This is a genomic window from Streptomyces sp. WMMB 714 (genome assembly GCF_900090125.1).
In the GTDB taxonomy this organism is placed as follows: domain Bacteria; phylum Actinomycetota; class Actinomycetes; order Streptomycetales; family Streptomycetaceae; genus Streptomyces; species Streptomyces daqingensis.
Map to the genome: position 1 here is coordinate 1 of NZ_FMHJ01000009.1, position 57,671 is coordinate 57,671.

Here is a 57,671-nt window from a genome sequence, read left to right on the forward strand (position 1 = left end):
GGATCACTGTCGAGCGCGTCCTCACCGACAACGGCGCTTGCTACAAGTCCTACGCCTGGCGCAACACGCTGGCCGCGGCCGGCATCTCGCACAAACGCACCCGCGCCTACCGGCCGCAAACCAACGGGAAGGTCGAACGCCTCAACCGCACCCTGCTGGAAGAGTGGGCATACGCCCGCCCTTACCACTCAGAAAGCCAACGACGCGAAGCGTTCCCCAACTGGCTGCACACCTACAATCACCACCGCGCGCACACCGCGCTCGGCGGCCTACCACCCGCCAGCCGCGTTCCTAACCTCACGGGTCAGTACACCTAGGCCGTCTGGCGCTCACCGAGCGAGGCCTTCAGCGCCTGCTTGTCGATCTTGCCCACCGGAGTGCGCGGCAGGTCCGGCACCACGATCAGCTCGTCCGGGAACTTGTAGGACGCCAGGCCGCGTTGGCGGAGGTGCTCCCGGAGGGTGCGCAGGGTGATGTCCGGCGTCGACGTGCTCGCGCTGCTTCCGAGGACGACGAAGACGCAGAGACGTTCGTCGAGTTCTTCGTCCGGGACGCCGATCACGGCGGTGTCCCGGACCAGAGGGTGGGTCAGGACATGGCCCTCGACCTCTTCCGCCGAGACCTTCTCGCCCAGGTGATGGATGATGTCTTTGAGGCGGCCCTCGATGACGACGTTCCCGTCGTCGGTCATCCGGGCGAGGTCACCGGTGCGGTAGAACCCGTCGGCGGTGAACGACCGGCGGTTGACCTCCGGCGCGGCGAAGTACCCCCGGATCGTGTACGGGCCGCGGGTGAGCAGCTCGCCGGTCACATCCGGGCCGACCTCGCGGTCGTCCGCGTCGACGATCCTGATCTCGTCGTCCGGGCACACGGGCCTGCCCTCGGTGCTGAAGACGACCTCCGGCGGGTCGTCGAGCCGCGTGTGGGTGATCAGGCCCTCACCGATGCCGTAGACGTTCATGATCCGGCAGCCCAGGTTCTTGCTCACCCGATCCGCCGCCGCGGGCCCGAACTTGGAACTGCCCACCTGGATGGTCATGCGGCTCATGTCGACCGGCTTGGACGACACCGAGTCCGCCCACAGCAGCGCCAGGGCGGGTACGAGCGTGGTCAGCGTGACACCTTCCTGCTGGATCAGCGGGAAGACGTGGTCGGGACTGGGGTTGGCGGCAAGGACGGCCTTGCCGCCGAGGAGCAAGGCACCCAGCGCTCCGGGGCAGCCGAGTGCGGCGTTGTGCGGCACGGGATTCGCTGCGAGGTAGACACCGCTGTCGTCGAACTCCACGACCTCGGCGCAGGCGCGGATGTTGTACGCGTAGTCGTCATGGGTCCGCGGAATCAGCTTCGGCACACCGGTGGTGCCGCCCGACAGCAGCAGCAGCGCCACCTCCGACGCGTCGACCGGCGGCAGTTCCCGTTCGGCGGCCAGAGCGAGCTCGGACAGCGGCGTGAACTCCTCGGCGTCGCCCGCGACCACGACGTGCCGCAGGCTGCTCGCCTCCCGGCGGACGTCGCGGGCCAGCGCCCGGAAGTCGAACCCCTGTAGCCGGTCCGGGCCGACGTAGGCGACCGCACCCGAAGCGCGCGTCAGGTGGAGGATCTCTTCACGGCGGTGACCGGGCAGGGCGAGAACCGGTATCGCGCCGATGCCGAGCAGCGCGACCACGGTGGTCAGGAAGTCGATCCGGTTCGGCAGATGCACGACCACCCGGTCCCGGGGGCCGATGCCGAGATCGAGCAGACCGGACGCTATCCGGTCGGCCTCCGCGAGCAACTCGCCGTACGTGACCCGGCGTTGCACGTCCACCGCTGCGATCTTGTCCGGGCGGCGTCCCGCGCTGTCGGCGAGCAGCTGCCTCAGGGAGACCCCGTTCCAGTAGCCGGCCCGGCGGTAGCGGTCGGCGAACTCGGGCGGCCAGGGCACGAACCCGTCCAGCATGCGTCCTCCTTGGTTGCGACGGCATCAGGTTCGGGCAGCCGCGCAGGAGTGACGGAAGATTCGACAGAGCTTTGACAGATTGTCGTAGGTGGGTCACGCGTTCGGTGAAGCTCGACGGTGTGACCTTCAGACGAACGCCTGATCGAGGTTGGGTGCGGTCCCTCAACGGCGTGGAGCGCCCCGCTGACCGGCTGGTCTGCTTTCCCCACTCCGGCGGCTCGGTGGCGACCTACCGTGCCTGGTCGTCGGCGATGCCCGCGCACTCCCAGCTGCTCGCCGTGCAGTACCCGGGGCACGCCGACCGGATCGCCGAAGACCCCGCGAGCAGCATCGCCGAGATGGCCACTTGCGTCGCGACCGAACTGCAGCGCCTCGACCCCGCCCCCTGTGCCTTGTTCGGACACAGCCTGGGCGCCCTGGTCGCGTACGAGACCGCGCGGGAGTTGCAGGAGCGAGGCACACCCGTGGACTGCCTGTTCGTCTCCGGCGCACCGGCCCCGTGGCCGGCCGCCGGCGGGAGCACGCACCTGCTCCCCGACGACGAACTCTGGTCCCTACTGCGGGACATGGGCGGCATCGACCCGGACGTGGCGGACGACGTCGAGCTCAGGGAGCTGCTCCTGCCGGTGCTCCGGTCGGACATCGCGCTCCACGAGACCTACCGGCCGAAGCGGCCCGACGGGTCGCTGAGCAGCCGGGTCCGCGGCTACTTCAACACCGAGGACCCGCTGGTCGACGCTGCCGGGCTGGAGGCCTGGGCCGAGTCCGGAACCGGCCCGTTCAGCGTGCGGGCCTTCCCGGGCGGGCACTTCCGGTTCCTGTCCGACCCGGACGAGCTGATCAGCGACATCCTCTCGGTCCTTGCGGAGAGCGAGGTCGTGGGATGACGCTCGCCGGGAAGTCGGTCGTGGTCACCGGCGCGGCCACCGGTATCGGCCGTGGGATCACGGAGTGCCTGCTGAAGTCGGGCGCGAGCGTCACCGCCGTCGGGCGTAACCCGGAACCCCTGGGGGAGCTGGCGGAACGCTACGGGGACGCTGTCACCGTGGTGGCCCAGGACGTCGGTGCGTCCGGTGCCGCCGAACGGATCGTCACGGCGGCGACCGAGAGTTTCGGCGCACTCGACGCGGTGGTCAACAACGCCGGGCGCGCCCGGTTCGGCCGCCTGGAGGAGATGGATCCCGCGGAGTTCGACGCCATGTTCGCCGTCAACGTCGCCGCGCCGGCCCAGCTCATCCGACGCGCGCTTCCGCAACTGCGGGCCCGCGGCGGCAGCGTCGTCAACATCTCGTCGGTCGGCGGTGCGCTGTCCATGCCGGGGCGTTCCTTCTACGGCGCGACGAAGGCGGCGTTCAACAGCCTCACACGCTCCCTGGCCAGGGAACTCGCACCGGACGTACGCGTGAACGCGATCCTTCCGGGCCCGGTGGACACCCCGATGTGGAACGAGACCGGCCTGGGCGAACAGGCCACCCAGCAGATGCGCCTCGACCTCCTCGCGTCGACCCCGATGGGCCGGTTCGGCGAGGCCACCGAGATCGGCCAGTGGGTCTGCCTGCTGCTCGACCCGCAGCTGTCTGGCTGGATCACCGGCGCGCTGATCCCTGTCGACGGCGGCCGCACCGCATGACACACCTGATGAATCTGACGGTTTCCAACGGGACAGAGGTGGCACGAGCATGAATTCCGAGACGTTGTCCGCCGCCGGATCCATTCCTTCCTCCTGCCTGCACCGCATCTTCCGGGCTGCGGAGCTCAGAGAGAAGGAGGCCGGCGTCGATGTGGTCAAGCTGCATGTAGGCGACCCCTACTTCAACCCGGCCGACAACGTCGCCGAGGCCTTCATCGACGCCGTGCGGCGCGGTGAGACCAAGTACACCGGGGTGGAGGGCCTGCCGGAACTCCGTGCGGCGGTGGTGGACAAGCTCCGCGCGGACAACGGCGTGGACAGCGAGGTCTCCCGGCTGTTGATCTCACCGGGCTCCTGCCAGGGCCTGGCCGCGTTGCTGCAGTCGCTGGCGGAGCCCGGCGCGGAGATCCTGCTGCCGGAGCTGCACTGGCCGGTCCACTTGCAGCAGGCCGTGCTCGCGGGTTTCCGGCCCGTGCTCTACCCGCTCGGCGCGGACCTCCGGCCCGACCCCGAGGCGATCGCGGCCGCGGCGACGCCGCGCACCCGGGTCCTGCTGATCAACTCGCCGGCGAACCCGACCGGTGTGGTCCTGGACCGCTCGGAGATCGGCGCCCTGCTGGACCTGGCGCGCAGCCGGAACTGGCAGGTCATCAGCGACGAGGCCTACGAGCACTTCGTCTACGAGCGCGAGCACGTCTCGGTCGCGTCGTTCGAACGGGACCTCCCCGTCGAAGAGCGCATCGTGCACAGCGTCTTCAGCTTCTCCAAGAGCTTCGCGATGACCGGCTACCGGCTGGGTTACGTCGCGCTGGCGAACGACCGCGCCGCCGATGTCATGAAGGTCGCCCAGGAGGCCAACATCATCGGCACCTCGACCCCGGTCCAGTACGCGGGCATCGCCGCGCTGGACAGCCGCCACGAGTCGACGGCGGCCAACCGCAAGCTGGTTCAGCGCAACCGGGACGTGGCGCTGCCGCCGCTGATCCGGGCCGGGCTGCTGCACGAGCTCCCTGCCGGCGGGTGGTACGCGATGTTGGACGTGGGCCGCACCGGTATGGACGCCGAGACGTTCGCGGCCCGGCTGCTGGAGCGCAAGGGCGTCGCGGTCGTTCCGGGCGAGGGGTTCGCCATGCGCCCAGAGCTCGACGACCGGGGCCGCGTCCGCTCCCACACCTTCGCGCCCTGGGCACGGCAGCTGGTCCGTGTCGCGTTCTGCGTGGATCAGTCCGCGCTGGAGACGGGGGTGCGCAGGATCGTGGAGTTCGTCGACGAGTGCGGTGACGGGGGCCCGACGTCAGCCGCCTGAGACGAGGCCGGTGAGAGGTTCGAAGTCAGTTCGTGCAAAAGGGGTTGAGGAAACGATGGCCAAGAGTGTTGTGATCGTCGGCGGCGGGACCGCCGGCTGGATGACCGCGTCGTATCTGAAGGCGTCGTTCGGCGACCGGCTCGCGGTCACTCTCGTCGAGTCCAGGAATGTGCCCACCATCGGTGTCGGTGAGGCCTCGTTCAGCACGATCCGGCACTTCTTCGCGTACCTCGGACTCGAGGAGCGCGACTGGATGCCGGAGTGTCACGCCACGTACAAGCTGGCGATCCGCTACGACGACTGGCGGGCCGAGGGGCATCACTTCTACCACCCCTTCGAGCGGCCGCGGGTGGTGGAGGGCGTGTCCCTCGCCGACTGGTGGCTGCACAAGAAGCCCAGCGCGGACTACGACCGGGACTGCACGGTGATCGCCGCGCTGTGCGACGCCAAGCGCTCGCCCCGCGGGATGGACGGACAGTGGCTGGGGCCCGAGTTCGGCGAGCACGGGTCGGGTGCGATGGCCCGGTCCACGATGGCCGAGCAGACCACCCAGTTCCCGTACGCGTACCAGTTCGACGCGACCCTGCTGGCGAAGCTGCTCACTCGCTATGGCACCGATCGCGGGGTCCGGCACGTCCTCGACGACGTCGTCGCCGCCGAACTGGACGAGGGCGGCAACATCACGCACGTACGCACCAAGGAGAGCGGCGACCTCGCGGGCGATCTCTTCATCGACTGCACCGGGTTCCGCGGCATGCTGCTCAACAAGAAGCTCGGCGTGCCCTTCGTCTCCTACCAGGACACTCTGCCGAACGACAGCGCGGTCGCGCTCCGCGTGCCCAGGGAGATGGCCGACCAGGGCATGGGCCCCTACACCAGGTCGACCGCGAAGGAGGCGGGCTGGATCTGGACCATCCCGCTCGTCGGGCGGATCGGTACCGGCTATGTCTACGCGAGCGACTACTGCACCCCGGACGAGGCCGAGCGCACGCTCCGGGAGTTCGTCGGCCCTGCCGCGGACGACCTGGAGGCCAACCACATCCGGATGCGCATCGGCCGCAGCGAGAACTCCTGGGTGAACAACTGCGTGGCGATCGGACTGTCCAGCGGGTTCGTCGAGCCGCTCGAGTCGACGGGGATCTTCTTCATCCAGAACGGGATCGAGCAGCTGGTGAAGCACTTCCCGGGCGGCCGGGACGACGATCAGCTGCGCAGGTCCTACAACCGGCAGGTCGCCCATGTGATGGACGGCGTACGGGAGTTCCTCGTCCTGCACTACGTGGCCGCCAAGCGCAACGACAACGACTACTGGCGGGACGCCAAGACCCGGGCGAAGCCCGACGGCCTCGCCGAACGGCTGGAGCAGTGGAAGGTCAAGCTCCCCGACGAGAACACGGTCTACCCCTACTACCACGGATTCGAACCGTACTCGTACACCGCGATGATCCTGGGGCTGGGCGGTCTCGAGGTGCGGTCCCTGCCCGGTCTGGCGATGATGGACGACGTCGCCGCGACGAAGGAGCTGCGGCTCATCAGGGACCAGGCAAAGGCGCAGGTCGAACGGCTGCCGAGCCACTGGGACTACCTGGAGCACGTCCTCGACTCGAAGGCCGCGCGTTCCTGACGGTCAGCCGGTGACGGCAGGCTCCCGTTTCGTTCGCCCTGATGATCCACATCAGCGGAGGCGGACGAGCGGGAGCCCTTCGCGTGACCGCAGGTGGATGTCAACACCCCTGACACGCGTACGTCTTCTTCGCCGGGATGTCCACCGATGAGGCCGCCGCCGGCCGCGGGTGCGGTGCGGCCCTGGGCGCACGACCACGCAGCGTACGACCACGCTGCGCACGGCTGGCGTCGACTTCTCCATTTCTCCGTGTGAAAAATACACAGGGGCGAATGTGGAGTGACACTTTCGTGGCGAGACGTGGATGGTTAAAGTTCTTCCAATTCCAGAGACTGGCTTGCAGGGCGCAGTGACATCCGCAGAGTGGATGTCACTTTCGGTGTTCCGGCCCTGCGCGGCCTCGATTCCTAGAAGGACTCCGATCAGCCTAGGGGATCATCAATCATGCCTGATCTGTTCGAGGATGACAGTCAAGACTTCCTGGCATTGTGCAATGACGAAGAGCAATACTCGCTGTGGCCGAGTGGAATAGCCGTGCCCGATGGCTGGCGAATTGCGTACGGCCCGGCAGCCCGGGGCGAGACGGTCGAATTCATCGAGCAGACCTGGACCGATATGCGGCCCAAGAGCCTGCGGGACGCAATGGACGCGCACAAGGCCTGAACAGCCCGCTTCTTGTATTCAACGGAACAAGGTTAATTGGGGGATACCTGTGAAGATTGACATGAAGAACCGGGTCAAGTTCGTCCGATGGCCGGCCGAGAGCGACAAACGCGAGCAGTGCAAAGTCCGCGGGCATCTGTGTCTTCTGGTCGTCGAGCACGGCGCGGCGCCTCCCGAACACCTGAGCTTCCACGAGGACTGGGTGCGGCCTCCGATAGTCAGGGAGGACCTCCAGGCCCGGGTCCGGCAGCTGGCGGCCCGGGGGGTGCTCAAGTCGAAGCCCGTGCTGGACCCGGCGGGCATCCTCTGCTTCAAGGACTCGTCGGTCACGCTCTCGCTGACGCAGTGCGAGATGCTGGCGCCGCTGGTGGCCCGATACGGACAGATCATTTACCGGGCCGAACTGCGGGACATCCTCGAACGCTCCGGGGCCAGCTCGTCCAGCAACGCGCTCGACCTCCACGTGATGCGGTTGCGCCGGCGCCTGCAGATGGTCGGACTCGCCGTGCGCAACGTCTGGGGGCGTGGCTTCGTCCTCGAGCCCGTCTAGGCGATGCTGAGCCCGACGTGTGCCTGACCACGCAGCTCACGCAGCTCGGAGAACGGCAGCGTGCAGCGGTCGAGCAGGTAGCCGGCCCCCGAGGTGCCGCCGGTTCCGGGCCGGCTGCCCATGATCTTCGTGACGAGGCCGATATGGCACACCTGCCAGCGCCAGTAGGCGTTGCCGATGTCCAGCATGACGTCGATGATCCGGTAGTAGGCGTTCGCTTCGGTGCCCTTCAGCGCGAGTTCGGTGACGGACTGCCCTGACCTGGCCACCCACGCGGTGAACGACTCGTACAGGGGCCCGTCGTGCTCGGCGTTACCGATGAGCTTCGCCAGCCGGTGGAACTGCTGCGACTGCGCTCCGCTGGCGGTCCCGAGCAGCGGACGGAACGCGGCGAAGTCGGACAGGGACAGCCGGTCGAGCGCCGTCAGCTGACTGTGCAGCAGGCGGATCAGTTCCGCCGCACGCTGCAGGAGATCGATGACCCATTCCGCGCGAGACGTGTCGTCGGTCGTCGTGAATGTGTCGATGGAGGCCTCCAGATCGGCGATGATCTGTGTGAGCCACAGTTCGCTCGTCTGGTGCGCGATGATGAAGAACTGCTCCGAAAGAACTGTGGACTTCGTGGCCGCCGACCCTGCGCTGCGGGGTTTCTGGAGGGACAGCAAAGTGTCGAGCTCCAGATAGTTCCGGTAGTTCAGTTCCTCGGTCACTTCGATCCCTCTCCTCGTCACGAACGCAAGCGTGCGGTATGCATGTTCAGACGGCGGCGCGAGCGCCGTTAGGCGAAGACTCATCATGGGCGATCAGTCCGCCCGTGCCCGAGCGGAGAAAGAGTTCTTTCACGGCTTCGGTGACGTATGAAGCCGCGTGACATCGTGGCTTTCTGATCGGCGGCGCATACAGAGGACATAGAGGCCGGTGCGCAATACCTAAGAATCGGCACAGAAGACGTATAGAAGGTCTCGGCAAGAATGTGCCGGGCCGCCAGGGCGCCGAACCATGGTTGTTGTTGGTGTGCGAACCGTGTCGGAGGGGAGTGAAGATGGATACTGTTTCGGATCTGTTCGAGTCCACGGTCGCCCGGTCGGGCGAGGCTCCGGCGATCGCTTTCGAGGACACCGTCGTCGGTTATGCGGAGTTGAACGCGAGCGCGAACCGGCTCGCCAGGCGACTGATCGCAGCCGGCGTGGGGCCCGACTGCCTGGTCGCGGTCGCGATACCACGGTCGCCCCAGCTCATCGTCGCGGTGCTCGCCGTGCTGAAGGCCGGTGGCGCCTACCTGCCGCTCGACCCGCAATATCCGGCCGAGCGGCTTACCCACATGGTCGTGGACGCGCGGCCCGTCCTGCTGCTGCGCACGGAAGACGTCACGTCACTGCGCCTGGACGTGCCGGAGCTCGTGCTCGACGAGGCGGTCTGCAGCCAGGGGAGCGGTGCCGACATCGCCGCGGACGAGCGGCTCGCGCCGCTGAGCCCTGCCCATTTGATGTACGTCATCTATACCTCCGGCTCGACCGGTGCCCCCAAGGGCGTCGCGGTCAGCCACGCCGGCGTCGCGGATCTGGTCGCGACCCAGGCGAAGCTGTATGCGGTCGGCCCCGGCGACCGGGTGCTGCAGTGGGCGTCCTTCAGTTTCGACGCCTGGTTCTGGGACTTCACGCTGGCGCTGCTGCACGGTGCGACTCTCGTGATGGCGTCGCAGGACGACCTGATGCCGGGGGAGTCGCTGCGCGAGACCATGCTGAAGCACGACGTCAACCACGCGGTCCTGCCGCCGGTCGCGCTGGGCGCCACCGACAGCGAGGGCCTGCTGCCGGGCGGCACGATCACCTCCACCGGTGACGTGTGCACCCGGTCCCTGGCCGCGGAGTGGTCCAAGGGCAGGCGTCTGTTCAACGCCTACGGTCCGACCGAGGTGACCGTGGGCGCGTCGATCGGCGGACCGGTCGAGCGCGTCCAGGAGGAGGTCACCATCGGGACGCCGTGGATCGGCGGCGCGGTCCATGTGCTCGACGAGGGACTGCGGGACCTCCGCGACGGCCAGGAGGGCGAGCTGTACCTGGCGGGAAGCGGAGTCGCGCGCGGCTACCTCAACCGCCCGGGCCTGACGGCAGCTCGCTTCGTCGCCGACCCCTACGGCCCGCCCGGGAGCCGGATGTACCGGTCGGGAGACCGCGGACGGTGCGAGCCGGACGGCGAACTCTTCTTCACCGGGCGGATCGACCACCAGGTCAAGGTCCGCGGCTTCCGGATCGAACTCGGCGAGATCGAGGCCCGGTTGGAGAGCCACCCTGCGGTGGAGATGGCCGTCGCCACCGTAGAGGGCGACGACGTGGCCACCGAGTACATCGTCGCGCACGTCAAGGAACCCGCAGGGCACGCCGTTTCCGAGGAGCAGTTGCGCGAGCACGCGCGCGGCACCCTGCCCGAGCACATGGTTCCCTCACGCGTCGTCGTGGTCGAGGAGTTCCCGACCACGCCGAACGGGAAGCTCGACCGGAAGGCTCTCGCCGAGAGGGCCTCGCGGTCCGGGGCCGGCGCGCCCGCTCCCGAGCGGACCGCCGTGGTCGCCGGTCAAGAGGCGGACTCGTACGAGCAGATCCTGTGCGCCATGGTCAGCGAGACACTCAAGATCGGCCCAGTGACTCCTCAGGACAACTTCTTCGGCCTGGGCGGCCATTCGGTGCTCGCAGCGAAGCTGGCCGGCCGGATACGCAAGGACCTCGGGGTGAGCGTGTCGATGCGCTCGATGTTCGCGGCGCGCGACCTCGCCGAACTGGCGCTGGCCGTTGAGGAGGCCCGTCAGGCCTGAGGCCGCGACGTCGTAGATCCCTGCTTCCCGCAAATCATCGATCACTCTCCCGTCGGGCGACTCCACGATGCTTCCCAGGTCGGCCGAAACGTCATGCAGCAAGGGGGCTTGGAAATGTCATCGGAGCACGTTGAAGGGGGCGCGGGGACGCTGGTCGCCGCGCAGTCCGAGAAGGGCCGGGACGCCCTGCGTCGTGCGGTCTCCGAACTGCTGGGCATCGAGCTGACCGTGTCGGACGACGACAGCAACCTGTTCGAACTCGGCCTGCAGTCACTGGAGTTGATGCGCCTCGCCAACCAGCTCAGCGGAGCCGGCGCCGAGGTCAGCTTCACGCAGCTGTCCGACGACCCGCGCCTCGCGGCCTGGTTCGAGCTGATCACGCCCGGCGCGGTCGCGGCACCGGCGGCACAACCCCCCGTTCCCGACGAGGACCCCGGCGAGCGGGTGGAGACGCCCTTCCCGCTCACACCGGTGCAGCAGGCGTATCTGATCGGCCGCGGCGACGAGCAGCCGCTCGGCGGTGTCAGCTGCCACGCCTACCTGGAGTTCGACGCGTCCCACGTGGAGCCGGACCGTCTGGAGAGGGCCGTGCGCGCCCTGATCGAGCGGCATCCCATGCTCCGGGTGCAGTTCGCCGCCGACGCGACGCAGCACATCATGGCGGAGTCCGTATGGCCGGGCGTGACAGTGCACGACCTGCGCGAGCGCACGACCGAGGAGGCGCAGGCGGCGGCGCTCGCCCTGCGGGAGCGGTTGTCGCACCGGCGCCTGGAGGTCACGCGCGGAGAGGTCATCGACGTTCAGGTGACGCGGCTGCCCCAGGGCGTGGAGCGGCTCCACTTCAACGTCGACCTGCTCGCCTCCGACCTGGCCAGCATCCGCGTGCTCCTGGCCGACCTGGCCTTCCTGTACGACGAACCCGGCCACCCCGAGGGCCTCGACGCCCTCACCTACACCTTCGGCCGGTACCTCGCGGATCAGGAAGCGGCGCGCGGCCCGGAACGCGAACGGGCGCGTGCCTACTGGCAGGAGAGGCTGCCGTCGCTGCCGGGCGGGCCGAAGCTGCCACTCGCGGTCGACCCCGAGACGGTCTTCGCCCCCAGGTTCGTCCGCCGCGCGTGCGCGCTCACCGCGGACGAGTGGCTGGTCATGGAGCGCCGGGCGCGCGAGGCGGGCCTGACGCCCTCGGCGGTGCTCGCCACGGCGTTCGCCCTGGTACTCGGACGCTGGAGCGGGGACGAGCACTTCCTGCTCAACCTGCCGCTGTTCGACCGCAACGTCGACGCGCACCCTCAGATCCACCGCGTCGTGGCCGACTTCACCGGCCTCGTGCTGCTCGAAGTCGACCTCGCCGACGGTGACGGCTTCGCCGCATGCGCCCGCGCCGTGCAGAGGCAGATGCACGAGGACATCGGCAACGCCGCCTACTCCGGCGTCGACGTGCTGCGCGACTTCATCCGCGCCGATGTGGACACCCCCCGGACGGCGCCGGTCGTCTTCGCCTGCGACCTGTCCGCGCCGCTCGTTCCGGACGCTTTCGTGGACCGCTTCGGCGAGGCGGCGTGGATGATCTCCCAGACCCCGCAGATCTGGCTCGACCATCAGGTCTACCGCAACCGCGACGGCGGCGTCCTCCTGGTCTGGGACGCCGTCGAGGAGCTCTTCCCGAGCGGTGTGCTGGACGCGATGATGTCGGCCTACGAGAACTTGGTCCGCGGCCTGCTGACCGAGAGCTGGGACGCCACGGCGCCGCAGATCCCCCTGCCGCCCGCGCAGTCGCAGCGCCGCGCGGAGGTCAACTCGTGCACCCGCACGGTCACGGAGAACCTGCTGCACACGCAGTTCTTCGCCCGTTCCGGGCAGCGCGCCGAAGCCCCCGCCCTGCTGTGGGGCGAGGACGAGTCGATGACGCACGGAGAGCTGGCGCGGCGAGCCCTGTGCGTGGCCGGCGCCCTGGCAGAGCGCGGCGTGGGCCGCGGCTCGTACGTCGCCGTGACCGCCCCGAAGGGCGCACAGCAGATCGTGGCCACGCTCGGGGTGCTGGCCGCGGGCGCCGCCTACGTGCCGATCGGCGTCGACCAGCCGGCCGAGCGGCGCGATCGCATCCTGGAGCTCAGCGGCGCCGGCGTGGTGCTCGACGGCTGCGGACTTGCGGACTCCGCCGGTCACGGCGACCGCTCCGGCGTCGACGTTCTGCCCATCGACACGGCGCTGCGGGCGCGCCCGCTGACCGCTCCGGTGGACGCCGACCCCGGCGACACCGCCTACGTGATCTTCACCTCGGGCTCGACGGGCCTGCCCAAGGGGGTCGAGGTCAGCCATCGCGCCGCCGTCAACACGGTCGAGGACATCAACGAGCGGTTCGCGATCGGTGCCGACGACCGGGTCCTCGCGGTGTCCGCGCTCGACTTCGACCTCTCCGTGTGGGACATCTTCGGATTCCTCGCGGTGGGCGGTGCCGCCGTCCTGGTGCCGGAGTCCGGCCGGCGCGACGCCGCCGAGTGGCTGGCGCTGTGCCGGCGGCACGAGGTGACCGTATGGAACACGGTGCCGGCCCTGCTCGACATGGCGCTCAGCGCGAACGGTGAGGAACCGTTCCCCGCCGCGCTGCGCCTTGCCCTCCTCTCCGGCGACTGGATCGGCCTCGACCTGCCCGGGAGACTGGCCCGTGCCGCCGACGGCCGATGCCGGCTGGTCGCCCTCGGCGGCGCCACGGAAGCCGCCATCTGGTCGAACGCGTACGAGGTCACCGAGGTCCCGGACGGCTGGCGCTCCATCCCGTACGGGAAGCCGCTGCGGAATCAGAAGTTCCGAGTGGTGGACGGGCGTGGCCGGGACTGTCCCGACTGGGCGCCCGGCGAGCTGTGGATCGGCGGTACCGGCGTCGCCCTCGGCTATCGGAACGACCCCGGCCTGACCGCGGAGCGCTTCCCCGAGCACGACGGGGAGCGCTGGTACCGCACGGGCGACCTCGGCCGGTACTGGCCCGACGGCAATCTGGAGTTCCTCGGGCGCCAGGACCACCAGGTGAAGATCAACGGATTCCGCGTGGAGCTGGGTGAGATCGAGACCTGTCTTCAGTCGCATCCCGCGGTCGCGCAGTCGGTCGCCGTTGCGTTCACCGAAGGACGCAGCGCGCTGGTCGCCGCCGTTGTGGAACGCACGCCGGACCGGCCGCTGCCGGACGTGGCCGACACGGACGGCGGCACGGCGCAGCGGAACGTATTCCTGCCGCCCCCGGCTGACGCCACGGCGGAGGACGATCCGCACCTGCACGAGCACCGCCTGGTGGAGGTGCTTCTCGCCGGTGTCGTCGAACCGCTGATCGGGCAGGGCGGCGCGGGAGTCCGCGAGTCGGTCTGCGCCGAGCAGCAGCCCGTCGTGGACATCTGGCTCGACTACCTCGCCGAACGCTCCGTCCTGGTACGTCGCGCCGACGGGACGTGCGAACCCGGCCCGCGGTGGGCCGAGGTGAGAGACGACGCCTGGATCGGGCAGGCGCGCGCCGCCACCCGCGGGACGCCCTTCGAGGCGGTCGCCACCGCGCTGGAGTGGGCCGTCCCGCTCTTCGCGGCCGTCATGTCCGGCGACGCCGACGCCGCGGCGCTTCTCGACGACCCTGTCCTCGCGCCGGAGGCCCTCAACGACTTGATGCCGGCGACGGCCGACTGCCTCCGGTCCGTCGCGCACGACCTGCAGGCCCGCGGCGGCGACACCGCGCCGGCCGTCGCCGAGTGGGACGTGGCCGGCGGCCGCGGCGCCGCCCGGTTGCTCGACCAACTCCCCTCTGAAGCAGTCGAGTTCACCCTCCTCGGCGCCGCCGGGCCGACGCTGGCCGAGGCCGGGACGCTGCTGCGGGAGCGCGGGCATCATCCGCACACGGCACTGCAGGGCGGCGCCGCGATCGCTGCCCAGCACGTGCACGCCTTCGACGCCGTCGTGGCGAACAACGTCCTGCACCGGATGCCCGACCCCGAGGCGGCCCTGGCCACCATGTCCCTTCTGCTCGCCCCGGGCGGCCGCCTCTACCTGCTCGAACGCGGCCACCCGACCCCGCTCGCACTGGTGACCGCGCTGCCGCTCGAAGCGCGTGCGGGCCGGTTCGACGAGGGCGGGTCACGCTCCGGGTGGCTCTACAGCAGCGAGCGCTGGGCGGAGGCGTGCGCCACGGCCGGACTGTGCGAGGTGACGGTGGTGCGCACCGAGGCCACCGGCGAGATCCTGCTGCGCGCGGACCGGCCCGAGGCGGTGCGCGGAGTCGACGCGGACGAGCTTCGCCGCTGGGCGGCGGACCGGCTGCCCGAGCACATGGTTCCCGCCCATCTGGCCGTGCTGCCCACGCTGCCGCTCAGCGCCAACGGAAAGGTCGACCGCCGGCAGATCCGCACGTTGCTCGACCACTTCGTCGAGCGGCCCCGGGGCGCGGGAGATCCGCCGGCAGGCGACACCGAGCTCTTCGTCGCCGAACGGTGGATGAAGCTGCTCGGGCTCGACTCGGTGAGCCGGGACGAGAACTTCTTCCGGCTCGGCGGCGACAGTCTGCTCGCGACGCGCTTCGTCGCCGAGGTACGCGAAGCGTGGGGCGTCGTACTGCCCATGCGCGAGGTGATGCGCACACCGACCGTCGCCGGACTCGGCGTGCTGATCGACCAGCTTGTGTCCGCCGACGACGGGTTCGACGGCGACGACTGCGAAGAAGGTGCGGTGTGAACGCCAACGAACTGCTCGGTGAATTCCGCGAGGCCGGCATCCGCCTGTGGCGTGAGGGGGACGCACTGCGCTTCCGCGCCCCCCGTGGCGTGATGGACGACCGGCGCCTGGCAGAGCTGCGGCGTCTCAAGGCGGAGCTTCTGCCCCTCGTGGCCGATGCCGACACGGGCCCCCGGCCGAAGAGGCCGCAGGGCCACGACCCGGTGTGGCAGGACCGGCCCGAGGAGCGTGAACAGCCCTTCCCGCTCACGGACATCCAGTCGGCCTACCTGTTCGGCCGCAACGCAGGTTTCGACTACGGCGGGGTCTCCTGCCACATCTACTTGGAGTTCGACTATCCGGCCGATCTCGACGCGGAGCGGCTGCAGGACGCGTGGGACGGCCTGGTGCGGCGCCACGACACCTTGCGCACTGTCATCAGCGAAGACGGCACCCAGCGTGTGCTGCCCACGCTGAAGGATACGAGTATCGCGGTCGCCGACCTCCGCTCAGCGGCCGACGAGACGGTCGACAAGACGATCGCCGCCGTCCGCGACGAGCTGTCCCACAAGGTGCACCCCGCGGGCGAGCGCCCCATGTACGCCCTGCGCCTGACTCTGACCCCGCAGCGCAGTGTGCTGCACGTGTCGGTCGACTTCATGGCCCTCGACTGGCTCAGCATGCAGCAGGTGCTGTCCGAGCTCGACCGCCGCTACGAGCAGCCGGACTGCGAACTGCCCCCGCTCGACGCCACTTTCCGGGACTACGTGCTCGCCGAACGCAGGCTGCGGGACACGGACCAGTACGCGAGCGACCGTGCGTACTGGTGGGACCGCATCGACGAACTGCCCGGCGCGCCGGCGCTGCCGCTGCGCGACGACCACGACCCGGCGACCGCCCCGCCGCGCTTCCGCAGGCTCACGGCGGCACTGGACAGCCGCGTCTGGCAGTCGCTGAAGAAGCGCGCCGCCGAGCACGGGATCACCCCTGCCGCCGCGGTGGTGGCGGCGTACGCGGAGACGATCGGCCGCTGGAGCAGCACCGAACGCTTCTGTCTCGGGCTGCCCGTGCTCAACCGCATGCCGCTCCACCCCCAGGTCGACCGGCTTCTCGGCGATTTCACCTCGCTGAGCCTGCTGGCCGTCGAGGGCGGGAGCAGGACGGGCTTCGCCGAACGGGCCAGGGCCATCGCTGAGCGCATGTTCGATGACCTCGACCATCGGCTGTTCAGCGGGGTCGAGGTGCTGCGCGAGCTCGCCCGGCGCCGCGGGCGCGAAGCGGCGGTGCTGCCCGTGGTGTTCACCGGCAGCATCGGCGTCGGGGGCGGGACGGCGTCGGCCGCGGGCCGCAATCCGCGCCCGGTGTACGGCATCAGCCAGACACCGCAGGTGTGGATCGACTGCCAGGTGGGCGACCCGTTCGGCGGTCTGGACATCAACTGGGACGTGCGGGAAGGGGTCTTCCCCGACGGCATGGTCGACGCCATGTTCGCCGCCTTCACCGGACTCCTCGGCCGCCTCGCCGGAGGCGACGAGGCGTGGGAGGCCGCGGATCCGCAGCCGTTGCCGGAGCGGCAGCGGAGCGTGCGCGCCTCGGCCAACGCGACCGCGGCACCGGCCCCGCAGTGCCTCCTGCACGAACCGCTCGTGGCCTATGCGCGTGCCCACCCCGACCGGGTCGCGGTCGTCGACGCCGCCGGATCGCTCTCCTACGGGGAGTGGCTCGGGCGCGCGGCCGGCGTGGCCGAGCAGCTGAGGGCCGGAGGCTGCCGCCCCGGCGACCTCGTCGGCGTCCTGATCGACAAGAGCCGGGACCAGGCCGTAGGGGTCCTCGGTGTGCTGCTCGCGGGCGGCGTGTACGTTCCGGTCGACCTCGGCCAGCCCACGGTCCGCCGGGACCGGATCCTCACCGGCAGCGGCGCCCGGTTCGTCGTCGCCGCCGGTACCTCCGGTGACGCGCCACCGCCCGGCGTAAAGGCCGTCGACGTGACGGATGTGCGGTCGGTGCCGCTGGCCGAGATCCCCGAGGGGTCCCCGGCGGCGCCCGAGGACCTCGCGTACGTCATGCACACCTCGGGTTCGACCGGCGTGCCGAAGGGGGTGATGACCAGTCACCTCGCCGCCGCCAACACGGTGCACGACATCAATCAGCGCTTCGTCGTGGCCGAGGACGACCGGGTCCTGGGTCTGGCGGCGCTCAGTTTCGACCTCTCCGTCTACGATCTGTTCGGCCCGCCGGCCGTCGGTGCCACGCTGGTGCTGCCCGATCCGGCGCACCGGGGCAACCCCGCGCACTGGGCCGCGATGGTGGCCGAGCACGGCGTGACGCTGTGGAACTCGGTCCCCGCGCAGCTGCAGATGCTCATGCACTACCTCGACGTAGAGCCCGCCGAGCTCGCCACCATGCGGCTCGCGCTGCTGTCGGGCGACTGGATCCCGCTGTCACTGCCCGGGCACGCGGAACGGCATCTGCCCTTCTGCGAGCTGGTCAGCCTGGGCGGCGCGACGGAAGCGGCGATCTGGTCGATCCACCACCGTATCGGGACGGTCGAACCGCACTGGCGCAGCATCCCGTACGGCGTACCGCTGGCGAACCAGCGTTTCCACGTGCTCGACGGTGCGCTGCGCGACCGCCCGGACCTGGTCGCCGGTGAGCTGTACATCGCGGGAACCGGCCTGGCGGCGGGATACATCAACGACGCCGAGCGCACCGCGGAGCGGTTCTTCGCGCACCCGGAGACAGGGGAGCGGCTCTATCGCACCGGCGACCTCGGCCGCTATCTGCCGGACGGCGAGATCGAGTTCATCGGACGGGCGGACCAGCAGATCAAGATCCGCGGTCACCGGATCGAACTCGGCGAGATCGAGGCGGTACTCGGGGAACACCCCGCGGTGGGCACCTGCGTGGTCCTCGCGGAGGGCGACAACGTGTTCGAGCGCGCGCTGATCGCCTTCGTGATCCCGAGCGAGCCGTCCTCTTCCGCCGACCCCGCGCAGTTCATCAGCTGGGTGGCCGAGCGCCTGCCCTCGCACATGGTTCCCGCACGGGTGCAGCTCATCGAGGCACTGCCGCTGACACCCAACGGAAAGGTCGACCGCAAGCGCCTGCTCGCGTCGGCGCCCGCCCCCCACACCCGGCCGGCCCGGAGCACCGAGCCGCCGCGGCCGGGTGCGGAGCGCGAACTCGCAGAGCTGTGGGCCGAGGTGCTCGGCGGCGGACTGCCCGGACGTGAGCAGGGGTTCTTCGACGCGGGGGGCAACTCGCTGCTCGCGGCGCGGTTCGTAGGGCAGGTGCGTGAGCGCATCCCGGCGGCCGCACACATCACCTTCGATGTACTGCTGCGTGCGCTGCTGAGCACGCCGACGGTCGCGGCGCTCGCCGAGTGGCTGCGCTCCGACGCCGCGTCGGCGGGCGAGCTGGAGGCGGACGCGGCCGTCCGTCGGCCGGCGTTGACCCCGCTGGGCGGCCAGGGGCAGGGGCCTGTGCGGCTGTTCGTGCACGACGTGACGGGAACCCCGGCCGCGTACGGCGCACTGATCGACGAACTCGCCGCAGCGGCCCCGCTGTTCGGGATCTCCCTGCCCGAGGGCGACCTCACTCCCGGTCTCGCGGGCCAGGACCTCGTCGAGGACCTGGCCGCCCGTTACGCGCGCGACGTGCGGGACGCCGGACACGGCGAGGTGGAGCTCATCGGCTACTGCCTCGGCGGCCCGATCGCCCTGGAGCTGGCCCGGGCCCTGGACGAGGCGAACGTGACGGTACGTCAGGTGACGTTGATCTCGGGCCACCGCGCTCCCTGCCCGGCACACGACGCCCTCGTGGCCGAAGGCGCCTCGGCGCGGGTGGCCGAGGCGGTGGCGCAGTACGAGCCGCAGCCGTACGCGGGGGACATCACGTTCCTGCGGCCGGTGGACGCTGCGCAGCCGCAGGACGACCCGGTCCGCTTCTGGCACGAGGTGTGCCTGGGCGAGGTGACGGTGCTCGACGTTCCGGGCGATCACGTCAGCTGTCTTCAGCCGCCCCACGTCAGGGGGTTGGCGGAGGAGATCGCGCAGCCGCGGGGAGGCCGCCCGTGAGCGGCGTGACGCCGGGTCCGAAGCGCGTCGTCGTGTGCGGTACGCGCTTCGGGCAGATCTATCTGTCGGCGCTCGCCCGTGCGCCCGAGCGCTACCGGCTCGCCGGCATCGTGGCACGGGGCAGCGACCGGTCGGTGGCGCTCGCCGAGGAGTACGGCGTCCCGTTGTACGCCGGGGCCGAGGAACTCCCCGACGACATCGACGTGGCCTGCGTCGTGGTGTCGACCGCGGTCGGTGGCGGGCAGGGCGCCGAGCTGGCGCGGGCCCTGCTCGCGCGAGGCATCCACGTGCTTCAGGAACACCCGCTGCACGCCGACGAGTTGGCGGACTGCCTGCGCGCGGCGCGCCGCGCCGGGGTCCAGTACCGCGTGAACACCTTCTATCCGCACCTCGAGCCGGTCCGGCGATTCATCACGGCCGCGCGCCGCCTCGTGGAGCAGCGCCGGCCGGTGTTCGTCGACGCGATGTGCGCGGTGCAGGTCTCCTTCGACCTGCTCGACATCCTGGCCGAGATCTTCGACGGTCTGCGGCCCTGGTCGCTGTCGCCGCCTGCCGGCGGCGCCGGCCGTCCGCTGGTCAGCGTGGACGGGCAGGTCGCGGGTGTACCGCTGACGCTGCGGGTGGAGAACCGGATGCAGGCGGGGGACGACAGCAGCAGTCTGCTGCTGCACCGCATCACCGTCGGCACCGACGCGGGCAACCTGATGCTGGCCAATACCCACGGACCGGTGATCTGGAGCCCGACGCTCAACACCCCGCCGGAGACGACGGGGAGGATCTTCCCGACGGGAGCGGACGCTCAGGAGCGGTGGCCTGCCGGTCTCGGGATCACCGGCGAGTACGTCGGTGCCGCCGCGACGCCGACCTGGCTGGCCGCCTTGGACGAGGTGTGGGGGTGCGGGGTGCTTGCTGCCCTGGACGAGCTGTGCGAGCGCGTCGACAGCGGCGCGGACCCGCTGCACGGCAGTCAGCGTCCTCTCGCCGTGGCACGTGCTTGGACGGAGCTGACACAGGCCCTGGGTTATCCAGAGGTGGTTCGGCCTGACCCCGGGGAGCCGCTGTCAGCCGCTGATCTGTAGGGCGTCCGGCGTGCCGTTGTTGCCGGTGGTCTCGCGGGTCCCGGGGCGGTACATTGATATCGGAACGCGTTTCTAAAAGGATGGGAGACCGATGACCACGATCGACTCTGCTGAACTGAGGGAGCGGTCCAAGCCGTTATCGGGGGCCGATCCCGCGGCGAAGCCGAGCATGGGGAAGATCCTGCGCTCGCATGTGTGGAGTTTCGCGGCCGTCGTGATCCTGCAGGTCGTCGGCGCTCTCGCGGGCCTCGCCCCGCTCCTCGCGGTCGTCGAGCTGGCGCGCACGATGCTGACGCCCGGCCCGGTCGACCACGGCCACGTCTGGAACGTCGTGATCGCGGGCGCGGCCGGCCTCTTCGTCCGGCTGCTGTTCACGGCCGCGTCGTCCGGCATCGGGCATGTCCTCGACGGCAAGGTGCAACTGACGTTCCGTCGGCAACTCGCCGCGCAGCTGGGACGTGTACCGATCGGCTGGTTCTCCCGCCGCAGGACCGGCGAGCTGGCGAAGGTGGTGGGCGAGGACGTCAGCGCTGTACACCCGTTCATCGCCCACACCCCCGGTGAGCTCGTCTCCGCGTTCGTGGTGCCGCTGGCCTCGCTGATCTACCTGTTCACGATCGACTGGCGACTCACGCTGATCACGCTGATCCCGGTGTTCCTCGCCGTCGCGCTCGTGCCCCTGATGATGACGCCGAAGCGCCTGCGCGAGCAGGAGGAGTTCGACACGGCCATGGGACGGATCTCCAACTCCGTCGTCGAGTTCGTGGAGGGCATCTCGGTGGTCAAGGCGTTCGGCGGGTCGCAGCGCGCCCACCGCAAGTTCCTCACGGCCGCGGATGGTTTCGTCACCATCTTCAACCGGTGGGTGCACGGAATCTCCAGGATCGCCGCGGGAATGCAGCTCGCCCTGTCGCCCCCCTTCGTGCTCCTCGTCGTGCTGATCGGCGGAACCACCCTGATCACCGACGGCAGTCTGGCCCCGGCCGACCTGCTGCCCTTCCTGCTTCTCGGCCTCGGTCTGACCGCCCCGGTCGCGGCCCTCGGCCACGGCTTCGACGAGATGCAGGCCGCCGGCCGCGCGGTCGGCCGGATCCGGGAAGTCCTCGAAGTGGATCCGCTGCCCCAGTCGCCGCACCCTGCCGTACCTGAGGGGCACCGGGTGGAGCTGCGCGACGTCCGCTTCGCCTACGACGAGGACCACGAGGTGCTGCGCGGCATCGACCTGGTGCTCGAACCAGGGACGGTCACCGCCGTCGTCGGACCGTCGGGCAGCGGCAAGTCCACACTGGTCCAGCTGTTGCCGCGGTTCTTCGACCCGACCCACGGCTCGGTCACCCTCGGCGGAGTCGATCTGCGCGAGCTGGCCGGCCGGGACCTGTACCGGAACGTCTCTTTCGTCTTTCAGGACGTCCGGCTGCTGCGCGCGAGCGTCGCGGACAACATCGCGCTCGCGGTCCCGCAGGCCGACCTCGAGGACGTGGTACGCGCGGCCAAGCTGGCCAACATCCACGAGCGCATCCTCGAACTGCCCCGCGGATACGACTCGGTGATCGGCGAGGACGCCGGTCTCTCCGGCGGCGAGGCCCAGCGGATCGCGATCGCGCGTGCCCTGCTCGCCGACGCACCGGTCCTGGTGCTCGACGAGGCGACCGCGTTCGCCGACCCGCAGACCGAGCAGGCCGTGCGCCAGGCCCTGGCGACTCTGGGGCGTGACCGGACCGTCCTGGTCATCGCCCACCGTCTGGAGACGATCGCCGACGCCGACACCGTCGTCATGCTGGAGAGCGGTCAGGTCGTGGAGCGTGGCAGGCCGTCCGAACTCCTTGCGGCGAACGGCAAGTTCGCGGCGTTCTGGCAAACCCACCGCTCGGCCGTGGCCGAAGACGGCGACCTGCGAGGAGACGAGTCCCGATGATCCGAGTGCTACTGCGCGTGCTGGGGAGCGAGTACGCCCCGCCCCTGCGCCGTACCGTGACTCTGATGACCCTGACCGCGGCGGTCGAGGGCCTGTCCTACGCATTGGTGGTTCCCGTGCTGCGGGAGCTGCTCGGGGACACCCCCGCGGACGCCTGGCCCTGGGTGATCGCCTTCGGCGGTGCCATCGCGGTGTACGCCGCGCTGCGCTACCTCAGCGACCTGTCCGGATTCCACGTCGGCAGCGCGCTGTTGCGCGGCATGTACCACCGCCTGGGCGACCACCTGGCCCGGCTGCCCCTCGGCTGGTACAACTCGGGACGCCTGGGCGAGGTGTCCGTCATGGCCAGCCGTGGCGTGCTCCAGGCGATGGCCGTGATCGCGCATCTGCTCGCGCCCTTCATCTCAGCCAGCGTCACACCGCTGACCATCGTCGCGGTGATGCTCGCCTTCAACTGGCAGATGGGCCTTGCCGCGCTGGTCGCCGTGCCGGTCGTCGCGATGATCCAGATCTGGACGGGACGGACGACGGCCGCGAACGACGAGGAGCGTGACCGGCGCGACGAGGAGGCTGCCGCGCGGGTCATCGAGTACCTCCAGGCCCAGCCCGTTCTCCGGGCCGGCGGCCGGACCGAGGAACGCTTCGGGATGCTCGACGACTCGTTGCAGGAAGTCCAGCTGGCCTCCCGCCGTTCCACGCTGTCGGCGCTGCCCGGTGCGGTGGGTCTGGGCCTCACGGTGCAGGCGATGTTCACCGGCCTGCTGGCCCTGGGCGCCTACCTGGCACTCGGCAACGACATCGGTGTGGCGGAGACCCTGACGATCCTGGTGCTCGCCGCGCGCTGCGCCGATCCGCTGCTGTCGCTGACCGACATCGGCGGCAAACTCCGCGGCGCGCGCTCCGTCCTGTCGAAGCTCGACACGGTGCTGCGCACCGAGCCGCTGCCCGTGGCCCCGGACCCGGTTCAACCGACCGCCCACGACCTGGAGTTCGACGCCGCCACCTTCCGGCACGGCGACCGGACGGTGCTCGACGGCGTGTCCCTCGCGGTGCCCGAAGGCCAGCGTCTCGCCGTCGTCGGACCGTCGGGTGCGGGCAAGAGCACCCTGCTGCAACTGCTCGCGCGGTTCTACGACGTGGAGGCGGGGGCGGTGCGCGTGGGCGGCGTGGACGTGCGCGCCATCGACCCGGAAGTGCTGATGGCGCAGATCGCCATCGTCTTCCAGAACGTCTACCTCTTCGACGGCACGATCGAGGAGAACGTGCGCCTGGGCCGCCCTGACGCCTCCGACGCCGAGGTGCGGGAGGCGGCCGCCGTAGCGCGCCTCGACGAGGTGATCGAGCGGCTGCCCGGCGGCTGGGAGACCAACGTGGGAGAGGGCGGCGCACTCCTGTCGGGCGGTGAGCGCCAGCGCGTATCGATCGCGCGCGCCCTCCTCAAGGACGCGCCGATCGTGCTCCTCGACGAGGTGACCTCCGCGCTGGACCCGGTGAACGAAGCCGCCGTCCAGGAGGGCATCGAGCGTCTGATGGCGGGCCGGACCGTGGTGATGGTGGCGCACCGCATGCGGACCGTACGACGGGCCGACCGCGTCGTCTTCCTCGACGGCGGCCGGATCGCAGAGGAAGGCAGCCACGACGAACTGCTGCGGCAAGAGGGCCGCTACGCCGACTTCTGGAACATCTCCATGGCACCGGTGGCGGGGGAATGAACTGAGATGTCTGCCGATCCCGCGCCGCACGGCCCCCGCGGCGGGGCCGTGCGCCCCCTTGCCCCACGGCCGTACGCCCGAGCCCGGGTTCTGCTCTTCCCCCACGGTGGCGGCAGCGCCAGCTACTACAGGCCGTGGGCCGGCGCCGCACCCTGGGACGTCGAGTTCCTCACGGTCCAGTACCCGGGCCGGGAGGAGCGCTACGGAGAACCAGTTCCGAAGGACATCCAGGGCATGGCCGCCGAGTTGGCGGCTGACCTGCCGACCCGCCCGCAGCCGGTTCCCACCGTTCTGTTCGGGCACAGCATGGGTGCTCTCGTCGCCTACGAGGTGGCCCGCCGGCTCACGGCGGCAGGTGAGTCCCCTGCAGGGCTGGTCGTCTCGGGGCACCCCGCCCCGCAGCTGACTCGTCCCGGCCGTGTCCACCTCAGCAGCGACGACGAGCTGGTCGAGGAACTGCGCCGCACCGAGGCGACGCACCGCGACCTCCTCGACAACCCCACGCTCGTCCAGGCGTTCCTGCCCATCATCAGGGGCGACTACCGGCTGAGCGAGACCTACCGGCCGTCCCCCGGCGAGCGCCTGCGCACGCCGGTCACGGTCCTGTACGGCGACCGGGATCCCGAGGTCCGCTCCTGGGAGGCCGAGGGGTGGCGCGAAGTCACCGACGGCGTCTGCCGGCAGCGCGTCTTCGAGGGCGGCCACTTCTACCTGGAGGAGCAGCGCGCCCCGGTCGTCGAACTCCTCACGGCGCAGGCGCGCACCGCCTCGGACGCGTCGCCGGTGCCGTGGCCGTCTGCTCCTTGAACAGGCAGTCCATACAACCGACAAGTCGACACGAGGGTAGTGAATCGTGACCGCCGAGACCATGGAACACCGCATCGATGTGCGGATGAGTCCGAAGGACGTCATCAACATCGGAATCTTCGCCGCCCTCTACATCGTGACGGTGGGCGTGTTCAACCTGCTCGAATTCATCAATCCGGTGATGACGCTGGTGTCCAGCGCGATCAGCATCGTCGCGGCGGGCGTGCCGTTCATGCTGTTTCTCTGCAAGGTCCGGCACGGCGGCATGGTCACCGTGTTCGCCGTCATCGTCACCGGGTTCATGCTCCTCATCGGCAGCCCTCCCGTCACCCTTCTCGTAGGGGTCGTGGCGGCGCTGGCCGCCGAGGCCGTGCTGTACGTCGGCCAGTACCGGTCGCGGAAGCTGAGCGTCGTCGCCTATGCCGTGTTCAGCACATGGTTCGCCGGGCTGATGCTGCCGATGCTCTACGCACGTGCGGACTTCCTGTCCAGCCCGTACATGAAAGAGATGGGACCGGAGTACGTCTCCCAGCTGGACTCGCTGCTCTCCCCGGCCGTGCTGATCGGATTCGACCTTTCCACGCTGGTGTTCGGCCTGCTCGGCGGTGCGCTCGGGCTGCGGCTCCTCGACAAGCACTTCCGGAAGGCCGGCCTGGTGTGACGAGCGTCGATCCGCGGCCGGGCACGTCCGTGCTGCCGGCGAGGGCCTCCGTCCCGCCGGGGCCCCTCGCGCGGCGGACGCTCGACCCGCGCACCGCGGTGACGATCCTGCTGGCCGCGAGCATCACCATCATGGCGCCCGGCGGCGTGTGGTTCGTTCCCGCGGCGCTGACGGTCGGCCTGCTGCTCGCGCTGTCCGAGGGAGCGTACCGACGCGCCCTCGGACTGCCGCTGGCCGCTGGCTTGGCCGCCGCCGTGACCTACCTGCTGCCGCTGGCCGTCCGGTCGCCGGTGGTCGGCCTGTTCGCGGTCATGGCCGGGTTCACACTGCGCCTCGTCGCAGTCGGGGGCATCGCCGCGCACCTGGTCAACACCATCTCGCCGCCCAGGCTCACCGCGGCGCTTCGGGCGGCGCGGATCCCCTCGGTGTTCACGGTGTCGGGCGCGGTGATGCTGCGTTTCGTGCCCACGATCGTCGCCGAAGCGCAGGCCGTGCGCGACGCCATGCGGCTGCGCGGACTCGGTGGCGTGGTCGCGATGCTGCGGCATCCCGTGCGGAGCATCGAGTACTTCACGGTGCCGCTGATGGCGTCGAGCCTGCGGGCGGCTGAGGACCTCTCGGCCTCGGCGCTGCTGCGCGGTCTCGGCTCGCAGACGCGGCCGACGTCGATGCATCCGCCGCGGTTCGGCGTCGCCGACGCAGTGGCCCTGTCGGTGGTGATACTGCTCGCGGTGGCGACGGTGCTCTGGAGGTCGGCGCGGTGATCCTCCTGAAAGACGTCCGCTGGAGCTACCAGGGCAGCGAAACCACCGCCCTCGACGGTCTCGACCTGCATGTCCGCCGCGGCGAGACCGTGGTCCTCTGCGGCCCGAGCGGCTCCGGCAAGAGCTCGGCGCTGCGGCTGATGAACGGCCTCATCCCGCACTTCCACGACGGGAAGCTGGACGGAGAGGTCCGCGTAGTAGGGGAGCCCGTCACAGAGCTCGCACAGGTCGGACGGGTGACCGGCACGGTTCTCCAGCACCCGCGCCGCCAGTTCTTCACCGACGCCGTCGATACCGAACTGGCCTTCGCCCTGGAGAACTTCGGTACGCCGTCGCAGCGGATCCGCGACCGGGTCGGCGAGGTCGTCGCCGACTTCGGCCTCGCTGAACTCTCCGGCAGGCTGCGGGAGTTGTCGGGTGGCCAGCAGCAGCGGGTGGCCTGCGCCGCGGCCATCACCCATGAGCCGCCGCTGGTGCTGCTCGACGAGCCCACCGCCAACTTGTCGCCGCAGGGCATCGCGGACCTCACTGGGATCCTGCGACATCTCAAGGAACTGGGCGCGACCCTCGTCATCGCCGAACACCGCCTGCACTATCTGCGCACCGTCGCCGACCGCATCGTGGTCCTCCACGGCGGCCGCGCGGAAAAGGAATGGACCAGCGCCGAATTCCCGGGACTGACCGACGAAATTCTGCGCCGGGAGGGTCTGCGCAGCCTGAACGCACCCGAGAGAACCGGGGCGCCGCCGATTTCCGCGCACGGCCCGAGCGTGGCACCGGGAGAAGACCGGCCGGCGGAAGAGGGGGTGGGCGGCGCCGGCGGGAAGGTGGCAGGCGCAGCAGCAGTCACACCCTCAGCGGACGCTTCCGGCGTGGCTCTGCGCGGCATTCGCTGCGTAATGCGCGGGCGCACCGTCCTCGACATCGCGGAGGCACATCTGCCCAGCGGCGCCATCACCGCGGTCACCGGTCCCAACGGCGTGGGCAAGACGACCCTGGCCCGCGTCCTCGCCGGGCTGCAGCGCCATGCGGGCCGGGTCCTCCTCGGCGGCCGCCCGGTGTACCGCTCGCGCAGGCAGCGGGAGACCGCGATCGTCATGCAGGATGTGCAGCGGCAGTTGTTCACGGACAGCGTCAGGACCGAACTGCGTCTGGGAGCCGTCCCCGAACAGGCCGAGCGCGCCGCCACCGTCCTCGACGACCTGGGGCTGGACGGCCTCGGGGACCGGCATCCCCTGGCGCTCTCCGGCGGGCAGCAGCAGCGCCTGGTCGTGGCCGCCGCCCGGCTGAGTGGGCGCCGGGTCGTCATCTTCGACGAGCCGAGTTCTGGCGTGGACCGCCGCCACCTGCGGTCGATGACGCGCACCATGCGCGAGGTCGCCGAGGGCGGTGCGGTGGTCGTCCTCATCAGCCACGACGCCGACCTCCTCGCACTCGCCGCCGACCGGGAGCTGCGCCTGCGTCCCGCCTGCTGAACCTTCCCTCCCGTGCAGAATTCACGGGAGGGAAGGTGAAAGAAACATTGTAGTGCCCGTGAATCGATTGCTAGCCTGACTCGATTCGTGCAGTTCCATGCGTCTGCGTTTCTGCTCTTTCGTGCATTCTTCAGTCCGATGAATCCGGCAGTCCGTTCTGCGAGAAGTCCGCCGATGGGTATTGAGTATTTTGCTGGCTCTGGAAAAGAAATGAGGTCGTGAGATGTGCGGCATTGCAGGATGGGTGTCCTTCGACAGCGATCTGACGCGCTGCAGTCACGCGCTGGACTCCATGACCGGGACGATGGCCTGCCGGGGACCGGACGACCGCGGTGTGTATGTGCGTACGCACGCCGGCCTCGGACACAGGCGCCTCTCCATCATCGATCTGCCCGGCGGGACGCAGCCGATGAGCGCCAACACCCCGGCCGGCGAGGTCGCTCTGGTGTACTCCGGCGAGGTCTACAACTTCCAGGAGCTGCGGGAGCGCCTCAAGGCGCGCGGACACGTCTTCCGCACGGACAGCGACACCGAAGTGGTGCTCCGCTGCTATCTGGAGTGGGGCGAGAGCCTCGTCGACCACCTCGACGGCATGTACGCCTTCGCGATCTGGGACGAGCGCGACGAGAAGCTGCTGCTCGTGCGCGACCGCATGGGCATCAAACCGCTCTTCTACTACCCGACGCGCGACGGTGTGCTCTTCGGCTCCGAGCCGAAGGCGATCCTGGCGAACCCGTCGGTGCCCAAGGCGGTCGACACGGACGGGCTGCGGGAGCTGTTCGCGCAGACCAAGACCCCGGGCTGGGCGCTGTGGAAGGGCATGCGCGAGATGGTGCCCGGCACGCTGATCACCGTGGACCGGCAAGGGCTGCGGGAGCGTACCTACTGGCGCCTGCGCGCGACAGAGCACGCCGAAAGCCAGGACGACACCGTGGCGAGGGTCCGGGAGATGCTCACGGGCATCGTCGACCGGCAGTTGATCTCGGATGTGCCGCAGGGCGTTCTGCTCTCGGGCGGCCTCGACTCCAGTGCGATCACCGGTCTCGCGGCCGAGCGCCTCGGTCTGCGGGGCGAGCAAGTGCGCACGTTCTCCGTGGATTTCGCCGGCCAGGAGGAGAACTTCGTCCCGGACGAGATGCGCGACACCCCCGACTCGCCTTTTGTCCGTGACGTCGCCGCGCACGTGCGGTCCGCGCATCAGAACGTGGTGCTCAACCCCGCGGACATCTCGGATCCCGCGGTGCGCCGCGCGGCCGTCGGCGCCCGCGACATACCGAACGGGTTCGGAGACCTCGACAACTCGCTGTACCTGCTCTTCAAGGCGATCAGGGAACAGTCGACGGTAGCCCTGTCCGGGGAGTCGGCCGACGAGGTGTTCGGCGGATACCCCTGGTTCCACAGCGAAGCGGCCCTGCGTGCCGGCACTTTCCCGTGGATGACGGTCATCCCCCCGATGAGCCTGGCGGCCCGGACCGATCACATCGAGCCGGGGCTGCGCAAGCTGCTCGATGTGGAGACCTACACCGCCGACCAGTACGCGGCGGCGCTCGCTGAGGTCGAGTACCTCGACGGGGAGTCCGAGCGGGACCGGCTCATGCGCACCATGTGCCATCTGCATCTGACGCGCTTCGTGCGTACGCTCCTCGACCGCAAGGACCGCCTGTCGATGGCGGTCGGGCTCGAAGTGCGGGTGCCCTTCTGCAATCACGAGCTCGTCGAGTACGTCTACAACACCCCCTGGGCGATGAAGACGTTCGACGGCCGCGAAAAGAGCCTGCTTCGGCAGGCCACGGCCCATGTGATGCCGCAGTCGGTGGTGGAGCGCGTGAAGAGCCCCTACCCGTCACCGCAGAACCCCAACTACGCGGCGAACCTGCAGCGACAGGTCAAGGAGGTCGTAGGGGAACCGGACGCGCAGGTTTTCGCGCTGGTCGACCGGGCCTGGGCGCAGGACGTGGTGTCTCAGGACCCGGCACGTATGTCGATCGCCGTCAGAGCAGGGCTGGAGCGCGTGCTCGACCTGCACACCTGGCTGGAGCTGCATACGCCTGAGCTGATTCTGGACTGACCGGGTCAAGCCGCTCGCGGAGCCCTCCCTCTCCCGAGCGGCTGTGTTCCCTCCCGGCGGTGCCCTACCCCCCGGGGCGCCGCCGGGAGGCTGGGGGATTCCAGGGCTTCGCCTGCGACCATGAAACGCAAACGGTGCCGGCCGAACCTCGGCCAGCACCGTGGGCGTAATGGATGTGTCGGGAGGGGGACTTGAACCCCCACGCCCTGTAAAGGGCACTAGCACCTCAAGCTAGCGCGTCTGCCATTCCGCCACCCCGACAAGGTGCGCCGCCCGCTCGGCGTGCGGCGACCACAACTTTAACACCCGATCGGAGCCCGCCGATCACGGTGCTCTCGTGCCCCTTGGGACCCCGCCCGGGAAGCGGGAGTATGGGAAGCGGACCCGTGCTACGAGGAGGCAGTGTGAACCAGTCGAGCCCTTCCCCGACCGGTGGCGGTGGGAACGCGGAGAGCGAGGTCGTCGACCTCTGCCGCGATCTCATCAGGATCGACACCAGCAACTACGGCGGAAACGAGGGCCCGGGCGAGCGTGCCGCCGCCGAGTACGTGGCCGAGAAGCTTGCCGAGGTGGGCCTGGAGCCGGAGATCTTCGAGTCCAGTCCGGGCCGCGCCTCGACGGTCGCGCGTATCGCCGGTGAGGACTCCTCCCGCCCCGCCCTGCTGATCCACGGCCACACCGATGTCGTGCCCGCCAACGCGGACGACTGGACGCACCACCCCTTCTCCGGCGAGATCGCCGACGGCTGCGTCTGGGGCCGCGGCGCCGTCGACATGAAGGACATGGACGCGATGACGCTCGCGGTCGTGCGCGACCGGCTGCGCAGCGGACGCCGTCCGCCTCGCGACGTGGTGCTCGCCTTCCTCGCGGACGAGGAGGCCGGCGGCATCCACGGGGCCCGGCACCTCGTCGACAACCACCGCGACCTCTTCGAGGGCGTGACCGAGGCGATCGGCGAGGTCGGGGGCTTCTCGTTCACCGTGAACGAGAACCTGCGGCTCTACTTGGTGGAGACCGCCCAGAAGGGCATGCACTGGATGCGTCTGACCGTGGACGGCACCGCGGGCCACGGTTCGATGACGAACAACGACAACGCCATCACCGAGCTCTGCGAGGCGGTCGGCCGGCTGGGCCGCCACAAGTTCCCGGTGCGCGTGACGAAGACAGTGCGGTCCTTCCTCGACGAACTCTCCGACGCGCTCGGGACAGAGCTCGACCCCGAGGACATGGAGGAGACTCTCGCGAAGCTCGGCGGAATCGCGAAGATCATCGGCGCGACGCTGCAGAACACGGCGGCGCCCACGCAGCTCGGCGCCGGTTACAAGGTCAACGTGATCCCCGGCCAGGCCACCGCGCACGTCGACGGACGGTTCCTGCCCGGGCACGAGGAGGAGTTCCTCGCCGACCTCGACCGTGTCCTCGGGCCACGGGTGCGGCGTGAGGACGTGCACGCGGACAAGGCCCTGGAGACGAGCTTCGACGGTGCCCTCGTCGATGCGATGCAGACGTCCCTCAAGGCCGAGGACCCCGCCGCGCGTGCCGTGCCGTACATGCTCTCCGGCGGCACGGACGCCAAGTCCTTCGACGACCTCGGAATCCGCTGCTTCGGGTTCGCTCCCCTGAAGCTGCCGCCGGAGCTCGACTTCGCGGGAATGTTCCACGGTGTTGACGAGCGGGTGCCCGTGGACGGACTGAAGTTCGGTGTGCGCGTGCTGGACCGATTCCTGGACCAGTGCTGAAATACGCCCGCCGATAAGGAAGTTGAACGGCACGCCCCGTGTGGGGCGTGCCGTTCCGCCTTTCCGCGGAGTATTCGTGCGGCTGTGCGTAAGTGACCGGAAAGAGTGAATGGCTGCGTCCACTCGTACCCGCGTTACTCCGTCCTCGTTACAAGTGATGCGGTTCGCGGCTTGAACCGCGATGCCAACGAGGAGGAATCATGATCAAGAAGGTCGCCGCAGTCGCGGCTGCCGCCGGGGGCCTGATGCTCGCCGGAGCAGGTGTGGCCGTAGCGGACGGCGCCCAGGTCGCGAGCGGGGGCGGCGGTGTGGCCAGCGGCAACAACGTGCAGGTCCCCGTGGACGTCCCGATCGAACTGTGTGGCAACACGATCTCGGTGCTCGGAGACATGAATCGGTCGGCCTGCGTCTGAACCGATTCCTCGACGCGGGAGAACGAAGCCGCAGCGCCGGAGTGTGTGAGCACCTCCGGCATGAAGGCTTTTTCCGGCGGCGTACTGAGAAGCCGCCCCCGTTGAGCGTCCTCGAACACCCACTGGCAGAAAGCAAGGCAGGGAAGAAAGACATGCGACAGGTCACAAGGAAAGGCCTGATCACCGTGGCCGCGGCGGGCGGAGTGCTCGCCGCGTTCTCGGGCGGTACGGCTTACGCGGACGGCGGCCAGGTGGCCTCCGGCTCGGGGATCGGCTCCGGCAACAACGTGCAGGCCCCCATCGACGTCCCCGTGAACGTGTGCGGCAACACGATCACCGTTCTCGGCGCCCTCAACTCGGCGGCCGGCAGCTGCGCCGGCGCGGGTGACAGCGGCTCCGGGCAGGTGAGCACCTCCGGCAGCCGTACCGGCGTCGCCTCCGGCAACAACGTGCAGGCCCCGGTCAGCGTGCCGGTCAACGTCTGCGGCAACACCGTCAGCGCTCTCGGCAGCGGCAACGGTGCCGGGGACTGCGGCGGCGGCTCGGGTGAGGTCCCCGTGGACCCGCCGGAGATCCCGGACGTCCCCGGGGACCCGGATGAGCCGGGCACCCCGGACGAGCCGGGTACGCCCGACGAGCCGGGTACGCCGGATGAGCCGGGTACGCCCGACGAGCCCGGCGACGAGGGCGGCATCACGCCGGACGCCGAGACGGACGTCCGTGCGCAGTCGGAGCCGGTCGGAGAGCTGGCGGAGACGGGGTCGGACAACCTCGGCATCGCCGCGTCGGCGAGCGCGGGTCTGCTGATCGGCGGATTCGTCCTCTACCGGCGGGCCCGGGTCGCGTCCCGGCGCTGATCCCGAACGTCCGGACAAGGCGGAGCGGGCACCCCACGGGTGGTGCCCGCTCCGCTGCTTGTTCTCTTGTCCGCTCCTGCGCTCACCAGGTGGCGCGGAGCTGGCGGATGATCCGGCGGCGCAGCCGCACCCTGCGGCTGCCGTCGGGGTAGAGCCGCGTACGGGCCAACTCCCAGTGCCCGTACTCGGCATGCTCGGTCAGCAGTCTGGTCGCCGCCTTGCGGGAGACCCCGCGAGGAACGTACACGTCACGAAATTCGTATTCCGGCATCCCATCTATTGTGCGGGCAGAGGACGGATGCGGATAGCGTCTGCACTATGTCTGATGCTGCGCAGCCCACCGCTGCCGACGTACGTGCCGCCGCCGATGCAGTGAAAGCCGCGCTCGACCGGCATCTGGAGGCGGTCGAGCGACGCGCGGAAGGTGCCACGGACGGCGGTGAGGAAGGCGCCCTCGACACCGCCGTCTACGCGGCCTTCGACGATCTCGCCGCTGCCGGTGAGGCCTACGACGAGCTGCTGTACGAGAAGTACGACGAAGTCACTCCGTTCGAGATCCCGGGCGGAGACTCGATGCCGGCCTACACCGGCCCCGAGGTGCCCAGCGCCCTGACGGTGCTGATCCGCCGGGACTACACCGTCGTGGAGCCGCACCGGCTGCTCGCCCAGGCGCAGCGCGTCACCGATCTCGATCCCGACTCGGCCGACGACGAGACGGCGGGTTCCTCCGCGGGCAGCAGCGTCCACGCGGCGCTCGGTGTGCTCTTCGGGGAGTACGAGGCGGACGAGATCGCCACGCGGCACAAGGAGTTCGGCCTGGACGAGGGCGACTCGACGCTGTGGGTCTCGGCGGCCGACGAACCGAGCGAGCCGGGGGAGTGGCTCAGCGCGCCGTTCGACCAGGCGGACCCCGAGCGTGTCATCTGCCGCTTCGACGTCAGCTCCGTCTTCGACGAGACGGACTTCGAGGCGTTCGACGAGGACTGACACGCGGCGGGAAGCGACGTCCGACGGCCCCGGAGCGGCCCTTCGTATCAGCGACCGGGGCCGCGGGAGCCGGCCGGATGGCGGGCCGGCTCCCGCGGCAGGGAGCCGCTGGTGTGCGGGCCTTGGGGCCCTTCAGGCGCCCGGCCCTGCGCCCCCGTCGCTCTCCCGCACCGGCGTCTCCGAGGACGCCGCTGCGGCAGCCGCCTGCTGTGCGGACTGCTTGAGCAGCTTCCGCAGCCGTGTCGTCCGGTCGGGGGCCGTGACCGAGGCGACCGCCCGCGGCAGAGCGTCCTCGGCGCCGTGGACCACGGAGAGGTGCCGTTCACCCCGGCCGAAGGCCGTGTAGACCCACTCGCGCGTGAGCGCTCCCGTGGCGTCACCCGGCAGCACCACCACCGCCGCGGGCCAGCGCATCCCGACCGCCTGGTGGGCCGTGACCGCCCAGCCGTGGCGGACGGTGCCCGCAACCCGCTCGCGCGCCACGAGGACGCTCTCACCGGTGCCCGTGTACTCCAGGCGCAGCCCCTCGTCGTCGCCGGAGACGACGGTCGCGGGCGCCGTCCGACCGGGAGCGGGGGTGTGGACCACCCGGTCACCCGGGTCGAAGCCGCCGAAACGCCCCGGGCCCGGATGCAGCCGTTCCTTCAGGGCGGCGTTCAGCGCCCTGGTGCCGGCCGCGCCGCCGTGCCCGGGAGTGATGACCTGCGTGTCGCCCGCGGGGACGCCAAGAGCGCGGGGAACCGAGTCGGCGACGAGCTGGACAGTGCGGTGGACTGCCTCGGGGGCGTCCCGCACCGGGACGATCACGACCTCCTTCCCCGGGGCCTCGACCTGGGTCAGCTCTCCGATCCCGATGCCCGAGACGAGCTCGCCGACGGGGCCTGGATCCGGCGTGCGGGAGGCCACGCGGGGGCACGCGCCGGAGGACAGCACGTCCGCGAAGACCTGGCCCGGGCCCGCGGAACCGAGTACATGCGGATCGCCGCTGAGCACGAGGCGCGCCCCGTCGGGCAGGGACTCCACGAGCGCGGCCGCCGTCTCGGCGTCCAGTTGGGGAGCGTCGCAGACGATCAGCAGATCGAGTGACCATGCTCCGTCCTCGTCCCTCGCGGGGCCCTCGCGGCCTTCGAGGAGTCCGGCGACGGTGACGACGCAGGACTCCGCGTCCCCCGCGCCGGAGACCTCTCCGTCCGGGCCGCCGTCTCCGCCGTCCGGGCCCTCGCAAGTGGCCACGAGCCGTGCCAGACGGGCCCGCCCGTCGTGGCTGTGCGCCGCCGCGTACGCCCGCAGCCCCGCGCGCACGGCGGTGGCCAGGAGCGCGGCGGGCTCGGCACGCGCGGCGTCGCCGCCGGTGTGCACCGTCAGCCCGTGCCCGGCGACCGCGCGGATCAGTTCGGCGGCAGAGGGGGAGGGAGCGGAGGCCGCGGCGACCTCCCAAGCCTCCGGACTGCCGGGCCGGACCCCGGAGGGCCCGTCACCGCGAGGTCCGTCACCGGCGGGCTCGCCGCCGCCCGCGTCGCCCGGTGCCTGCTGGTGGGCCCCGATCACCCGGGCCAGACCGTCCGCGAGGCTCTCCTCCGCGAGGGCGTAGCGGTCGAGCCCGAGCAGCAGTTCGACGGGGCGCTCCGCGACCTCGTCCCCAGGCTCTCCGTCCGCCCCGGCGGCCTCCGCGGGGGCGGTGCGGCCGCCGCCGGGCATGGCGTCGAGCGAGTCCTCGAAGACGAGGACGGCGCCCGAGTCGACCGCGGTGCGGACCGCCTCGTCCGGCTCGGGAACCCCGTGCTGAGAGAGGCCCTTGGCGAGTGCCGCCGGCTCCAGCGCCGTGTGCCCCGCGAGTGCGGCACGCTCCAGCAGCCACACGACGAGCGCCTGGGCACGGCGCTCGTCCCCCGGGCCGCACTCGCCGCCCAGCAGTGTGCGGGCGAATCCGTCCGCCTGCTCCGGACGGACGCCCGGTGTCGCCAGCAGCTGCCACGGGTCGGCGCGCAGGAGCTCCGCCGCCGACTCGCCCAGAGCCTCGGCGGCGGGTGCCGCCAGCTCCTCCGGCGCCCCGCCTTCCGCGAGCACCGCACGCAGCTCCTCCGGCACGGTCACCGGACCGCTCGCGCGCCCGGCCGCGCCGGGGCCTCCGGCGGGGGAGGGGCCCGGTGCCGGGCGGGGTGCGCGAGGCCCCGGCGCGGCCTGCGGCGCGGGTTCGGCGAAGAAGGACGCGGCGGAGCGCTCGCCGCTCTCCACCGCCCTTACGGCCGCGAGGAGTTCGGCTGTCTTGGCGTCCCCTGTCTTGGCGTCCGTCACAGCTCGCTCCAGTCCTGGTCGGGGTAGCGGTGCACCGGCGCCGACACGTCGTCGAGCGCTCGGCAGATCTCGTCGGGAAGGCTAAGCCCTTCCACTGACAAGACCTCCGTGAGCTGCTGCGACGTACGCGCGCCGACGATCGGCGCCGTGACCCCGGGGCGGTCCCGCACCCAGGCGAGCGCGACCTGCAGAGGGGAGACCGCCAGGCCGTCGGCAGCCGTGGAGACGGCGTCGACGATGCGGTCGGCGGTCTCGTCGAGATACGGGGCGACGAACGCCGCCAGTTGCTCCGAGGCGCCGCGGGACCCGGGCGGCGGGTCGGCACCGCGGTACTTGCCCGTCAGCACCCCGCGGCCCAGCGGGGAGGAGGGCAGCAGCCCCAGGCCCAAGTCCGCGGCGGCGGGGAGGAGTTCACGTTCGACGCCGCGCTGGAGCAGGGAGTACTCCATCTGCGTGCTGGCCAGCGTCGTGCGGGTTCCGGGGGCGGCGAGCTGCCAGGTGGCGGCCTTCGCGAGCTGCCAGCCGCTGAAGTTCGAGACGCCCACGTAGCGTGCGCGCCCGCTGCTGACCGCGATGTCCAGTGCCTGCAGCGTCTCTTCGAGCGGTGTGTCCGGGTCGAAGGCGTGCACCTGCCACAGGTCGACGTAGTCGGTGCGCAGCCGTTCCAGGGAGGCGTCGAGAGCGGCGAGCAAGTGGCCGCGTGAGCAGTCGAACCGTCGGTCGGGATCGGGGACGCTGCCCGCCTTGGTGGCGATGACGAGGTCGCGGCGCGGCACCAGGCCCTCCACGAGTCTGCCCAGGAGGTACTCGGCGCCGCCGTCCGCGTAGACGTCCGCCGTGTCGACGAGTGAGCCTCCCGCCTCCCAGAACGTCTTGAGCTGATCCGCGGCGTCCCGCTCCCCGGTGTCCCGGGCCCAGGTGAGGGTGCCGAGGCCGAGTCGGGATACGCGCAGGCCGGTGCGGCCCAGATGCCTTGCCTCCATGGGCGTTGAGGTTACTTGCGGGCGCACGCTACAGTCCCTCGGACAGAGACGTTACTGATCAGTAAGGGGACCATATGCGGCTCGGTATCAACCTCGGCTACTGGGGCGCGGGGATGGACGCGGACAATCTCGCCGTCGCCAAGGAGGCCGACCGCCTCGGCTACGACGTGTGCTGGGCCGCCGAGGCGTACGGGTCGGACGCCCCCACGGTCCTCTCCTGGGTGGCCGCGCAGACGGAGAACATCGACGTCGGCTCCGGCATCTTCCAGATCCCCGCCCGCACGCCCGCGATGACGGCGATGACCGCCGCCACCCTCGACTCCCTCTCGGGCGGGCGCTTCCGGCTCGGCCTCGGCGTCTCCGGACCGCAGGTCTCCGAGGGCTGGTACGGCGTGAAGTTCGACAAGCCGCTCTCGCGCACCCGCGAGTACGTGGAGATCATCCGCAAGGCCATGTCGCGCGAGCGCCTCAGCCACGAGGGCGAGCACTGGACGCTGCCGCTGCCCGGCGGGCCGGGCAAGCCCATCAAGCTCACCGTCCACCCCGTACGCGAGGAGATCCCGCTCTACATCGCGGCGATCGGCCCGAAGAACCTGGAGCAGACCGGGGAGATAGCCGACGGCGCGCTGCTGATCTTCTTCTCCCCGGAGCACGCGGAGGAGACGACGCTGCAGCACCTGCGCGCCGGCCGCGAGAAGGCGGGCAAGGGGCCGGGGCTCTCGGGCTTCGACGTCTGCCCGACGGTGCCCATGGCGGTCGGCGAGGACGTGCGGGCACTGGCCGACCAGTTCCGTCCGTACACCGCGCTGTACGTCGGAGGAATGGGCAGCCGCAAGCAGAACTTCTACAACCGCCTCGCGCAGCGCATGGGTTACGAGAAGGAGGCCGCCGAGATCCAGGAGAAGTACCTGTCCGGCGACAAGGAGGGGGCGGCGGCGGCCGTGCCGCACGAACTCATCGACTCCACCACCCTCGTCGGCCCGGTCGAGCGCATCGCCGAGCGCATGCGCGCCTACGCGGACGCGGGCGTGACGACGCTCTCGCTCGCGCCGGCCGGTTTCGGTCTCGAGGAGCGGCTGAGCGGGCTGCGGGCGGGTGTCGAGGCGCTGGAGCGCGCCGGCGTGGCCTCCTGAGAGGGCGGCCCGGACGGCGTCCTGAAGCGCCGTCCCGGGTCCCGTGCCCGGACATGCCTACGGCCGTGGTGGGGGCTCGGGGTCTTCCCCGCCACGGCCGTTACGCAACTCAACGCCCCGCGTGGTGAAACGGTTACGCCCCGGCCGCGGACGCCCCCTCACCGGAGCATCCCCGTGACCGGCCCTCCCGTTCCCGGCGCCGCCGGGCGCCCGGTCACAGCCAGCCGCGGTGCTTGAAGAAGCGGAAGAGCATCAGGCACGCCGTCGCGATCAGTGCGATGACGGCCGGATACGCCCACACCCAGTTCAGCTCCGGCATGTGATCGAAGTTCATGCCGTACACCCCGGCGATGGCCGTCGGAATGGCGAACATGGCCGCCCACGCGGAGATCTTGCGCATGTTGTCGTTCTGCCGGACGCTCATCTGCGCGAGGTTCGCCGACAGCATGTCCGACAGCAGCCGGTCGAGGCCGTCGACCTGGTCGTGCACGCGGGAGAGGTGGTCGCTGACGTCGCGGAAGAAGGGGCGGGACTCCTCGGGCACGAAGGGCACTCCTGAGCGCGTCAGCCGCTCCAGGGGCTCGGCGAGCGGCCCCGTCGCACGCCGGAAGCCCAGTACCTGCCGCTTGAAGCCGTAGATGCGGCCCGCCGTGTCCCGTGCGGACTGGCCGTCGGGGGCGAAGACGTCCTCCTCCAGACCCTCCAGGCTCACCTGGAGGTCGGCCGCCACTTCCATGTACTGGTCCACGACGGCGTCGCTGACGACGTACATCACCGCGGTCGGACCGTGCCGGAGCACCTTCGGGTCCTGCTCCAGCCGCTCCCGTACCTCACCGAGCGGATTGGTCTCGCCGTGCCGCACGGTGACGACGAAGGAGTCGCCGATGAAGAGCATGACCTCGCCCGCGGAGACCGTCGCGGTGGACTGGTCGTAGGAGACGGGCTTCAGGACGAGGAAGAGGGAGTCGGAGTAGACCTCCAGCTTGGGCCGCTGATGCGCGTGGAGGGCGTCCTCGACGGCGAGCGGATGGAGCCCGAACTCCTCGGCGACGCGGCCGAATTCGGCTTCGGTGGGCTCGTGCAGGCCTATCCACAGGAAGGCGTTCCCCGCCTCCCTCGCCTCCGCCAGGGCGTCGGAGTAGTCGGACGGGCGCTCCATGCGCTGTCCGTCCCTGTAGATGGCGCAGTCCACGATCACGACAGGTCATTGTGCCCCGTCGCCGCAGCTCCAACCACCGCGGCCGCCCCCGGCCGGCGGTGGGGGACGGCGGCGCGAGCCGCTCGCTTACGCTGGCAGGCATGCCCACGCTGATCCTCGTACGGCACGGCCGCTCCACCGCCAACACCTCCGGACTCCTCGCGGGCCGCACTCCGGGGGTGGCCCTCGACGAGTACGGGCAGACGCAGGCCGAATCGCTCCCCGACCGGCTCGGTGCCCTGCCGCTCGCCGCCGTCGTCAGCAGTCCCATGCAGCGCTGCCAGGAGACGCTGGCGCCGCTCACCCGCGCACGCCCCGGCCTGCCGGTGCACACCGACGAGCGGATCTCCGAGTGCGACTACGGGGACTGGAGCGGGCGCAAGCTGGCCGAACTCCTCGAAGAGCCGCTGATGACCACGGTCCAGCAGCATCCCTCCGCCGCGGCGTTCCCCGGCGGGGAGTCGATGCGGGACATGCAGGCCCGGGCGGTCGAGGCGGTACGCGAGTGGAACGGCCGTATCGAGGAGGAGCACGGGGCCGGAGCGCTGTACGCGATGTGCTCGCACGGGGACATCATCAAGTCCGTCGTGGCCGACGCCCTCGGCATGCATCTGGACCTCTTCCAGCGCATCTCCGTCGGCCCGTGCTCGCTGACCGTCATCCGTTACACGGCGCTGCGGCCGTTCCTGCTGCGGCTGGGGGAGACCGGGGAACTCGACTCGCTCGTACCGCCGGAGCGTCCCGCCGAGGAGGCGGAGCCGGCCGCTGCGGGAGAAGGCGCGGCGGACGGGGCGGAAGACGCTTCGCGCAAGCCCGGCGGGGAAGACAGAAGCCGCGAGCAGGGGAGCAACGCCACTGTGGGAGGCGGCGCTTAAGCGCGAAGATCGGCAATCGCAGTAGGGTGCCCATTGACCGAGTAGACGTCGACGACAACGGAGCAGGACGTGTCCCGTCAGGTGTTCCTCTACGACCCTCCGGACCGATTCATCGCCGGTACGGTCGGGCTGCCAGGACGGCGCACCTTCTACCTCCAGGCCTCCGCTTCGGGCCGTACGACGAGCGTCGCGCTGGAGAAGGCTCAGGTCGAGGCGCTGGCCGAGCGGATCGACGAACTGCTCGACGAGGTGGTCCGGCGCTCCGGCGGCAACGCGCCCGTCCCCGCTGTCGCCCCCTCGGAGATCGACGACAAGGAGCCGCTGGAGACGCCCGTAGAGGAGGAGTTCCGCGTCGGGACGATGGCACTCGCCTGGGACGGCGACGGCGAGCGCATGGTGGTCGAGGCACAGGCCATCGTCGAGCTGGAGGCGGACTCCGACGAGGATCTCGCGGACGCCGAGGAGCGGCTGCTCCAGGACGACGAGAACGGCCCCCCGATGCTGCGGGTGCGGCTCGACGGGGCCATGGCCCGCGCGTTCGCCAAGCGGGCCATGGAGGTCGTCAACGCCGGACGTCCGCCCTGCCCGCTGTGCAGCCTGCCGCTCGACCCGGAAGGGCACGTGTGCCCGCGGCAGAACGGTTACCGGCGGGGCGAATGAGCAAGCAGGCCGAGTCAGCTTCGCCGCCGCGGCCGGGCCCGCCGTCCGGTTCCCCGGCGGACGAGGAGACGCGTCTCCACCTGGAGCGCGGCTCGCTGACGGTGCTGGGGCAGATCCGGGAGGCGTCGAACGCGGTGCTCTTCGGGCGGGTCGAACACGAGGGCCGCGGCATGCCGTGCGTCTACAAGCCGGTGGCGGGCGAGCGTCCGCTGTGGGACTTCCCCGACGGCACGCTCGCGCAGCGCGAGGTGGCGGCGTACGAGATCTCGCGCGCGCTGGGCTGGGACCTGATCCCCGCCACGGTCCTGCGTGAGGGCCCCTACGGCCCCGGGATGTGCCAGGCGTGGGTGGGGCCGCTGCCCGGCGCGGAGGACGACGACGGCGTTGAAGCGGGCGGCGAGGGTCACGCGGGCGCCCAGGGCGGCGGCAGCGCCGGCGAAGCCGGTGGCACGGGTCCGGGAGAGTCCGCGTACGAGGCTGCGCAGGACGGCGACGGGCGCGTCGAAGGCGCGGACGAGGCCGCCGGCCCGCCCCCGGGCGAGGCGCTCGGAGACCTGCTCGCCGTGGTCGAGGGCGACGAGCCGGGCGCGGGCTGGAAGACCGTCGGGCATGTGGACACCGGCGGAGTGCGCCCCGCCCTGCTCGTACACGCCGACGACACCCGGCTTCGGCGCCTCGCCGTCGTCGACGCCGTGATCAACAACGCGGACCGGAAAGGGGGCCACCTCCTGCCGGCCCCCGGCGGACGGCTCTACGCCATCGACCACGGAGTCACCTTCCACGTGGACGGCAAGCTGCGGACCCTCCTGTGGGGGTGGGCCGGTGAGGAACTCACCGCGGAGGCCTGCGCGGCACTGCGCGAACTGGCCGCGAGGCTGGCCGAGGGCACTCCGCTCGCGGTCCGGCTCTCCGAACTGATCACTCCCGAGGAGATCGACGCCCTGCGCAAGCGCGTCGACGCACTGCGCACGTCCGGACGGCACCCGATGCCCGGCGGCGACTGGCCCGCCATTCCCTGGCCGCCCCTGTAGAGCGGTCCCATGCGGAGCCTTCGGCGGCTGCTCCCGCGGCTGCGGCAGCGCGGCACCGGCGCATGTCCCGACACCACGCAACCGCTGCCGAGTCGCCGTCAAGGCCGCGTATCCGGTCATTCACACAACTTGCCCATCTCTCGCCCCGTTCGCCCGAGATGCCGAACGGCTGTCCGGGTTAGGCTCGTGGAATGCATGCCTGGCCCGCCCCCGAAGTCCCCGCCCTGCCTGGTCAGGGCCGCGATCTGGAGATCCACGACACCGCGACCGACGGGCGGGTGACCCTCGCCCCAGGTCCCGTCGCCCGCCTCTACGTCTGCGGCATCACGCCCTACGACGCCACCCACCTGGGGCACGCGGCGACGTACAACGCCTTCGACCTCGTACAGCGCGTGTGGCTCGACACGAAGCGGCAGGTGCACTACATCCAGAACGTCACCGACATCGACGACCCGCTGCTGGAGAGGGCCCAACTCACCGGTGAGGACTGGACGGCGCTGGCGGAGCGTGAGACCGCGCTGTTCCGCGAGGACATGACGGCGCTGCGGATGCTGCCCCCGAGGCACTTCGTCGGGGCTGTCGAATCGATTCCTCACATCGTGCCGATGGTCGAGCGGCTGCTGGAGCTCGGCGCGGCGTACGAACTGCAGGGCGACGTCTACTTCTCCGTCGACGCGGACGCCCACTTCGGCGAGGTGTCGCGACTCGACGCCGAGACGATGCGGCTGCTCTCCGCCGAGCGGGGCGGCGATCCCGAGCGTCCCGGAAAGAAGAGCCCGCTGGACCCCATGCTGTGGCGCGGCGCGCGGGACGGCGAACCCCGGTGGGACGGCGCCTCCCTGGGCCCCGGGCGCCCCGGCTGGCACATCGAGTGCGTGGCCATCGCACTGGAACACCTCGGGATGGGCTTCGAGGTGCAGGGCGGAGGCTCCGACCTGGCCTTCCCGCACCACGAGATGGGCGCCTCGCACGCCCAGGCGCTCACCGGCGAGCACCCCTTCGCGCAGACGTACGTGCACGCCGGCATGGTCGCCCTGAACGGCGAGAAGATGTCCAAGTCGAAGGGCAACCTCGTCTTCGTCTCGCAGCTGCGGCGCGAGGGCGTCGACCCTGCCGCGATCCGTCTCGTGCTGCTTTCGCGCCACTACCGGGACGACTGGGAGTACGCCGAGGAAGTGCTGGACGAGGCCCGCTCGCGGCTCGCACGGTGGCGTGCCGCCGTCTCACGGCCCGACGGTCCGCCCGCCGAGACCGTGGTGGCTCAGGTACGGGCAGCGCTGGCCGACGACCTGAACACGCCTGGCGCCCTGGCCGCCGTCGACCGGTGGGCCGAGACGCAGGAGTCCGAGGGCGGCACGGACACGGGCGCGCCGGGTCTGGTCTCGCGGGCGGTCGACGCGCTCCTGGGAGTCGCGCTGTAGCGAAGTGGCGGCAACTCCCGGGCGACCCCGAGGAGTTCGCGCCGAAGACGGAAGAAGGGCCGGACCGCGCCGCTGGCGGGGTCCGGCCCTTCCGCTCGGTTCGGGGTGTCGGGGCTCTTCGGCCGGTGGCGTTCCGCCTGTGCGGTCCGACCGCCGCGGTGCCAGGACGGTCCGACGCCGTACGCCCGGGCCCGCGGGCCTCACTTCTCGCCGGAGTCCTCGCCGGACTCGTCCCGCGAGGAGGGCTCCGGCTCACCCGGCGACTGCTTCCGCGGCGACTGCTTCCGCGGGGTCTGCTTCTTCTGCGGGGTCTGCTTCTTCTGCGCCCGCTTCTCGGGCGTCTCCTTCTCGGCGGCGGGCTTCCCGGGCTTCTTCTGCGCCTGCTTCCTCGGGGTCCGCTTCTTGGGCTTCTCGCCGGCCGCGCCGCCGGAGCCCTCGCCCTCGCCCTCGGGAGGCTCCGCCCCGTCCCCGGACTTCTTCCCCGCCGTCCTGCCGCCCTTGGCGCCCTTGGCGGTGCCGGTGCTCTTCGAACTCCCGCTGCTCTTCCTGCCCTTGGCGGCCGCACCGCCGCCGGTGCTCCGCGAGCCCCCGGTGCTGCGGCCGGAGGTGCCCTTGCCGCTGCTCCGGCCGCCCGCCCCGCTGCCGGTCTGCTTCCCGGACGTGGCTCCCTCGTCGCTCTCCGGGGCGTCCGTCTGCCCCGCGTCCCCGCCGTCCTGCGGGGTCTCGTGGGTCTTGCCGTCCGTGCCGCCGTCGTCTGCCTGTTCGCCGCCGTCCTCGGTGCCGGAGGGGGGCCTGTCCTCCGTCGTCGAGGGCTGCCGCCGCCGCGACGTGCCACCCGTGCCGCGGCGGAACGAACTCGACCCGGACTCACGGGCGCTGTCGCCCGTGCCGCCTCCGGCGGGCCCGTCGTCGCGGCGCCGCAGATAGCGCTCGAACTCCTTGGCGATGGCTTCCCCGGACGCCTCGGGCAGTTCGGCGGTGTCCCGGGCCTCCTCCAGCGACTGCACGTACTCCGCGACCTCGCTGTCCTCCGCTGCCAGCTGGTCCACGCCCAGCTGCCAGGCGCGGGCGTCCTCCGGCAGGTCGCCGAGCGGCACGCTCAGCTCCAGCAGGTCCTCCAGCCGGTTGAGCAGCGCCAGTGTGGCCTTCGGGTTGGGAGGCTGCGAGACGTAGTGCGGGACGGACGCCCACAGGCTCACCGCCGGAACCCCGGCGTGGGTGCACGCCTCCTGGAGGATGCCGACGATCCCGGTCGGGCCCTCGTACCGGGACTCCTCCAGGTTCATCGTCCGCGCCAGGTCCGGATCGGACGTCATGCCGGTCACGGGCACCGGACGGCTGTGCGGGGTGTCGCCGAGCAGCGCCCCCAGCACGACGACCATCTCGACGCCCAACTCGTGCGCGAAACCCAGGATCTCGTTGCAGAAGGAACGCCAGCGCATGCTCGGCTCGATGCCGCGTACCAGCACCAGGTCGCGGGGGCCGCCCTTGCCGCCGGCGTTGTCGACCCGGACCACCGAGAGCCGCGTCGTCGGCCACGTGACCTTGCGTACGCCGCCGTCGAGCCACACATGGGGCCTGTTGACCTGGAAGTCGTAGTAGTCCTCGGCGTCGAGAGCGGCGAAGACCTCGCCCTTCCACTCCTTCTCCAGGTGCCCGACCGCGGTGGAGGCGGCGTCGCCGGCGTCGTTCCAGCCTTCGAACGCGGCCACCATGACCGGGTCGACCAGCTCGGGAACTCCCTCGAGCTCGATCACCCAGCGCCTCCTTCCGGCCGGGACGGAGCACGCGCTCCATGCCCGGCAGCAGATCCAGTTCCGTGCGGCAACCAGCCTACGGCGTGTGCAGGCCACTGCCGCAGCCTTGGCCGCCCCAACTGCCTGACCAGAGCCGGTGGAGCACGTGCCGTGCGCCGCTCCGTGCCCACCGCGTCACGCGGAAGCGAGGCCGCCGCACCCTCCGGTGCCGCTCATCCGGCGCGCGATCCGCCGCCCGGCCTGCTCGTCGTCCCCCGGGTGACCAGCCGCGTCTCCAACCGGACGCGCGAGCCGCCGTGGCGGCCCCGCTGTACGGCGTCGAGCAGCAACCGGCCCGCGACCAGGCCCTGTTCACGGACGGACTGGCCGACCGTGGTCAGGTCCAGCAGCTCCGCGACGGGACTGTCGTCGAAGCCGACCACCGACATGCCCGCCGGTACGTCCACACCGGACCGCCGCAGTGTGCGCAGCGCCCCGACCGCCACGTCGTCCGCCTCGGCGAAGACGGCGGTCGGTGGCTCGCGCAGCGACAGCAGTTCGCCCATGGCCCTGGCGCCGCCGTCCGCGCCCCAGGGTGCGGAGACCACGGCGCCGGCGGCCACCTCGAGTCCGCGTTCGCCCATGGCCGAACGGAAGCCGGCGAGGCGGCGCCTGGAGACGCCCTGGTGGACGCCCTCGTCGTCGGTGGTGCGGATCATGCCGATCCGCTCGTGCCCGAGGTTCGCCAGATGGTGCACCGCTTTGGCGGCGCCCTCGGCGTCGTCGATGCCGGCCTCGGGAAGGCCGCCGGGCAGGCGGGTACCGGCACCCACGACGGGCATGCCCAGCCCGTCGAGCCGCCGCGCCTCCCGCTCGGTGAGGGAGAGGGCGATCACGACCAGCCCGTCGGCCCGGCGCCGCACCGGGAGCGTCTCGAAGAACTCGCGGCGTTCCGCGGTGCCTTCGACGTGGTACAGGACGATCTCGAACCCGGCGCCCCGCAGCACCTCGTGCACGGCGGCCAGCGCCTGCGCGTGGAACCAGCGGGCGATGAACGGGACGAGGACGGCCACCGAGCCGGTACGTCCCGTGACGAGCCCCGAGGCGGCGGGCGAGACGACGTAGTCGAGGTTCTCCGCCGCGCGCAGGATGCGCCGCCGCAGGGCGTCGGAGACGCCGGGCAGGCCGCGCAGCGCGCGGGAGACGGTGCCGCTGGAGACGCCCACGGCGTGCGCGACGTCCGCCATCGTCGTCGCCGGGTGCTGCTGCTCGGAGCTCACCGCGGCAGATTAACAGCCGGTGACGCAACCGATTCAGTATGTGGAAGACCACTCTCACCTTGACCTCGGCGGAGATGCTGGACAGGATTGCGCAAGCGTTTTAGTAACCGGCCCGGCCGCGCACGGCGACGGCGGGCGAGCGCTCCGGCCGGACGCTCCGGGCCGGCGGCCCGGAACGGAGTGCGACGCAGGAGGAGGCCGCAGTGCAGGTGAACCCGTCCAGCCCGGGCGACGTGAAGGAGACCGGGGACTGGTGGCGTGAAGCCGCCGTCTACCAGGTGTACGTGCCGAGCTTCGCCGACTCCGACGGCGACGGCATGGGGGACCTCCGCGGCGTCAGCGGGCGCCTGGACCATCTCGCGGCACTCGGCGTCGACGCGCTGTGGCTGACGCCCTTCTACCCCTCGCCCTGGGCCGACGGCGGTTACGACGTCTCGGACTACCGCGACGTCGACCCGCGCCACGGCACGCTCGACGACTTCCGCGAACTGCTGGACCGCGCCCACGGGCACGGGCTGAAGGTCATCGTCGACATCGTTCCCAACCACTGCTCTGACCAGCACCCCTGGTTCGCCGAGGCGCTCGCCGCCGCACCCGGCTCTCCTGCCCGCGACCGCTTCCACTTCCGGGACGGCGAAGGCCCCGACGGCAGCGAACCTCCCGCCGACTGGCAGTCCAAGTTCGGCGGCGGAGCCTGGACGCGTACGGCGGACGGCCAGTGGTACATGCACATCTTCGCCGCCGAGCAGCCCGACCTGAACTGGGAGAACCCCGAGGTCGCGGCCGACTTCGAGCGCACCCTGCGGTTCTGGCTCGACCTCGGTGCGGACGGCTTCCGGGTCGACGTCGCCCACGGGCTGCGCAAGGACCTGGAGCCCCCGCTGCGGCACACCCGCGGCAACGACGCCGCACCGCTCAACTCCCCGCCCCAGGGCGACGACCACCCCTTCTGGGACCGCGACGAGGTGCACGGGATCTACCGCTCCTGGCGCGAGATCCTCGACGCCTACGAGCCGCCCCGTATCGCGGTGGCGGAGGCCGGGGTCAGCGCCACCCGGCTCCCCCTGTACACCAGGCCCGACGAGCTCCACCAGGCGTTCAACTTCTTCCACCTGCGCTGCCCCTGGGACGCCCGTTCCTTCCGGGACGTCATCGACACCTCCCTCGAAGGCGCCCGCTCCGTGGGGACGCTGCCGACCTGGGTCCTCTCCAACCACGACGTCGTACGCCACGTCACCCGCTACGGCCTGCCGGAGGGCACCGACCCGGCCGCCTGGCTGATGTCGGACGGCACGGAACCCGCCGCGGACCTGGACCTCGGACGCCGCCGGGCCCGCGCGTCCGCGCTGCTGACCCTGGCACTGCCCGGGACGGCGTACCTGTACCAGGGCGAGGAGCTGGGCCTGCCGGAGGTGCCGGACCTGCCCGCCGAGGCGCTGCGCGACCCGATGTGGGAGCGCACGGGCCGCACCCTCAAGGGCCGTGACGGCTGCCGCGTACCGCTGCCCTGGCAGGAGGACGGGCCCTCGTACGGCTTCGGGCCCGGCGGCGGATGGCTGCCGCAGCCCAAGGGGTGGGGGGAGTACTCGGCCGCGTCGCAGTCCGGGGACCCGGAGTCGTTCCTGGAGCTGTACCGCACGGCTCTGCGGCTGCGCGCGGACGTGCGGGGGAGCGGCGACCTGGAATGGCTGCCGTCGGAGCAGGACGAGCTGGCCTTCCGCCGGGGACGGGCGCTGGAATGCCGGGTCAACCTGGGCGGGCGGCCGGTGCCGCTGCCCGCCGGGGCCGACGTCCTGGTGGCCAGCGATGCTCCCGAGCCGGGTGGCCTGCTCGCACCGGACACGGCGGTCTGGCTCAGGCCCTCGGGGTGAACCACGGCCGCGCAGGCGGGACTCGGCCGGAGGCGGGACCTGGCGCCGGCTTCGGCCAAGGGGGTCGGGCTACGGCGCACCGGCCCGGCCCGCAGAGCCGTCCGTACGGAGGGGCCCACCAGCTTCGCGATCGCCGATCGGCGGTCTCGGGGCGCCGACGTCGGTCCAAGAGGTGGGTTAAGGGGCGCCGAGCGGCGGGTGGTCGAGCACGCGGGGCTTGTACTCGACCATCTGGATGCGGCCGTCGAAGGTTCGGTGCTCGGTCATCTCGAGGGCGACGTCCGGGTAGCCGTCGTAGATGCGTTCTGCGCCCGTGGCCCCGGTGATCACGGGGAACATCCCGACCCGGAAGCGGTCGACGAGTCCGGCCCGAAGCAGGGACCGGCACAGGCTGAGGCTGCCGATCGTGCTGAGGAGCCCCGAGCCACTCGACTTCATGGCGCGGACCGTCTTGACGGCGTCGTCGCGGACGAGTGTGGAGTTGGCCCACGTCAGTGGCTCCTCGAGTGAGGAGGAGAACACCACCTTGGACGCTCGCGTGAGCTCGTCGACGGACGCCTCTTCTTCGGGCCTGAACTCGTCCTGGCCATCCGGGACCTCGCCGGCCGCGAAGCCTGACATCTGGCGGTAGGTGTTCGCTCCCATGAGGTAGGTGACCTCGGGCTGTTCGCCGAGCCAAGCGAGGTACTCCGGGCCCTCCAGGCCCCAGAACCCGGGCCAGCCCTCTCCCGATGCGTTGCCGTCGAGGGAGGTGATGAAGTCGACGAGAAGCTCTGACATGGCGGCGCCCTTCCCTTCGGGTGTCACGACCTGGACCAGCCCGGAGCCGGAAATTCATCGGCCGCGCGGTGGGTGACGCGGAAACCCGTGTGCTGAAGCCGATCAAGTCGTCCTAGGAGTGGAGGCAGCGGCGAACGCTGCTGGCCGAAGATACGTCGAGTCGCTGCACGTGCCGATCCGCCGGCTCCCCGCTCAACTCGCGGCCGTCTGCCTGCTGCTGCGACAGCTTCAGGCGACGATGACGCTCAACTCGGACTGTCTTCGGCGCCTTCCATGGCTTCTTCCTTTGCCGAGGGCGGCGAGGTGCCTCAGGGTCTCGACTTCGCCCCGGGCGTTGCCTGTCCTCCGGGACAGGAGCCGCTGGTCCACCTGGGCAAGGCGCGGCGCGTCCGGCAGGACGGTGCGTCCGGCTGAGAGGCCCGCCGTCCACGCCCCCTGGGAGGCCGGGGGACTCGGCGCCGTGCCGCCGCCGGGAGAGCGGCGGCCGCACGGCGCCGAGAGGCCGCCCGCGCGTCAGGCGGGACGCTGCGCCAGCAGCATGCCGACCCGCTCGCGCACCTCGTCGGTGTCCAGGCCCCGGATCGTGAGAGTCGTACGGCGCCGCAGCACGTCGTCGACGGTCTCGGCCCACTCGTGGTCGCGTGCGTGGACGACCTGTGCCCAGATCTCCGGCCCGTCCGGGTGGATGCGCTCGCCCAGCGACGGGTCCTCGTTGACCAGACGCGCGATGTCGAAGGCCAGCGAGCCGTAGTGGGTGGCCAGATGACGGGCGGTCATCGGGTCCATGCGCGGGCCGGGCTCGCGCTCACGGTCCACCAGCAGCCGGTGGGCGACGGCGTTGGGGTTGCTGATGCCGGGCAGCGGCGTGCGCCTGACCAGCTCCCGCACGGGCTCCATGTCCTGCGCGAGCGAACCGCCCGGCAACTTGGCCAGCTTGTTCATCACCGCGCGGCCGATGTGCCTGTACGTCGTCCACTTGCCGCCGGCGACGGAGAGCATCCCGCCGATGCCCTCGCTCACCACGGTCTCCCGCTTGGCGGCCGTCACGCCGCCGGGTCCGCCCGGCAGCACGCGCAGCCCCGCGAAGGCGTACGTGATCAGGTCGCGGGAGAGGTGCTCGTCGCGTACGGAGAACGCCGCCTCGTCGAGGATCTGATCGATGTCGGCGTCGGTGGCCGACACGTCCGCGGGGTCGCCCTCGTACGCCTCGTCGGTGGTGCCCAGCAGCAGCTGGTCCTCCCAGGGGAGAGCGAAGGTGATGCGGTACTTGTCGATGGGCGTGGCCATGGCGGCCCGCCACGGCGACCTGCGCCGGAGCACCAGATGCGCGCCCTTGGACAGCCGGACGCTCGGCGCGGCGCCCTTGTCCTCCAGCCTGCGCAGATGGTCAACCCAGGGGCCGGTCGCGTTGAGCACCAGGCGGGCGTCGACCCCGAACTCGCTCCCGTCCGTACGGTCGCGCAGTTCGGCGCCGGTGACGCGGCCGCAGGTGCGGCGCAGGCCGACGACCTCGGCGTGGTTGAGCACCACGGCACCGGAGTCGACGGCTGCGCGCACCGTCATCACAGCCATGCGGGAGTCGTTCATCTGGTGGTCGCGGTAGAGCGCGACCGCCCTGAGGCCGTCCGTGCGCAGCCCCGGGTTGTCCGCGGCGGCACGCGAGGGGGAGATGAGGCGCCCCACGCCGTCGCCGAACGCCGAGAGCGCGCTGTAGGCGAAGACGCCCGCACCCAGCTTCGCCGCACCGTGCGGACCGCCCTTGTAGACGGGCAGGTAGAACGTGAGCGGGTTGACCAGGTGCGGGGCGACGTCCTTCGCGAGTACCCGGCGTTCGTGGTGATTCTCCGCCACCAGCTTGACCGCGCCGGTCTGCAGGTAACGCAGGCCGCCGTGGACCAGCTTGGAGGAGGCGGAGGAGGTGGCGCCGGCGAAGTCGCCGGCGTCCACCATCGCCACCCGCAGACCCGACTGCGCGGCGTGCCATGCCACCGAGGTGCCCAGGATGCCGCCGCCGATCACGAGCAGGTCGTACGTCGCGTTGGCGAGCAGCCCCCTGGTCTCGGCGCGGCTCGGATTGCCGCCGGCAGCCGGGCGCGTCCCGAGGGTGGGGACGCTCTGCAGGGTGTTCATGTCGTTCAGTTCTCCTCTTCGATCCAGCCCATGGTCCGCTGGACGGCCTTGAGCCAGTTCTTGTACTCGCGGTCGCGGTCGGCCGCGTCCATGCTGGGCGTCCACTCGGCCGCCCTCTTCCAGTTGGCGCGCAACTCGTCGGTGTCGGACCAGAATCCGACGGCGAGCCCTGCCGCGTAGGCCGCGCCGAGGCAGGTGGTCTCGGCGACCATCGGACGGACGACGGGAGCGTCGAGGAAGTCCGACATGGTCTGCATGAGCAGGTTGTTGGAGGTCATGCCGCCGTCGACCTTCAACGCGGTCAGCTCGACCCCGGAGTCCTTCTGCATCGCGTCGACGATCTCGCGGGTCTGCCAGGCGGTCGCCTCCAGAACGGCCCGGGCCAGGTGCGCCTTGGTGACGTAGCGGGTCAGGCCGGCTATGACGCCGCGGGCGTCGTCCCGCCAGTACGGGGCGAAGAGACCCGAGAAGGCGGGTACGAAGTACGCGCCGCCGTTGTCGTCCACGGAGCTGGCGAGCGTCTCGATCTCGGCCGCGGAGTTGATCAGGCCCATCTGGTCGCGCATCCACTGCACCAGCGAACCGGTGACGGCGATGGCGCCTTCCAGCGCGTAGACGGGGCGCTCGTCGCCGATCTGGTAACCGACCGTCGTCAGCAGCCCGTTGTAGGAGTTGACGGCCTCGTGGCCGGTGTTGAGCAGCAGGAAGGTGCCCGTCCCGTAGGTGGACTTGGCCTCGCCTTCGGAGTAGCAGGTCTGCCCGAACAGGGCCGCCTGCTGGTCGCCCAGAGCGGACGCGACGGGAACGCCGGCGAGCGCGCCGGTCGCCTCCCCGTACACCTCGGCGGAGGAACGGATCTCGGGGAGCACCGACATCGGGACGCCCATGGACTCGCAGATCTTCTCGTCCCAGGCCATGGTGCGCAGGTTCATCAGCATGGTGCGGGACGCGTTGGTCACGTCGGTGACGTGACGGCCGCCGTCGGGGCCGCCGGTGAGGTTCCAGATGACCCAGGAGTCCATGGTGCCGAAGAGCAGTTCGCCGCGGTCGGCGCGCTCGCGCAGGCCGTCGACGTTGTCGAGCAGCCAGCGGATCTTCGGGCCCGCGAAGTAGGAGGCGAGCGGCAGGCCGGTCTCGCGGCGGAAGCGGTCCTGGCCCACGTTGCGGCCGAGCTCGCGGCACAGGGCGTCGGTGCGGGTGTCCTGCCAGACCAGGGCGTTGTGCACGGGCTCGCCGGTGGCCTTGTCCCACAGCAGCGTCGTCTCACGCTGGTTGGTGATGCCCAGGGCCTTCACGTCGGCCTTGGTGATGCCGGCCTGGTCCAGGGCGCCGGTCACCACTTCCTGGACGTTGGTCCAGATCTCCGAGGCGTCGTGCTCGACCCAGCCGGGCTTCGGGAAGATCTGCTCGTGCTCCTTCTGGTCGACCGAGACGATGCGGCCGTCCTTGTCGAAGACGATGCAGCGGCTGGAGGTGGTGCCCTGGTCGATGGCGGCGATGAAGGGGCCCTCGCCGTGGGAGGAGGCGCCGGTGGACCGGTTGTCGGTGTCGCTCATGTCCTGCTCTCCAAGTTGTTCGGTGGGAAGGGCTCAAGCCCTCTCCGTGGCAGCCGGCCTGCGCGGACGAGGCCGGGCCACGGAGCGGGCGCCGAGCGGAGCGGGCCTTTGTCTCAGGCGAAGGCGATGTGGTGGACGCCTGCGGCGAGCGCCGCGCCGACGAGGGGGCCGACGATCGGGACCCAGGAGTAGGACCAGTCGGAGCCGCCCTTGTTGGGCAGGGGGAGCAGCGCGTGGACGATGCGGGGGCCGAAGTCGCGGACGGGGTTGATGGCGTATCCCGTCGGGCCACCGAGCGACAGGCCGATGCCGAGGACGACCAGCGCCACGAGCAGCACCCCGATACCGGAGAGGCCGACGCCCTTGTTCAGGCCCTGCGTGAGGATCGCGATGATCAGCACGAACGTGCCGATGATCTCCGTCGCCAGGTTCTGCGCGGCGTTGCGGATCTCGGGGGAGGTGAAGAAGACGCCGTGCACGGGGCCGGGGTTCTCGCCCTTGCGCTCAGCCATCGCCGGTTCCTTGAGGTCGGCGTGGAACTGGCCGTAGTAGGCCAGCCACACCAGCACGGCGCCGATCATCGCGCCGAGAAGTTCGGAGGCGAAGTAGAGCGGGACGTCGCCCCACTTGGTCGTGCCCTCGATGGCCAGGGCCAGCGTGACCGCCGGGTTGAGGTGTGCGCCGGAGACGCCCGCGGCCACGTAGCCGCCGGTCAGAACGGCCATACCCCAGCCGAAGGTGATGACGATCCAGCCGGAGTTGTGCGCCTTCGAGCGCTTGAAGGTGACGGCTGCGCACACGCCGCCACCGAGCAGGATGAGCATGGCCGTGCCTATGACTTCACCGAAGAAGATGTCGGAGCTGGACACCCGCGACTCCTTTGTCTTGTCCAGATGGGGAGGGCGGGCCGGTCCCGTCCGGTGTTCGACAATGCCGACCGCCGACTGGGCAGTTTTGTCCCTGGTGAAGGTCCCGTCAAGAGGTGTGACTCAGGTCTCTCCGGAGCATCTCCGCGCGGAGGCGGCGAGCTGGCCGGACGCGGCTCTCCGCACACCTCACGGGAGTGCGTCCGCGCCGTTGCGGCGGCGCGTCTCCGGTGCCGCCGTCCCGCTCAGAACCGCGAGGCCCCCAGGTCCCGTGAGACCGCCCGCGCGCAGTCCCGCACGGCCGCGACCAGCAGCGGACGCAGTTCGGCCTCCCCGCCCGCCCCGCCCCCGGAGCTGCCCGGGCCGGGCGCGGCCGCCGGGCCCGCTCCGCCCGCCGGCGCCCCGACCGGCACCTCCTCGCACAGCCGCTCCACGGCGCCGGTGACGCCCACCGCGCCCACCGGCATGCGCCGCCTGTCCCGGATGGGAGCCGCGATCGAGGCGAGGCCCTCCCAGGTCTCCTCGACGTCGGCCGCCCAGCCGCGGGCGCGCGTCAGCTCGAGGACTTCCTCGAAGGCGTCGAGGGCGGTGACCGTGCGCTCCGTGAAGCGCTGCCGCTCGCCGTCCACCGCCTCGCTGTGCGCCACCGGGTCGTAGGCGGCCAGGACCTTGCCCAGGGCGGTGCTGTGCAGCGGCTGCATCACGCCGACCTCCAGCACCTGGCGGCTGTTGTCGGGCCGGAAGACGTGGTGCACGATCAGCACGCCCCGCTTGTGCAGGACGCCCAGGTAGACGCTCTCCCCGCTGGAACGTGCCAGGTCGTCGGCCCAGACCAGCGCACGCGAGCGCAGCTCGTGGACGTCGAGGTAGCTGGTGCCCAGCCGGAGCAGTTCGGCGCCGAGCTGGTACTTGCCCGTGGCCCCGTCCTGCTCGACGAAGCCCTCCTGCTGGAGGGTGCGCAGCAGGCCGTGCGCGGTGGCCTTCGGCAGTTCCATGGACGCGGCGATGTCGGAGAGGCCCAGCCGGCGCTCTCCGCCCGCCAGGACGCGCAGCACGGCTGCCGCACGTTCGAGCGACTGGATGGTCCGGGCCACCTGGCACCTCCCTGACCTGCTCTCCGCGAGCCGCTCTAGTACGGGTTCGACAATGCCGAACGGTAGCGCTTGATCCCCTGCTGCGGTAGCCCGGTCTCCGGCGGTCCTCCGTTCGGGGTAACTCGGGGTACGGAGATCCGGTTCCGGCGCTCCGGCGGTCCGCTGTGTGGAATGTCCGGCTGCGCTCTTGTGCTCGCCCGATACCCTGATCAGGTGCGCCGTCTCTCCGGGGCGGCCGCATAGCCGACAGCCGTCGCATCCTAGGGAGAACCCTTCATGGCCTCGCCGAGCAGTACGCCCGCATCCGCCTTCCCCCGGGCAGCCGCCCTGCGAAAGGCGCTCAAGGAGCGCGTGATCGTCGCTGACGGCGCGATGGGCACGATGATCCAGGCGCAGGACCCCAGCCTCGACGACTTCCAGCAGCTCGAAGGCTGCAACGAGATCCTGAACGTCACCCGGCCCGACATCGTCCGCTCGGTCCACGAGGAGTACTTCGCCGCCGGCGTCGACTGCGTCGAGACCAACACCTTCGGCGCCAACCACGCGGCACTCGGCGAGTACGACATCGTCGAGCGCGTCCACGAGCTGTCCGAGAAGGGCGCCCGCCTCGCCCGGGAGGTCGCCGACGAGTTCGAGGCGGACGGCCGCCCCCGCTGGGTGCTGGGCTCCATGGGCCCCGGCACCAAGCTGCCCACTCTCGGCCACGCCCCGTACGCCACGCTCCGCGACGCCTACCAGCGCAACGCGGAGGGCATGATCGCCGGTGGCGCCGACGCGCTGCTGGTGGAGACCACGCAGGACCTGCTCCAGACGAAGGCCTCCGTCATCGGGGCCCGCCGGGCCATGGACGCGCTCGGCGCGCACGAGCTGCCGCTGATCTGCTCGGTGACGGTCGAGACCACCGGCACGATGCTGCTGGGCTCGGAGATCGGCGCCGCCCTCAACGCCCTCGAACCGCTCGGCATCGACATGATCGGCCTCAACTGCGCCACGGGGCCCGCCGAGATGAGCGAGCACCTGCGCTACCTCGCGCAGCACGCCCAGGTGCCGATCTCCTGCATGCCCAACGCGGGCCTCCCCGTACTCGGCAAGGACGGGGCCCACTACCCGCTGACCCCCGAGGAGCTGTGCGACGCCCACGAGGGCTTCGTCCGCGACTACGGCCTCTCCCTGGTCGGCGGCTGCTGCGGTACGACCCCGGAGCACCTGCGCCAGCTCGTGGAGCGCGTACGGGGCAAGGAACCGGCCACGCGCACCCCGGCCCCCGAACCCGGCGCCTCGTCCCTGTACCAGCTCGTTCCCTTCCGGCAGGACACCTCGTACCTCGCGATCGGCGAGCGCACGAACGCCAACGGGTCGAAGAAGTTCCGCGAGGCCATGCTGGACGGCCGCTGGGACGACTGCGTCGAGATCGCGCGCGACCAGATCCGCGAAGGCGCCCACATGCTCGACCTGTGCGTCGACTACGTGGGCCGCGACGGGGTCGCCGACATGAAGGAGCTGGCGGGGCGCTTCGCCACGTCCTCCACCCTGCCCATCGTCCTGGACTCCACCGAGGTGGACGTCATCAAGGCCGGCCTGGAGATGCTCGGCGGCCGGGCGGTGATCAACTCCGTGAACTACGAGGACGGCGACGGGCCCGAGTCCCGCTTCGCGCGCGTCTCGGCGCTGGCCAGGGAGCACGGTGCCGCCCTGATGGCCCTGACCATCGACGAGGAGGGCCAGGCCCGCACGGCCGAGCACAAGGTCGCCATTGCCGAACGGCTCATCGAGGACCTCACCACCAACTGGGACATCCCCGAGTCGAGCATCCTCATCGACTGTCTGACGTTCACCATCTGCACCGGCCAGGAGGAGTCCCGCAAGGACGGCATCAACACCATCGAGGCGATCCGGGAGCTCAAGCGGCGCCACCCGGACGTGCAGACCACGCTGGGCCTGTCCAACATCTCCTTCGGGCTCAACCCGGCGGCGCGGATCGTCCTCAACTCCGTCTTCCTCGACGAGTGCGTGAAGGCCGGCCTCGACTCCGCGATCGTGCACGCCAGCAAGATCCTCCCGATCGCACGGCTGGAGGAGGAGCAGGTCAACACGGCCCTGGACCTCGTCTACGACCGCCGCCGCGAGGGCTACGACCCGCTGCAGCACCTGCTGGAGCTCTTCGAGGGCGTCGACACCAAGGCGATGAAGGCCGGCAAGGCCGAGGAACTGGCCGCCCTGCCCCTGGACGAGCGGCTGCAGCGGCGCATCATCGACGGCGAGCGCAACGGCCTGGAGGCGGACCTCGACGAGGCGCTGCGGGAGCGTCCCGCGCTGGACATCGTCAACGACACGCTGCTCGCGGGCATGAAGGTGGTCGGCGAGCTCTTCGGCTCGGGCCAGATGCAGCTGCCGTTCGTGCTCCAGTCGGCGGAGGTGATGAAGACCGCCGTCGCCCATCTCGAGCCGCACATGGAGAAGTCCGACGACGAGGGCAAGGGCACGATCGTGCTGGCCACCGTCCGCGGCGACGTGCACGACATCGGCAAGAACCTCGTCGACATCATCCTCTCCAACAACGGCTACAACGTCGTCAATCTGGGCATCAAGCAGCCCGTCAGCGCGATCCTCGACGCCGCCGAGGAGAACAAGGCCGACGTCATCGGCATGTCCGGCCTCCTGGTGAAGTCCACGGTGATCATGAAGGAGAACCTGGAGGAGCTGAACCAGCGCAGGATGGCCGCCGACTTCCCCGTCATCCTCGGCGGTGCGGCCCTGACCCGCGCGTACGTGGAGCAGGACCTGCACGAGATCTACGAGGGCGAAGTCCGCTACGCGCGGGACGCGTTCGAAGGGCTGCGGCTGATGGACGCCCTCATCGGCATCAAGCGGGGCGTCCCCGGCGCGGAGCTGCCGCCGCTGAAGCAGCGGCGCGTGCCCAAGCGGCCCTCGTCCGAGGAGGGCCAGGTGCCGGAGGCCGAGGTCAACGACGGCTCCGTGCGCTCGGACGTGTCCAC

At 70.9% G+C, this 57,671-nt stretch carries 42 protein-coding genes, 1 tRNA gene and 1 pseudogene (1 of these 44 running past the window's edge); 30 read left to right on the forward strand and 14 right to left on the reverse strand.

What is annotated here, in order from left to right:
* The coding region (locus tag H181DRAFT_RS17500) for an integrase core domain-containing protein (RefSeq protein ID WP_045865465.1) at positions 1–317 on the forward strand (317 nt) is incomplete at its 5' end.
* Here H181DRAFT_RS17500 and H181DRAFT_RS17505 read toward each other — a convergent pair.
* Entirely contained in the window at positions 314–1,939 is a 1,626-nt protein-coding gene (locus tag H181DRAFT_RS17505) for a (2,3-dihydroxybenzoyl)adenylate synthase (protein ID WP_045865466.1), read from the reverse strand. The two genes, H181DRAFT_RS17500 and H181DRAFT_RS17505, sit on opposite strands and share 4 nt — an antisense overlap.
* Positions 1,940–2,109: 170 nt before the next feature.
* Between H181DRAFT_RS17505 and H181DRAFT_RS17510 the strand changes: the two genes are divergently transcribed.
* From H181DRAFT_RS17510 to H181DRAFT_RS17535, 6 genes are all read left to right on the forward strand, one after another.
* Positions 2,110–2,826 carry a thioesterase II family protein gene (locus tag H181DRAFT_RS17510; RefSeq protein ID WP_158715450.1) on the forward strand — a complete coding sequence of 239 codons (717 nt, stop codon included), beginning with the start codon at positions 2,110–2,112 and terminating at the stop codon, positions 2,824–2,826.
* Positions 2,823–3,569, forward strand: a complete 747-nt coding sequence (locus tag H181DRAFT_RS17515; RefSeq protein WP_045865468.1) for an SDR family NAD(P)-dependent oxidoreductase — start codon at positions 2,823–2,825, stop codon at positions 3,567–3,569. The genes H181DRAFT_RS17510 and H181DRAFT_RS17515 overlap by 4 nt, the downstream gene beginning before the upstream one ends.
* Before the next feature lie 49 nt (positions 3,570–3,618).
* A complete protein-coding gene (locus H181DRAFT_RS17520) occupies positions 3,619–4,875 on the forward strand; it encodes a pyridoxal phosphate-dependent aminotransferase (RefSeq protein ID WP_045865469.1) in 1,257 nt (418 codons plus the stop codon).
* A gap of 55 nt (positions 4,876–4,930) precedes the next feature.
* Positions 4,931–6,499 (forward strand): tryptophan halogenase family protein, encoded by a 1,569-nt coding sequence (locus tag H181DRAFT_RS17525; protein ID WP_074467923.1) that lies wholly within the window; start codon positions 4,931–4,933, stop codon positions 6,497–6,499.
* A gap of 444 nt (positions 6,500–6,943) precedes the next feature.
* A complete protein-coding gene (locus H181DRAFT_RS17530; RefSeq protein ID WP_045865470.1) occupies positions 6,944–7,162 on the forward strand; it encodes an MbtH family protein in 219 nt (72 codons plus the stop codon).
* 61 nt (positions 7,163–7,223) lie between these two features.
* A complete protein-coding gene (locus H181DRAFT_RS17535) occupies positions 7,224–7,712 on the forward strand; it encodes a winged helix-turn-helix domain-containing protein (protein ID WP_045865471.1) in 489 nt (162 codons plus the stop codon).
* On the opposite strand, the gene H181DRAFT_RS17540 is transcribed toward H181DRAFT_RS17535, so the two are convergent.
* The gene (locus tag H181DRAFT_RS17540) at positions 7,709–8,422 is read right to left on the reverse strand and encodes a tryptophan 2,3-dioxygenase family protein (RefSeq protein ID WP_045865472.1); all 714 of its coding nucleotides are present in this window, start codon (positions 8,420–8,422) and stop codon (positions 7,709–7,711) included. The genes H181DRAFT_RS17535 and H181DRAFT_RS17540 overlap by 4 nt on opposite strands.
* Before the next feature lie 332 nt (positions 8,423–8,754).
* On the opposite strand from H181DRAFT_RS17540, the gene H181DRAFT_RS17545 reads away from it, so the two are divergent.
* The 11 genes from H181DRAFT_RS17545 (at position 8,755) to asnB (ending at position 29,770) form a co-directional block, all read left to right on the forward strand.
* A complete protein-coding gene (locus H181DRAFT_RS17545; RefSeq protein ID WP_045865634.1) occupies positions 8,755–10,524 on the forward strand; it encodes a non-ribosomal peptide synthetase in 1,770 nt (589 codons plus the stop codon).
* A 114-nt stretch (positions 10,525–10,638) separates the two neighbouring features.
* Positions 10,639–15,234 (forward strand): non-ribosomal peptide synthetase, encoded by a 4,596-nt coding sequence (locus H181DRAFT_RS17550; protein WP_052708627.1) that lies wholly within the window; start codon positions 10,639–10,641, stop codon positions 15,232–15,234.
* On the forward strand, positions 15,231–19,289 hold the full coding sequence (locus H181DRAFT_RS17555) for a non-ribosomal peptide synthetase (RefSeq protein ID WP_052708628.1): 4,059 nt from the start codon (positions 15,231–15,233) through the stop codon (positions 19,287–19,289). Before H181DRAFT_RS17550 ends, H181DRAFT_RS17555 begins: the two co-directional genes overlap by 4 nt.
* Positions 19,286–20,368 carry a Gfo/Idh/MocA family oxidoreductase gene (locus H181DRAFT_RS17560; protein WP_078895812.1) on the forward strand — a complete coding sequence of 361 codons (1,083 nt, stop codon included), beginning with the start codon at positions 19,286–19,288 and terminating at the stop codon, positions 20,366–20,368. The genes H181DRAFT_RS17555 and H181DRAFT_RS17560 overlap by 4 nt, the downstream gene beginning before the upstream one ends.
* Positions 20,369–20,459: 91 nt before the next feature.
* The gene (locus tag H181DRAFT_RS17565; RefSeq protein WP_045865473.1) at positions 20,460–22,283 is read left to right on the forward strand and encodes an ABC transporter ATP-binding protein; all 1,824 of its coding nucleotides are present in this window, start codon (positions 20,460–20,462) and stop codon (positions 22,281–22,283) included.
* Positions 22,280–23,995: an ABC transporter ATP-binding protein gene (locus H181DRAFT_RS17570; protein WP_045865474.1), complete on the forward strand. Its 1,716-nt coding sequence runs from the start codon at positions 22,280–22,282 to the stop codon at positions 23,993–23,995. Before H181DRAFT_RS17565 ends, H181DRAFT_RS17570 begins: the two co-directional genes overlap by 4 nt.
* A gap of 6 nt (positions 23,996–24,001) precedes the next feature.
* Positions 24,002–24,802, forward strand: a complete 801-nt coding sequence (locus H181DRAFT_RS17575) for a thioesterase II family protein (protein WP_045865475.1) — start codon at positions 24,002–24,004, stop codon at positions 24,800–24,802.
* 46 nt (positions 24,803–24,848) lie between these two features.
* Positions 24,849–25,463 carry an MptD family putative ECF transporter S component gene (locus H181DRAFT_RS17580; protein WP_199810832.1) on the forward strand — a complete coding sequence of 205 codons (615 nt, stop codon included), beginning with the start codon at positions 24,849–24,851 and terminating at the stop codon, positions 25,461–25,463.
* Positions 25,460–26,227, forward strand: coding sequence for an energy-coupling factor transporter transmembrane component T family protein (locus H181DRAFT_RS17585; protein ID WP_199810833.1), 768 nt, complete (start codon positions 25,460–25,462; stop codon positions 26,225–26,227). Before H181DRAFT_RS17580 ends, H181DRAFT_RS17585 begins: the two co-directional genes overlap by 4 nt.
* Positions 26,224–27,702 carry an ABC transporter ATP-binding protein gene (locus H181DRAFT_RS17590; protein ID WP_045865476.1) on the forward strand — a complete coding sequence of 493 codons (1,479 nt, stop codon included), beginning with the start codon at positions 26,224–26,226 and terminating at the stop codon, positions 27,700–27,702. The genes H181DRAFT_RS17585 and H181DRAFT_RS17590 overlap by 4 nt, the downstream gene beginning before the upstream one ends.
* Positions 27,703–27,925: 223 nt before the next feature.
* Positions 27,926–29,770 carry an asparagine synthase (glutamine-hydrolyzing) gene (asnB, locus tag H181DRAFT_RS17595; RefSeq protein ID WP_045865477.1) on the forward strand — a complete coding sequence of 615 codons (1,845 nt, stop codon included), beginning with the start codon at positions 27,926–27,928 and terminating at the stop codon, positions 29,768–29,770.
* 176 nt (positions 29,771–29,946) lie between these two features.
* On the opposite strand, the gene H181DRAFT_RS17600 is transcribed toward asnB, so the two are convergent.
* Positions 29,947–30,031 (reverse strand) — tRNA-Leu (locus H181DRAFT_RS17600).
* 143 nt (positions 30,032–30,174) lie between these two features.
* Between H181DRAFT_RS17600 and H181DRAFT_RS17605 the strand changes: the two genes are divergently transcribed.
* From H181DRAFT_RS17605 to H181DRAFT_RS17615, 3 genes are all read left to right on the forward strand, one after another.
* Entirely contained in the window at positions 30,175–31,509 is a 1,335-nt protein-coding gene (locus H181DRAFT_RS17605) for a M20/M25/M40 family metallo-hydrolase (protein ID WP_045865478.1), read from the forward strand.
* A 200-nt stretch (positions 31,510–31,709) separates the two neighbouring features.
* Complete coding sequence (locus H181DRAFT_RS17610; protein WP_045865479.1) at positions 31,710–31,922, forward strand: chaplin family protein; 213 nt, start codon at positions 31,710–31,712, stop codon at positions 31,920–31,922.
* A gap of 152 nt (positions 31,923–32,074) precedes the next feature.
* On the forward strand, positions 32,075–32,779 hold the full coding sequence (locus tag H181DRAFT_RS17615; protein WP_045865480.1) for a chaplin: 705 nt from the start codon (positions 32,075–32,077) through the stop codon (positions 32,777–32,779).
* Between the two features lie 82 nt (positions 32,780–32,861).
* Here the strand turns inward: H181DRAFT_RS17615 and H181DRAFT_RS17620 are convergent, their stop codons facing one another.
* The gene (locus tag H181DRAFT_RS17620) at positions 32,862–33,050 is read right to left on the reverse strand and encodes a DUF5703 family protein (RefSeq protein WP_045865481.1); all 189 of its coding nucleotides are present in this window, start codon (positions 33,048–33,050) and stop codon (positions 32,862–32,864) included.
* A gap of 47 nt (positions 33,051–33,097) precedes the next feature.
* Here H181DRAFT_RS17620 and H181DRAFT_RS17625 point away from each other — a divergent pair, with 47 nt between their 5' ends.
* A complete protein-coding gene (locus H181DRAFT_RS17625; RefSeq protein WP_045865482.1) occupies positions 33,098–33,766 on the forward strand; it encodes a hypothetical protein in 669 nt (222 codons plus the stop codon).
* Between the two features lie 132 nt (positions 33,767–33,898).
* On the opposite strand, the gene H181DRAFT_RS17630 is transcribed toward H181DRAFT_RS17625, so the two are convergent.
* Both H181DRAFT_RS17630 and H181DRAFT_RS17635 read right to left on the reverse strand, forming a co-directional pair.
* Positions 33,899–36,061 carry a helix-hairpin-helix domain-containing protein gene (locus tag H181DRAFT_RS17630; protein ID WP_045865483.1) on the reverse strand — a complete coding sequence of 721 codons (2,163 nt, stop codon included), beginning with the start codon at positions 36,059–36,061 and terminating at the stop codon, positions 33,899–33,901.
* Positions 36,058–37,044, reverse strand: coding sequence for an aldo/keto reductase (locus tag H181DRAFT_RS17635; protein WP_045865484.1), 987 nt, complete (start codon positions 37,042–37,044; stop codon positions 36,058–36,060). Before H181DRAFT_RS17635 ends, H181DRAFT_RS17630 begins: the two co-directional genes overlap by 4 nt.
* A gap of 74 nt (positions 37,045–37,118) precedes the next feature.
* Between H181DRAFT_RS17635 and H181DRAFT_RS17640 the strand changes: the two genes are divergently transcribed.
* Positions 37,119–38,177 (forward strand): LLM class F420-dependent oxidoreductase, encoded by a 1,059-nt coding sequence (locus tag H181DRAFT_RS17640; RefSeq protein ID WP_045865485.1) that lies wholly within the window; start codon positions 37,119–37,121, stop codon positions 38,175–38,177.
* Between the two features lie 214 nt (positions 38,178–38,391).
* Here H181DRAFT_RS17640 and corA read toward each other — a convergent pair whose 3' ends face one another.
* Positions 38,392–39,336 (reverse strand): magnesium/cobalt transporter CorA, encoded by a 945-nt coding sequence (corA, locus tag H181DRAFT_RS17645; protein WP_175439799.1) that lies wholly within the window; start codon positions 39,334–39,336, stop codon positions 38,392–38,394.
* A 140-nt stretch (positions 39,337–39,476) separates the two neighbouring features.
* Here corA and H181DRAFT_RS17650 point away from each other — a divergent pair, with 140 nt between their 5' ends.
* The 4 genes from H181DRAFT_RS17650 to mshC all read left to right on the forward strand — a co-directional run bounded on the left by H181DRAFT_RS17650 (position 39,477) and on the right by mshC (position 43,362).
* A complete protein-coding gene (locus tag H181DRAFT_RS17650) occupies positions 39,477–40,250 on the forward strand; it encodes a histidine phosphatase family protein (protein WP_074467924.1) in 774 nt (257 codons plus the stop codon).
* Positions 40,251–40,319: 69 nt separating this feature from the next.
* Positions 40,320–40,910 carry a DUF3090 domain-containing protein gene (locus tag H181DRAFT_RS17655; RefSeq protein WP_045865487.1) on the forward strand — a complete coding sequence of 197 codons (591 nt, stop codon included), beginning with the start codon at positions 40,320–40,322 and terminating at the stop codon, positions 40,908–40,910.
* The gene (locus tag H181DRAFT_RS17660) at positions 40,907–41,941 is read left to right on the forward strand and encodes an SCO1664 family protein (RefSeq protein ID WP_045865488.1); all 1,035 of its coding nucleotides are present in this window, start codon (positions 40,907–40,909) and stop codon (positions 41,939–41,941) included. Before H181DRAFT_RS17655 ends, H181DRAFT_RS17660 begins: the two co-directional genes overlap by 4 nt.
* A gap of 191 nt (positions 41,942–42,132) precedes the next feature.
* Entirely contained in the window at positions 42,133–43,362 is a 1,230-nt protein-coding gene (gene mshC, locus H181DRAFT_RS17665) for a cysteine--1-D-myo-inosityl 2-amino-2-deoxy-alpha-D-glucopyranoside ligase (RefSeq protein WP_045865489.1), read from the forward strand.
* Positions 43,363–44,270: 908 nt separating this feature from the next.
* Here the strand turns inward: mshC and H181DRAFT_RS17670 are convergent.
* Together H181DRAFT_RS17670 and H181DRAFT_RS17675 are read right to left on the reverse strand one after the other, a co-directional pair.
* Positions 44,271–45,119, reverse strand: a pseudogene (locus H181DRAFT_RS17670) (PAC2 family protein); the annotation flags it as partial.
* Positions 45,120–45,331: 212 nt separating this feature from the next.
* Positions 45,332–46,378 carry a LacI family DNA-binding transcriptional regulator gene (locus H181DRAFT_RS17675; RefSeq protein ID WP_254666892.1) on the reverse strand — a complete coding sequence of 349 codons (1,047 nt, stop codon included), beginning with the start codon at positions 46,376–46,378 and terminating at the stop codon, positions 45,332–45,334.
* Positions 46,379–46,581: 203 nt separating this feature from the next.
* Here H181DRAFT_RS17675 and H181DRAFT_RS17680 point away from each other — a divergent pair, with 203 nt between their 5' ends.
* Positions 46,582–48,249, forward strand: a complete 1,668-nt coding sequence (locus tag H181DRAFT_RS17680; RefSeq protein ID WP_078895814.1) for a glycoside hydrolase family 13 protein — start codon at positions 46,582–46,584, stop codon at positions 48,247–48,249.
* 177 nt (positions 48,250–48,426) lie between these two features.
* Here H181DRAFT_RS17680 and H181DRAFT_RS17685 read toward each other — a convergent pair whose 3' ends face one another.
* Positions 48,427–49,029 (reverse strand): dihydrofolate reductase family protein, encoded by a 603-nt coding sequence (locus H181DRAFT_RS17685; protein ID WP_045865490.1) that lies wholly within the window; start codon positions 49,027–49,029, stop codon positions 48,427–48,429.
* 273 nt (positions 49,030–49,302) lie between these two features.
* Between H181DRAFT_RS17685 and H181DRAFT_RS29490 the strand changes: the two genes are divergently transcribed.
* Complete coding sequence (locus H181DRAFT_RS29490; protein WP_158715451.1) at positions 49,303–49,443, forward strand: hypothetical protein; 141 nt, start codon at positions 49,303–49,305, stop codon at positions 49,441–49,443.
* A gap of 99 nt (positions 49,444–49,542) precedes the next feature.
* Here the strand turns inward: H181DRAFT_RS29490 and H181DRAFT_RS17690 are convergent, their stop codons facing one another.
* The 4 genes from H181DRAFT_RS17690 to H181DRAFT_RS17705 form a co-directional block, all read right to left on the reverse strand.
* Positions 49,543–51,159, reverse strand: coding sequence for a glycerol-3-phosphate dehydrogenase/oxidase (locus H181DRAFT_RS17690; RefSeq protein ID WP_045865491.1), 1,617 nt, complete (start codon positions 51,157–51,159; stop codon positions 49,543–49,545).
* A 5-nt stretch (positions 51,160–51,164) separates the two neighbouring features.
* On the reverse strand, positions 51,165–52,715 hold the full coding sequence (gene glpK / locus H181DRAFT_RS17695; protein WP_045865492.1) for a glycerol kinase GlpK: 1,551 nt from the start codon (positions 52,713–52,715) through the stop codon (positions 51,165–51,167).
* A gap of 113 nt (positions 52,716–52,828) precedes the next feature.
* A complete protein-coding gene (locus H181DRAFT_RS17700) occupies positions 52,829–53,584 on the reverse strand; it encodes an MIP/aquaporin family protein (protein WP_045865493.1) in 756 nt (251 codons plus the stop codon).
* A gap of 242 nt (positions 53,585–53,826) precedes the next feature.
* Positions 53,827–54,675, reverse strand: coding sequence for an IclR family transcriptional regulator (locus tag H181DRAFT_RS17705; protein ID WP_045865494.1), 849 nt, complete (start codon positions 54,673–54,675; stop codon positions 53,827–53,829).
* 276 nt (positions 54,676–54,951) lie between these two features.
* Here H181DRAFT_RS17705 and metH point away from each other — a divergent pair, with 276 nt between their 5' ends.
* Positions 54,952–57,671, forward strand: partial view of a methionine synthase gene (metH, locus tag H181DRAFT_RS17710; RefSeq protein ID WP_045865495.1) — the 5' portion only. The gene runs 805 nt beyond the window's last position; 2,720 of the gene's 3,525 nt are visible here — the first part of the coding sequence; it begins with the start codon at positions 54,952–54,954; the stop codon falls past the right edge of the window.

Bases quoted from the DNA above. Each gene is read 5' to 3' on its own strand.
- H181DRAFT_RS17505 (WP_045865466.1), bottom strand. From the start codon at position 1,939: ATGCTGGACGGGTTCGTGCCCTGGCCGCCCGAGTTCGCCGACCGCTAC.
- H181DRAFT_RS17515 (WP_045865468.1), top strand. From the start codon at position 2,823: ATGACGCTCGCCGGGAAGTCGGTCGTGGTCACCGGCGCGGCCACCGGT.
- H181DRAFT_RS17520 (WP_045865469.1), top strand. From the start codon at position 3,619: ATGAATTCCGAGACGTTGTCCGCCGCCGGATCCATTCCTTCCTCCTGC.
- H181DRAFT_RS17525 (WP_074467923.1), top strand. From the start codon at position 4,931: ATGGCCAAGAGTGTTGTGATCGTCGGCGGCGGGACCGCCGGCTGGATG.
- H181DRAFT_RS17530 (WP_045865470.1), top strand. From the start codon at position 6,944: ATGCCTGATCTGTTCGAGGATGACAGTCAAGACTTCCTGGCATTGTGC.
- H181DRAFT_RS17535 (WP_045865471.1), top strand. From the start codon at position 7,224: ATGAAGAACCGGGTCAAGTTCGTCCGATGGCCGGCCGAGAGCGACAAA.
- H181DRAFT_RS17545 (WP_045865634.1), top strand. From the start codon at position 8,755: ATGGATACTGTTTCGGATCTGTTCGAGTCCACGGTCGCCCGGTCGGGC.
- H181DRAFT_RS17550 (WP_052708627.1), top strand. From the start codon at position 10,639: ATGTCATCGGAGCACGTTGAAGGGGGCGCGGGGACGCTGGTCGCCGCG.
- H181DRAFT_RS17565 (WP_045865473.1), top strand. From the start codon at position 20,460: ATGACCACGATCGACTCTGCTGAACTGAGGGAGCGGTCCAAGCCGTTA.
- H181DRAFT_RS17570 (WP_045865474.1), top strand. From the start codon at position 22,280: ATGATCCGAGTGCTACTGCGCGTGCTGGGGAGCGAGTACGCCCCGCCC.
- H181DRAFT_RS17575 (WP_045865475.1), top strand. From the start codon at position 24,002: ATGTCTGCCGATCCCGCGCCGCACGGCCCCCGCGGCGGGGCCGTGCGC.
- asnB (WP_045865477.1), top strand. From the start codon at position 27,926: ATGTGCGGCATTGCAGGATGGGTGTCCTTCGACAGCGATCTGACGCGC.
- H181DRAFT_RS17610 (WP_045865479.1), top strand. From the start codon at position 31,710: ATGATCAAGAAGGTCGCCGCAGTCGCGGCTGCCGCCGGGGGCCTGATG.
- H181DRAFT_RS17615 (WP_045865480.1), top strand. From the start codon at position 32,075: ATGCGACAGGTCACAAGGAAAGGCCTGATCACCGTGGCCGCGGCGGGC.
- H181DRAFT_RS17620 (WP_045865481.1), bottom strand. From the start codon at position 33,050: ATGCCGGAATACGAATTTCGTGACGTGTACGTTCCTCGCGGGGTCTCC.
- H181DRAFT_RS17625 (WP_045865482.1), top strand. From the start codon at position 33,098: ATGTCTGATGCTGCGCAGCCCACCGCTGCCGACGTACGTGCCGCCGCC.
- H181DRAFT_RS17635 (WP_045865484.1), bottom strand. From the start codon at position 37,044: ATGGAGGCAAGGCATCTGGGCCGCACCGGCCTGCGCGTATCCCGACTC.
- H181DRAFT_RS17640 (WP_045865485.1), top strand. From the start codon at position 37,119: ATGCGGCTCGGTATCAACCTCGGCTACTGGGGCGCGGGGATGGACGCG.
- corA (WP_175439799.1), bottom strand. From the start codon at position 39,336: ATGGAGCGCCCGTCCGACTACTCCGACGCCCTGGCGGAGGCGAGGGAG.
- H181DRAFT_RS17650 (WP_074467924.1), top strand. From the start codon at position 39,477: ATGCCCACGCTGATCCTCGTACGGCACGGCCGCTCCACCGCCAACACC.
- H181DRAFT_RS17660 (WP_045865488.1), top strand. From the start codon at position 40,907: ATGAGCAAGCAGGCCGAGTCAGCTTCGCCGCCGCGGCCGGGCCCGCCG.
- mshC (WP_045865489.1), top strand. From the start codon at position 42,133: ATGCATGCCTGGCCCGCCCCCGAAGTCCCCGCCCTGCCTGGTCAGGGC.
- H181DRAFT_RS17685 (WP_045865490.1), bottom strand. From the start codon at position 49,029: ATGTCAGAGCTTCTCGTCGACTTCATCACCTCCCTCGACGGCAACGCA.
- H181DRAFT_RS29490 (WP_158715451.1), top strand. From the start codon at position 49,303: ATGGCTTCTTCCTTTGCCGAGGGCGGCGAGGTGCCTCAGGGTCTCGAC.
- H181DRAFT_RS17690 (WP_045865491.1), bottom strand. From the start codon at position 51,159: ATGAACACCCTGCAGAGCGTCCCCACCCTCGGGACGCGCCCGGCTGCC.
- glpK (WP_045865492.1), bottom strand. From the start codon at position 52,715: ATGAGCGACACCGACAACCGGTCCACCGGCGCCTCCTCCCACGGCGAG.